We start from the raw sequence: 57,671 nt of genomic DNA, 5'->3' as shown, positions 1-57,671 counted from the left end.
TGTATTCCCCTTTTGTCGATTCGGCCAGGGCTACGTGTAGCGGTTCTCGCGGCGCATTTGTCCTTCCAACGCGGAAGACAAACTCGACAACGTCGAACCAAAGGTCAGATTGTCGGTGTCCTCTTTGGCGAGGCAAAGCTCGCGCGGCAGTTTGCTTCTGGTAATGCCATTGCCTTGGAGCGTACCAAATACTGGTGACAGCGTGTAGCGAAGTACTGTTTCTGCCCACCAAGCATTTCGAATATGGCCTTGTCGCATTTTGCCCAACATGGTCCAATTGCGATTTCATCTGACCAATTATCGCGCATGACCATCGAGGTTTACTGCGGCGACCCAGAGGCACCGTCCAACGCGGCCGAGCAGCGCGTACTTGCCAAGATTGTCGACATTCTGCAGCGGCGCGAAGAGTCTGCCATCGTGCTATTCAACGTCCGATGTGAGGAGCGCGAATGCGACATTCTGGTCAGCACGTTGGTTACGACACTCGTCATTGAAGTGAAACACTACCTGCAGCCCGTGGTAGGCGGCCTGTTTGACGCACACTGGACTGCCCGTCGCACCGGCGAGCGCCGGAAAAACCCTTGTCTTCAGGTACGTCATACGATGCATGCGCTGAAGGACACGCTGCGCCGCTATGCCGGTCAGGATCCCGGTTACCCACGTTGTGCGGTTCTATTCGACGGCGGCATTCCGCATGACTCGGAGGTGCCGCGCAGCACGGACCGTATCGCGATCATCGACGATAGCGGTCTCGAGGACCTGCTCGCTTGGCCGCTTATCGAGCGGGGTGACACCCGCCGATGGCCCCTCGCACTCTTACGGGCGTGGGCTGTCGAACGTGGCATGGTCCCGGTCGGCGAGTCGCTGTCTGGCTTGCCTGCCCCACGTGAGGCTCAACCGGTCGTGATCGACCTGATGCCCTCTATCCAACCGGCACCGCCCCAGTTGGTTGTTCAGCCGCGGCCGGAGCGCCAACCGCGGCGAGGAGTCAAGCTGACGGTTGCAGCCCTGCTTGCGATGATTGTTATCGGCCCGTGGTGCTGGTCACGCCTACATCCCGCCGCAACCACGCAGACCACGCAGCGCCCCAGTAAACGTGGAGTGCCACCGCAGCGCCATTATCGACATTCGGTCGCAGCAGTGAAAGCGCCCACCGCCCCGAGCCCCTCAGCGCCTCCGATTGCCCGGCCGGTTACCACAATCGAATCACCGCCCCCCAGTGTAGGGCCTCTGCCCCCATGCCCGACTGGCATTGACCGGCTTGGGTGCGTACCAGATAGCGCAACGCTACGGCAGCTCCGTGGTGGTTAAGGCGCGCCGAGATAGCCTGGTCCCACAGCGGGCGGGGCACATCCGCCGCCTCTACGGCGCCGACATCCGCTCCGGCCGACTACCCCGAGCTTCCAGGGGTTGAGAAAATCGCTGTCTCGCCCGTACGATGCAACGCGTTACAGTCGAATCAGCAGGTAGCCCATAACCATGGATGCAGCGGAGCTTCAACCCCGTGTCGCGCCGGACGGCCAAAGCATCACTTTCGTGCTGTCGAGCAGCGGTCGGAACATCGATTGCCGAGTGGCGCGCGAGGTGTTGGAGCAGCACTTCTGGGTGCAGCCCGACGCAACCGAGACGCGGATTCTACGAGCGTTTGCCGACGGGCGCGGACGCATTGTGGCCATGGCAGAGCGCAAGATGCTCTCGCACGGTGGTGAACGGGTTGTGCTGACGATGGATGACTTCAGCAACCGCCGATAATCGGGACGAAACTGGATTGCGTGGACCAGTACCTCCTCCATGGAGGAGGTACATAGCAGCCACGGGTGCGGCATTTCGGGCCGCCGTGCCCCGCCGCTTTTCGCTCCACCGCGAGGAGGCCACGATCGTGCATGTCACTTACCGTCGCGCGTGCCGCCATAACAGGCTGCGCCAGGGCTCAAGCCAAAGTGATGCCGGGTTGTGGAATTGTCCCGCGGCGGCGCATGGCCTACAACTGCTCGAGAAGCCGGCCGCGCATGGGCTGCATGGCCTCCAGATGTGGGTTGGCATATCCGCGGGGCGCCAACTCGGCCCAACGGCTCAACCGCAAACGAACATCTGCACCGTCATGCCCCGGGCCTGCAGCTATACGAGTAAAGTCCCCACTCATGCACGTATCTCATGCAATCCAAAGCAACTCGAGAAGCTCACGCTGGAACCGTCGACGCACTGGTTTCTTTCATGAACGACTGCCGGTTCTGCGCCTCAGGCTTGACGGCCGCGACCGTTTCGCTCGCACTTGAGTACGTCTACCAGCCTCACCCGCGCTTCTGGCGGGACTTCAACATGGCATTCCTCGTCCGGGCGCTCACGCTGTGCGTTCGCGATTGGCGCGCCGCCGTCAATAGCGCCGGTCATGCCTCAGGAGGCGCCACAAGGCTGCTCGCGGACGTCGAGGAATACGTGCGCGTCAACGCGTTCGACGAAGCAAATGCCGAATTGCTGAGGACGTTGCCGGTCCACATGCGACCGACCGACGGAGCCACCGCGTTCGAGTGGCTTTCCGCGCAACTGGCCAGGAATGGAATGATGGAGGAACTCAATTTCGCGCGGCGAGACGGCGATGTCTGCGGCGACGGCGCGCTCGATGCGCTGCATTGCATCGAGGAAGCGGCAGCCGGGCGACACATCGAGAGGACGGGGTCGCTCATCGCTCGAGTGTATCGCGACGCAGTGGTGAAGGAGCATGCGGTGTGAGCGTCGTCCGGCTCGTCAGTGGGACAGTTTGCTGGGCGCGAGAAAGCGATCGTCACGCCGATTGGATTGCGCGCCGCCTCTGACCTCGATTGGAATTGCGCCCACCGCTTCGCACATACCTGACATATCTGGACCAAACACACCCACCGATATGATTCAATTCACGGAAGAACAAATCGCTGCCAGAGAGCTCCGAAACACCGCATACCACGAAGCGGGCCACAAGATGCTTTACGAGCGCTTCGGCGGCGCTGGCGACGCAGTCATATGGAAAAACGAGAGTGGTAATCCTGAGGAACGCGCGTGGCTTGGCCAGTTCCGTCCCCGCACCTGCCCCGAGGAGATGCGCAGAACGGCGTTGAGCCATGGGTTTCCCGCTGCCGAGCTACCTGAGAATTGGATGGTGCTCGTCGGCATGGCAGGCCTGTTGGCCGAGGACATCCTGAGCGGCGAGACGGATGATACCGGCGCCATGGCGGATACCCTGTTTCTCAGAATTTCCAATGGAGAGGCATCGCCCTCCGACCTCGCGCACATGGGCGTCACGGATATCGAAAACTGCGAACTGAGCTATGAAGTGGTCGACGAAGCCGTGCGGATGCTGCGCGAGGGATGGCCGGTCGTGCAGAAAGAAGCCGAGTATTTGATACAGTCCGCCGTAAGCTGACCGGACGTGTGACGGAATGGTGGCGAGACATTAGCGGGCGGCCGTGGGTCTCCACTAATGCGAGCGTACCGGCACCGCCGACAGGTCGCCGGCGCAACAACGCACGCGCGAGCTTCACCGCATCGCGCCGGTCCGTCTTGACGCGATCGCCGGGCCTTTGAGGAATCAGTGCGGGCGCGCAGACCATGCATCCGAAGCCTCGTTCCACGAGCTGCCGGCCGGTCCATAGCGCTCGCGCCCGTTTGGCCAGCGCCGGATGCGCAGTAAATAATGCCTTGATGGGACGCCCCGAAGGGCGGTCCCCCCGGGTCATCGCGGGCTTGATGTGCCCCCATTCGCTTTTTACTATGCGGGAAACGCGCCCGGCACGTGCGCCCAATTAGATCCGAGGACCACAATGCAACCCAGGTCGGCTGCCCCCTACACTGTCGTCGTCATTGGCGTTGTGATCGCCTGCGCGCTGATGGGCCTGTGCGTACTGCAGTTGTTACAGAGCCGCGGTGATGCGCTCGAGCGCGCCCGCGAAACGTCCCGCAATCTTGGTCTGATTGCCGAGCGCGACATCGAGCGCAACTTCGAACTCTACGACCTGTCGCTGCAGGCGGTGATCCACGGCCTGCAGCGCACGGACGTGATGAATTCTTCCGCGAGTTTACGGCGCGCCGTGCTGTTCGACCACGCGATGACGGCCCAATTTCTTGGTTCAATGCTGGTGCTCGACGCGGGCGGCAACATCATCCTGGATTCCGCCAACGACGTGCCGCGCCAAGGCAATTTTTCGGATCGGAAGTACTTCACCGTCCATCGCGACAATCCAAACGTAGGGCTTTACGTCAGCGACCCTTTCGCGTCGCGGTTGCGTGGCGGATCGCTCAGCATGGTGCTGTCGCGGCGGGTCTCGAACCCCGACGGCTCGTTTGGCGGCATCGCACTCATTGCGATCAACCTCGAATATTTCCGCCAGCTGTTTGCCGGCCTGTCGCTCGGGCAGCACGGCTCGATGTCGCTGATCGGCAATGACGGCATCATGGTGATGCGCCACCCGTACGACGTGCACACCATTGGGCGCAACATCAGCAAAGCCGCGACCTTCCGGCGATTCCAGACCGCGCCGGAGGGTTCCTTTTCGGAGACGGCGTCGATCGACGGAGTGCGCCGTCTCTACTACTTCAAACATCTACCGAAGCTACCGCTCATCATCATGGTCGCGGAGGCGGAACAAGACATTTACGCCGGCTGGCGGCACCGCGCCGTGACGATTGGCGCGCTCGTGGCCACGTTCGGCGTCGCCTTTATCGCGGTCTCCGTTATGCTCAGCATGCAACTGCGACGTCGCATGCGCGCCGAGTCCGAGCTCGTGTTGCTGGCGCGCACGGACGGGCTCACCGGCCTGAACAATCGACGCAGCTTCGGGGAAGTGCTGGACCGCGAGTGGCGCCGAGCACGCCGAGCACATTCGGTTTTCTCGCTGCTGTTCGTCGACGTCGATCGCTTCAAGGCTTACAACGATACCTACGGGCATCAGGCCGGCGATGATGCGCTAGCGGCCGTCGCGCGCTGCATCGGAGGGAACATCCGCCGCCCGGCCGATACCGCGGCCCGCTACGGCGGAGAGGAATTCGTCGTATTGCTCCCGGATACGCCGCAAACCGGCGCCGCGCAGATCGCCGAGCGCATTCGTGCGGCCATCGATGAGCTGGCACTCGAGCATGTCGGCAGCGAATACGGACGCGTCACGGCCAGTATTGGCCTGGCGTGCTGGGCACCCGAACAGGATGGCGAGCCGAGTGAGGTAATCAAGGCAGCGGACGAGGCGTTGTACTACGCGAAGGCAACCGGCCGGAACAAGGTCGCCACCTTCGAGTCCGTCAATTGATTGGGATTGGCTGTTGCGCGGTCGCGGACCACCTAGAACGACCAAAAAAGTTGACCGGGTTGCCGTCGGCAGTTACGGCGAGCGGTAACTTCGCGTACAGCCAGACGAGATAGCGATAGGGCTCGATGCTGTCCGGTTTGCAGGTCTCGACGAGCGAATGAAAATTGGCGCTGGCCTGGGCACCGGCGACCGTGTCGGCGAACAGCTAGTCCCGACCGACGACGAACGGCCTGAATTGGATGACATATAGGCAGTGCGTTCACCATGACCATTGAAGAAGCAGCAAAGTATCTCTTCGTGAGCCGCGCTCATATCAACACGCTGCTCGCCCACGGGAAGCTGGCCGAGGTTTTGCCCAGAAACCCTTCTGGTCAGCTCGACATCGACGTAGCTTCCGTACAAGAGTACCGAGCGAGAAGAGACGCTGCGGCGCGGGCGTGGCTGGATTCACAGACCGAAGACGAAGACAACGACCCGCCAGGACTTTGAGAGCACTCCGGCACCACGCGTTCGACATCGACCACGCGATTTCCGCAGTTGCACCGCCGGGAGTCTGGTGCTCCGCGAAGAGCCAACTGGACGCCATGGCCTCAAGCTCATTGCGGTTCCTCATCAAATTTTTGGGTGCATAACCGAAATGGAACTCATCGACGTGCCCGAAGCTCGAGACCTGATTTAAAAGGGGCGTACCATCTGGCAGGTCCGCGCCGCTCATGGCCTACAGATATGCGGCGCGCAAGCTGCACCTGGGCTGCATGGCCTACAAATGTGGGCCGTCAAAACCGTGGCAGGCGCGTCAGGCGCACAATCGCGCCGTCTTTCGACGCTTGATCGCGGGCGTTTGACTACGTTTGTGGGCGGAAGCTCGCTGCATGCGGATACGCGTACGCCATCGCGGCCCGCAACTCAAGCGCGGCTGAATTTATGTCCGTCATGCCCTGGCTACGCAGCTATACGGGCCGCCGACTGCGTCTGATTGGGTACGAGGTCTACCGCTTCGGCGGGCACGAGTTTTTGGACGTCGACCTTGAACAGCGCAAGGTCGGCCCACAAGCTCAACAATGTGTCGCCGAGTTCTTCGACCGGCTGCTTGCCAGACATGGAGTGCGGTGATTCGCACACACTTGACCGGCAAGCGCGAAATGCGCTCTCCGGTCATCGCTCCGGAATTCTGAATGTGTGCTACGGCTTCTCTCGCCGTTTAACCCCAATCCTCCAACGTCAGCCATTCGACATCTTCACGCGGATATCTACGGCAATACCTCGGCGCCCCTTTACGCGCGCGCGGATCCGCCACGGCTGACAGCGCGTCTTGCAGCCACGCAAGATCATGAATCACGTAGAAATTGTTTGGTAACTGCTCGCCGAAAATATAGCAAAGCTCACGCTCCACGTGTCCGGCGGCTCACCAGGAGGTATCACTTTTCGCAACGATTTTTACTGCCTGCTCTCTAACTATGAGAGTTCACTTTCTCTGCCCCCACGAAGCACTCTGCGGATTCTCGAATACAGAAGGCATATTCCCGAAAGCAATCATCACGACAATACCAACCTGCGACGTGATACAAGCAAGGGTAACCTTGTCGATCCAGCCGGCTACGATACCCCGAAAACCGTGTGAAGTGCTTGGTAAAACATCGGATGAATCTGTGCTTTCGTATTAGGTTTGATCTGACTAGGAGACGGAGCATTCACATTGTCAGTCGACCAAATCGTGCCACTCCCTCCCTCGAAGCGTAATCCGACGAGACCGACGTCGAAATATGTCCTGAATACTGCGGCCATGACCGCATGCTTGCTGGCACTTGCAGAATTCATATACGTCACCGCTGCGTCACTTGCAGGATCGCCAGACTCCTGCATTCCCGCCAATGCCTCGATTACTCTATCGACCAGCGTTTTATCCAAGCTACCGATCTTGAACTCGATAGGAGTTTTCTCGACCAGCGGCAAACCTAATTCCAACGACGGAAATAAATTTTTCCATTCGTAGACCAGTGCTTTAAGGCGGCCGGCCGAATACTCCCGCTCCGCCTCGTAAATCGATTGAACGCGCACCTGACTAGCCTGCTCTGAGAGCCCCAAACACGCATTAACAAACAAGATCGCATCTCTTGGACGCATCGCCGTCCGTTGCATCAGGTAGTCCAAGAAAAATGTCCGCCCCACCCGCTCCGGGAAAAGTTCTTTCAACCCCACGGGACGCGCTGTATATTGTTGACGCACCATGGCAGAAACCCGTTGATCTAGGAGCTTTTGGATCTGCCCTCGATTCCAGCGTAAGCGGAGAATCAATGGCTCATATTTCTCCTCTTGGAATCCAGCATCGGCGGTCGCAGAAAAAACGCGCCGGAGAAGGTCATAACGTAGCGCGACAACAATCTTGACATTTCGCACTCTTTGAAAGCTCTTCACCGCCTCAATCAACGAGCGAATAAGCTTGAAGCGCAAGGTGTCGTCGACCCAATCTTCATCAAGCTTGTCTATCGTGACATAGTACGGCTTCTGTTCGTCTGTGAAGACATCATCGTCGAGAAAGCGAATCACATCAGCGAGTTCCTTAAGCTGAACGTCGTTGACGACCTTTTGCCCTCGATGAACGATTTCTTTCTTCTGCTCTTCCGTCAAGGAGCCTTTGGATCCGATTGTTGCCGATACTCCGCCACCTTTCCCACCCAGTTCAGCATTGAGCTCAGACGCTAGCTTGGTCGTAAGCTCTTTGACTCGATATTCAGTTTCAATCCAGAATTTGTCGCCCCAGTCCTTCAGATAGGTAAGCGCGCGCGCCTTCGTCTGATCCTTCTTGCGCAGCGAATCCATGATTGACATAAGCCAGTTGCTGGTCTTTTCTTCAGTGACGAGCGTGTATTTCCGCTTGATCAATTCGACAGCCAGCATGTGTTTCCACAGTAGCGAATAAAATGGATCGAGCCTAACACCCAAATCCTCGAAGAATCGAATTACATCATTGTTAGATATAAAATTCAATGACAGTTGATTTGGCTCGAGTTCAACAACATGCTCTTCGCAATGAGCCAGATAGCGCAGCAAGGCCGTCTTCCCGCTACCCGTACGCCCCACGATAATGCGCTTTGGCACTTTTACGTTTCTAATTTCATCGTAATCACCGACATCGACAAAACTTTGAAACAAAAATTCGTCGTCAAGTTCCGCGCCTGCTTCGCCGATGCGCGCATGACGTTTGAATCGAAATGGAATTCCGCTGTCGGTCATTGAGGCTCTCGCGAACGCACGTGCTATTTTTAAATGCAGTTGCCACTATATTACAAGAAAACTCGGACTGGACAATGAACGCCAACCAGCTGAGCTGCGGGACCAGTCCGGGCAGGACAAGCGTTTCAAATGTACAACCGCGACCCGATGGGTCGGAGGCGACCTCGTCCGGTTTCTTTCGAGTAGGCATGCTACGTCGAGGGTATGAGTTGCCTGCGGCACTCGGAAGATGCCGGTCGAACCGTCTATCGAATTGCTCGCTTACGATTTCACTACGGTGGCAAGGTTGCGACGAGCCATCTCGCATGCTCAATCAGCGCCGAGTAGGCTAGGAAGAATGTTTCGATGCGCCGCGTACTGGCCGGCCTAAGCGTGGCCATGACTCACCACTATCCGCGATGCGCTGGCCGATGAACTCGACCTCGTAATGGTCGATGAATTTCAAGATACGAGCCCGTTGCAACCGGCGCTGTTCGTCGAGTTGGCCGGGCTCGCGCGTCGCTCTGTCTGGGTCGGTGACCCGAAGCAAGCGATCTATGGATTTCGTGGCACCAATGCTTCGCTCATCGCTGGCGTGCTGTCCGCCATTGAAAGCTGGGGAGGGAAAATCGGGGAGTCGCTGACGATATCGCGTCGTTCGACGCCGGCGCTGGTGTCGCTGACAAATGCAGTGTTTGCGCCGGCGTTCTCCGAGGAATTGCCGCCTGAAGAAGTGAGTTGACCGCATCGCGTACGGATATTGCCGGGCAGCCACAAATCCTGTCGATCGACCGTAGTCGCATGGTAACTATAGCAGCGGATTTCCATTAATTATCCCGCCAGAGCGCACATTTTCTCTCCTGTCGCGATTCGGCAAGCACGCCGTCCCATCCGGCAATCTCCCAAATCTCTCTGACTACCAATGGAAATTGAGAAAGTGCTCATCAATGTCGAATCATGGCCCACGTCGCGACGTATACTGAGCTGAGAGCAACCCAGTGCTTCAGGGTTGCCGCGTGGCTGGTCGGGCAACCAACGGCAGCGGCCACGGGATACCCGGGACTGTGGGATAGTCTTGAGACCCCGGGCGAGGTGGCGAACTCAGCGCCTCGAGACGAACGGCTGACGAGTGACGCTGGCTCCGAGGTGCACCGCAACGATGCCCGTGAGTTGGGTCTGAAGGCCCCTATTAGGATGGGGCTGGGCTCAACTTCACCAAGGTGCATATCTCAAATCAAGGTATGGGTCCTTCAGAGAAGCTCTGAGACATAGGAAGGTGAGACAAACCGGATTGTCCAATTAAAAATCTTCGCAATATAGAGCTTACGTCAATGTGACGCGTTCGCGCATACGGGGTACAGATGCTCAATCAGAACGAATTCCTTTACTTTGCATACGGGTCGAACATGAGTGCTGAGCGCCTTGCCGCGCGAACCCCATCGGCACGGGTGGTTGCAACCGGGTTCTTGCCCGGCTATCGCCTCGTGTTCGACAAAATCAGCCGCAAGGACGGCTCCGGCAAATGCGACTGCGAAAAGACTGACGCGAGAGATGATCGTGTGCATGGGGTCCTCTACGCCATTGAGGTCACCGACCGCCACGCTCTTGACAAGGCGGAAGGTGCCGGCACTGGATATGACCCATGTGAAGTTGATGTTGAGACGGAGAACGGAGTACTCAAGGCAGTCACCTATATCGCCACCAACAAGCAACCAGGACTCCTCCCCTATCACTGGTACAAGCGCCACGTGCTGACCGGCGCACGACAGGCGCATCTCCCAGCGGAGTACATCGCTGGCCTCGAGCAAGTCGAATCTGTCGAAGATCCCGACTCAGCCCGGGCCGCGCGAGAAAGCCGTATCTACGGCACGCCGACCTCATAATCGCGATACGCTCCCTTACGATACGCACGGGAGCGACGCGCCTTCCCCCATCCAGGAGGACGCGGGAAGCATACCGAAAGGACTACTTAGGAACTCCACTCTTGGAATACCCCCCGCTGTGCAATGCCTTGCTGATCTCCGGCAAAACTTCCGGGTCGTCGATAGTGGCGGGTGTCTTGTATTCCTCACCATTAGCGATCTTCTGCATGGTGCCGCGCAGGATCTTTCCCGAGCGAGTCTTCGGAAGACGGTCAACCACCACGGCACGCTTGAAGTCGGCGACCGGGCCTATTTGCTCACGCACAAGTTGGACTACTTCCTTCACGATCTCTTCGTGGGGGCGCATGACGCCCACCTTGAGGCACAGGAAACCCAGTGGTACCTGGCCTTTCAGCCCGTCGGCCACTCCGATCACTGCGCATTCGGCGACGTCCTTGTGGTTGGCCAGCACTTCTTCCATGGCGCCAGTCGACAGGCGGTGGCCGGCGACGTTGATGATGTCGTCGGTTCGTGCCATGACGTGGACATAGCCGTCCTCATCGATGAAACCTGCGTCTCCCGTCTGGTAGTAGCCAGAGTAAGCGTGGAGATAGGATTTTTTGAAGCGCTCGTCCGCGTTCCACAGTGTAGGCAAGGCGCCTGGCGGCAACGGCAGCTTCACACACAAAGCGCCGATGTCGCCGCGCGGCACGTCATCCTGATTTCCATTCAGCACCCTCACATCCCAACCCGGCATCGCGCGCGCCGCGGAACCGTACTTAATCGGGAATAGGTGCACGCCCAGCGGATTTCCAGCAACCGCCCACCCGGTTTCGGTCTGCCACCAGTGGTCAATCACCGGCACCTTGAGGTTGTCCTCCGCCCAGCGCAAGGTGTCGGGATCAGAACGCTCACCCGCCAAGAACAAAGCGCGGAAATGTGACAGGTCGTGCTTCCCGAGATGCCTGGCGTCCGGATCCTCGCGCTTGATGGCGCGGAATGCGGTGGGAGCCGTGAAGAGTGTGGTGACTTTGTGCTGGGCGATCACACGCCAAAAGGTTCCGGCATCGGGCGTGCCCACCGGCTTTCCTTCAAAGACCACAGTGGTGCAACCGGCCAGCAAGGGCCCGTAAACAATGTAGGAATGCCCCACAACCCAACCCACATCCGACGCGGCCCAATAGACCTCGCCGGGTTGCACGTCGTAGAAGTACTCCATGGTCCAGCGCAAAGCCACCGCGTGGCCACCGTTGTCCCGCACCACGCCCTTGGGCTGCCCAGTGGTGCCGGACGTGTAGAGGATATAGAGCGGATCGGTCGCCCTCACAGGTACACAATCCGCCGGCAATGCTTGCGCCACCGCCGTGTTCCAGTCAATGTCGCGGCCGTCGACCATCGGCGCGATGGCCTGCGGACGCTGGAAAACAATGACGCCGTCCGGCTTGTGTTCAGCCTGGTCGATGGCGGCGTCAAGCATGGGCTTGTACTCCACGACCCGATTCGGCTCGATACCGCAGGACGCGGCGACGATTACCTTGGGTGTGGCGTCGTCGATGCGGGTCGCGAGTTCGTTCGGTGCAAAGCCGCCAAACACCACCGAATGGACGGCTCCCAGCCTGGCACAGGCCAGCATGGCGACCACCGACTGCGGGATCATGGGCATGTAGAGCAGTACCCGATCGCCCTTTTCCACACCCTGAGCCCTCAGCGCACCCGCAAAGTGCGCCACAAGATCTTGCAGTTCGGCGTAGGTGATAGTCTGTACAGTGTCAGTGACTGGGCTGTCATAGATGATTGCCGCCTGAGCACCACACCCATCCTCCACATGCCGATCCACCGCGTTGTAGCAGGTGTTGAGCTCTCCACCCACGAACCAACGGTAGAACGGCGCGTTGCTATCGTCTAGCACCTTGGTCCACGGCTTGTACCAGCTGATCCCCTGCGCCGCCTCATCCCAAAAGCCTTCGGGATCCGTCAGGGAACGGGTATGCATTTCGTCAAATATGTTAGGTTTTTGTGTAGCCATCGCACAAACTCACGAGTAGTGGGGGTGGCACTGCGGTGCAGTACCGCATCACGGTGGATACCGCTGATGGAATCGGGGATGTATTGGGTATTCAGCGGTTGCAGGCCGGCTTGCTGGCACCACCGCTAAAACTGGGCCGCTCGTGCATCAATGCACACCAGACTGGCAAGTATCGTGTTCTTATGGCTGGCGACGCGCCAACTGCGGGGCTGCGCATATCCTGTCCCATGCATGTCTCCTTGTTGTCGTTGGTCGCCTCAACTGACAACCCTACCAACTAGTTGGTTTATTCGAATGTAGGTGCGCCGAATTTCCTTGTCAAGTGGTAAAGGTTATCCATCATGCCAACGTGCGATGGTTCGCAGACTTGCGCGACGCATGTCCGGAAATTCGTTCGCAGCGCTCGAACACTCCAAGAGAAATTGATCTTGCGACCAGTCGGCACAAACTTTACACACCGGCATGAACACTCCCACTCGATGCATTCAATCCTTATCGTTAGCGCATTGGTAGCTGCATGCTTTGCCTATGCCCATCCAATACATTCAGGATCGAAGCAGTCCCAGTTCGCTTCCGATCGGCCCACGCAATCATGGTGTACTTTTTAAACTACTTCTGAGAACTTCCGATGGCCTAACTCCCCAATGACGTTTGAATGCTGTCGCAAAATGTCCGATGTTATTAAATCCGCAGGACAGTGCCACATCAGTAACAGTAGCGCCCCCCTTGATAAGACGGTTTTTTGCCTTCTCAAGTCGCACCTCCAGTATATACTGGTGAGGAGTTTTTCCTGTATGGCGTTTGATGAGTCGAAAAAATGCATACAAACTTCCCTCATACCCTGTCGCACGAGCCATATTTTCTATGGATAATGATTCTTGAAAATTATCGTGAATATAATCAATTACCAGACTTACTATGCGAGAATCTTCACTCACCCTTACAATAGGCCGCTGCGACGATTTTGCATCCAACCGATGCAGCAGCGCCAATACCATCGATTCAGAATACGAAAGACCACTTGGGGCTCCCAATTGGTTATCTTTGTAAATATCTCCGATAAGCACCTGAGAAATTTTGTCGTTCAAACCGAAAATCGGTTGATCGAACAGTCGAAGATCTGCACTGGCACATCCTCTCAACCAAGAAAAATCGACATACAAATTAATTGCTTCCGCGTCACCTTCCCACCTGGTTCTGCCTTCATAATCGAATGGCAAGCAGCAAACTGTTCCAGCGCCGATTCCCATTTCCGCCCAACGCCCGTTTTTCTCTCGATATTCGCAGCATCGCGCTGCCCGTCGGATATAAGAGATAATTACAGCAGGAGTAACAAACTCACTTTCATAGCTTGTCGCCACCATGTGGTTGACATGCAACCCGCGCCACGGTGATGGTTGCGCCAGTTGGACCCAACCCTCAGGAAGCGTCATTGGTACTTCCATGGGATACCTCTTCTCAAATATCAGCGAATCCGTTTCCGCAGGAGAGTATTTACAATATAATATCCCCTCCCCGCGCACTCCACCCAACTAATACACCGCCCATCAAGGAAATTTCAAACTTGTCTTACGATGCCACAACCGCCCGCTCAGCATAAGTGTCCGAAGATCGTCCATGCCATAACGTTGTCTCAGAATTTAAATACTACGCACGAGCTTAAATATTTGTATCACGCGAGATTCCAACGCACACTCCAATCGATTTTAATCGGAATCCCGCATGAAAACCCTCATCAGCGGAGAATATTGACATCAACCGCTTCTGCCATGTGTGCATATCCAACATCATTCGGGTGCAGAGTGCCATCGAACGTCCAAATAGCAAGTGCTTTCTGTGGATCCGTGGGGTCCTGCATCGTCTTATCGAAATCAATTACTCCATCGATTGTCTTGTTCGCCCTTATGAACGCATTCACATCTTGGCGAACTTGCTCACCGTTGTAAGGCACGCTGGACCCATATGGAATCTCGTTTGACTGCCCCGAAGTGTAATAGTACGTCCCTTTGAACGGCGTAATTGTACCGAGATACACCTTCAACCCTTTCGCCTTAGCTCGATCAACGGCCTCCTGAATAGCATCTATAATCTGTCCTGCAGTTACCAACTGACTCGAATCCTTAAATGCATTTGAATAGTAGTACCCAAGTCCAATGTCATTTACGCCCAGCGCCATGATGACATGAGTAACACCAGGCACGGACAATACGTCTCGATCAAGTCTGCACAGGCCGCACGGACCAAGCGCATTCTTTACCCATCGATTACCCCCGAGACCTGCATTAACGACAGAAACGTCAAAATCTGAGCTAGCAATCTTCGACAATTGATCAGGCCAAGAATTGTATGCATCGGCAGTGCTGCCACCACCTTCGGTAATCGAATCCCCGAACGCAACGACAACATTGAGCTTTTTCTCCCGACTCACAATTACCTGTGACATGTAATACAGCGACGTCAGCTTCGCTGAATTTGGGATCGTCGCCGATGATGTAAGATCACCAGATCCGAGATATGTCGTTGTTGTTGAGAACCTCCGACCAGTGCGAATAGTCGCACTTTTCATATACATGCTCACCGAGATGTCGGATAGACGTTCGGTCTGGTAGGGAATTTCGTCACTGTAGACGTCTGCACCCGCCGGAATAGTGACCGCGTCTCTACCCGAGAACGTCAGCGGTTTGTCCGTGGACGGATCAATATTTCCATTACCAAGATTTCGTGCGATGTGAACCCTGTCAAGGGTAAGCGGCTCAACCCCAAACTGATTCGAGAACTTGATCTTTATCGCCGTACCGCCGGTGGAGAGATGTGCAATCTGCCTTATCGTCTGATCTTTGAATTGCGGAAATGGCGGCGTTTGGCCGGCAAAACCTGTGGGCTCGAGAAAATCACTTTGTGGAGCTACGAACGCGGCAACTTCAAAGCTCGGCTGCGAAGCTGCACTCGATACATCGCCGTCACCGCCACAAGCCGTCAGGAACAGTGATAAGGCTAACGCAAGAATCGAACTAAACTTACACATGTGTGTCTCCTATATGTGGGTCGACACATTAAAGCCCGCACTGACATCAATTGATTCTCGAATTTCGAGCGACGTAAGTTTCGCGCAAGAAAAGCTGCAATCGAACAAAAGTTGCCGGGAAAACCCCGACTCGCGCCACGCCTTCGGCATTGGCGCAAGGTCTTGAGCGGGCGTTTTCCTATGGCTTTGATAGCCAAGCGGCGCCCGCTCGGAGCCTCCTCTAGCAAGCGCAGTAGTTCGCGATCCAAGCGCTGCTCGTGATGTCGACCGTAGGCTGATGAACAGTTAGGCAATTTCTACACACGATCGCAGACCGTAGGCACCTGCCCGACCATAGTGATCCTCGTGCTCATCGCACAGATCGCGATTCAACGTTCAAAAATAGGAACCATCGCGCTCGCTGTGGTTGCGATCGACAGGCTCTGAATTGAAAAACTGCAAATTAGAAAGTGATTCGATGCGAAAGAACATTGCTGCAACAATGCTCTTTCGCCACATTCTCTAATGATTTACTTGGTCTGCATGTAAATCGCCTGCGTCTCCATGTACTCGTAGAGACCGTGCTTCCCATCGGCACCGCCAATGCCGGATTTTCGCCGACCTGCGTGGAACCCCTGCATCGCTTCAAAATGCTCTCGATTGACGTAGGTCTCGCCAAATTTCAATTCTCGGCAAGCGTGCATGACCTCATTCAGATCATTGGCAAAGATCGACGACGTCAGTCCGTACTCCGAGTCGTTTGCATAGCGGACCGCCTCATCCAGCGAGTCAATTGACTGAATCGGCAGCACTGGGCCAAACGTCTCGGTACGCATGATGTCCATGTCGTGCGAGCAATCGGCCAATACGGTAGGCTCGTAATGGTGCCCCACAGATCGGTTGGCGACCTTTCCCCCGAGTACCACCTGAGCTCCCTGCTCACGGGCCCGCTCTACGGCGGCTGCAACTTTGGAGAGCTGCGCGGCGCTCACGAGTGGCCCCATGGTGACTGTTCGATCAGCCATGGGATCACCGAACGTCGTAGACTTCATCAACGCAACGACCTTTTCGGTGAACGCGGGAACAATAGACCGTTCGACGTAGACACGCTCCGCACAGTTACAAACTTGCCCAGAATTCAGAATCCGAGATTGATAAATTGCATTTGCTGCCAAATCCAGATCGGCACTCGCGAGAACAATGGCAGGAGCCTTTCCACCGAGCTCTAGATTGACACGAGTCAGATTCTCAGCCGCGGCGCGCATAATATGCACCCCAGTGCTTACGCTGCCAGTGAACGAGACGAGATTCACTCCTGGATGCCCTGTGAGCATTGCGCCGGCGTTACGGCCACCACCAACGAGATTGAAGACACCCGGGGGTAGGTCACATTCAGCAACCAGCTTCGCGAACTCGAATGCGTTCAGAGGCGTTTCCTCGCTCGGCTTGATAACAATCGTGTTGCCCGCCACAAGCGCAGGTGCCAGCTTCCGCGCGATCAGAAAGAATGGGAAATTCCACGGAAGGATGCCGGCGACTACGCCAATTGGCTTGCGCAACAGCAGGATCGTTTCGTTCGGGCGATCGCTCATGAGAACCTCGCCCTCGATGCGTCGAGCCCATTCAGCCATGTAATCAATGTAGTCGGCAGTGAAGTCCACCTCAACTTGGGCAAGGCTCAGCACTTTGCCCTGTTCCCGAGTGATCAACTCCGCCAGCCGCTCTCTGCTTTCTCTCACCTTGCTCGAAATGCGGCGAAGGTAGTTGGCTCGCTGGATGGCCGGAAGACGCTCCCAGCCAACTTGTGCGCGACGCGCCGCATCGACCGCCAAATCGATTTCGGTGCGGTCGGAATCCGGCACGTAGCCGAGCGTCTCATTGGTCGCAGGATTCAGCACTTCCACCTTGGAAGCTGGAGCTCGCGTGGAGAACACCCCATCAATGAAATTGCGATATTCCTTTGTCACCTCATGCTCCTTAGATATGTATTGAATTGCGCCCACCGGCATTCACTAGTCGCGAGGGTCATGCGCATCTCACGCTACGAATATTGGACCGCTGATAGATCTGCGCACCCCAAACCACTAGAACTCGGCGGCAGTTATCAGCGGGCCGGTGACCAGTTCCCGCAATTGCCATGCCATATACGGACCTGACGGTCACAGCCCGGTGTCGAGCGCTCATTCTCAATACCTACCCTTCTCTGGGAAGCATGGGCCAGTTCGAGGTGTATCCAAAAGTCCCAGCCAGCATGGGCCAACTGGGTCAATTTGACCCAGTGGCCATTTGTCAGCGAACCAACCCGATCTGCAAAAACGCTGTCGGGTGCCACTGATAGCGACTCGAACCTCCCATTACGTCGGCATTTTCCCTTAGTCATCGAATAGTGGCACGGAAGGTGCGGTTGCAGAAGCGCAAACCACCCACCCGCCCCACTTTCTCATAAGGAGCAGAAATGTCGCGCAACGGCTCGGAATGGACCCGGAGACCAGCACTCCCCGCCTCACAATTCGTCGACCCCAGGATCTACACGGACGAAGGCATCTTCAAGGAGGAACAACAAAAGATCTTCGACAAATGTTGGCTGATCGCTTGTCACGAAAGCGAGTTGCCGCGACCGCTCGACTACCGTATTTACGAGCATCCGGGTGGCCACAGCATGATCATCATCCGTGACGAGGAAAATAAGATTCGCGCCTTCAACAATATCTGCCCACATCGAGGAAATCTGTTACTTCATGACGCCTCTGGGTCTATTGCCGGACCGAGTGCGGCCGGTGGACCGAAGCGCATCACATGCATTTTTCACGCATGGGCATTCGACTCACGTGGAAATTGCGTAGATATTCCGCGAGAAAAGGATGGTTACCAGGATCGTGTCTCGAAGTGCGATTTTTCGCTTCGTGAATTTAGGTCTGAGGTTGCATACGGTGGATTCGTGTGGGTGACCGCCGACGATTCAGCGTCGACGCTCGAACACTATTTGAACGGAGCTCTCGATCCTCTGGAAGAAATGCTGTCGGAGCCGCTCGAGGTATTCCACTACCATCGAGCAGTCGTCGACAGCAACTACAAGCTGTGGCACGACACCAACTCGGAGCTTTATCACGACTACCTGCACTATCACAATCGAGTCACCGGCATGCTGCAACCCGGGTACTTCGATCGCCAGTTCGTCAGCTACGAAGGCGGTCATGCACAAGTCACAGACATGACCCTGAAGTACGACGCAATGAAGGGGCACGAGAAACAAACCCTCGGCTGGCCCGGCCTGGAGCCCAATCGGTGGGCGCTGGTTGATCTGTTCCCGGGAGCGACCTTCAATATTCGCGCCCCTGCATTTCGCATCGACACGGTGCTCCCTCTTGGGCCGGACAAGCTGTGTATCGAATACCGCGGCCTAGGCCTGAAGGCCGACACTCCGGAAGAACGCGCAATTCGCGTTCGCATGCACAACTCAATCTGGGGACCATTTGGACGAAATCTCCCGGAAGATCTCATGGGGGTGCATGGACAAGGTATGGCGTTGTCTGACCGGTCTGAAGCTCCCGTCATCCTGCACGCACGAGTGGAAAACAACAAGATCCATGACGAGGTTGGCATGCGTCACTTCTATGAAGAGTGGAGTCGGCGCATGGGGCGGAAATCGTCCGATCCTTTCGACGAAATGTGATGTGACACAGCATTCACATCCCATCCCCCTTTTCAAAGACAGGAATTGGACATGCAAACTGAAAGCACTATTCGTGCACTGGTCGCCAACACGTGTTTGGCACTCGATGCAGACGACTACACGAGATACCTGGAACTGTGTGATGACAGCTTTACGTATCGGATCACCACTTTTAGCCCTGAAATCCGCAAAGAGATGCTGTGGCTGGAGAAGGACAAACGTGGCTTGAAAGATCTCTTTGATCTGCTTCCGAAGCAGAACATGGACCGCACGCCCCTGACGCGTCACTTCTCGATCTTCACTATTGAGCATACCGCGCGCGAAGAAATTCTGAAGGTCATGTCGGCTCTGCAGGTATTCCGAACCGAACATCAAGGAGGGGCGACTACCCTCGTTGCCGTAGGCAAGTACATCGACGACGTTCGTCTCGACGAGCACGGACGAGCATTTCTGGTAGACCGCGAAGTACGACTGGACACCAGAATGCTCGGGAAAGGTTATCACGTTCCGTTCTGAGCCATCAGGATCATGAAGATCACATTCAACTCCGCAAACGGTCAGCATGAAGTCAATGCCGACGGGAACAATAGTCTCTTGGTGGCCGGACTCGCCGCGGGATACTCACTGCCATATGCGTGCGCAAGTGGAACTTGCGGTACCTGCCGAGCTAGGCTCGTGACGGGAACCGTCGAAGATTTGTGGCCGGCGGCTCCGGGAAAGAAATGTGGTGTCGGCAAGACCGACGAAATCCTCTTGTGCCAATGCAGGCCTCAAAGTGATTGCGCAATTGAGGTAAGGGAGTCGATACATCGGATACCTCCGAACACGTTCACCCCGTTTGAAGTCGAAGCAACGGTAGTGAAATGGCAACTTCTGACTCACGATGTTGCCTCTTGGGAAATCGAGTTGAATAAGCCGATGAACTATGAGGCTGGTCAATTCGTGCTCGTCGGAATACCAGGCATTCAGGGGTATAGAGCGTATTCAATCGTGAATTTTGAACGTGACTCGCGAAGACTCGAGCTTCTCATCAAGAGGAGATCTGGCGGCGAATTCTCAGACACACTCTTCACGTCGAGACCGATTGGCTATCCACTCCGCGTGATTGGTCCATTTGGTCGGGCAGTTTTCAAACCCGCTGAACGAAAGCATCTCCTTTGCATCGCCGGAGGTAGCGGAATTGCCGGAATGATGTCGATAATCTCCCACGCAGAGTCTCTCGATTATTTCTCAGACAGAACCGGCTCTATTTTCTTCGGCGTGCGATCCATGCGCGGCGCTTTCTTTCTGAATCGCCTTGCTGAGCTACGAAATTTGTCTTCAGGCTCACTCGAGGTCATTGTCTGCTTTTCCGATGAGGCAGTTCCGCCCGAGGCCGAAGACCAGTATCCGGAGCTTTCATTCGCTCATGGCTTCGTACACGAAATCGCGCTGACGCAAATGATGGGACGACTTTCTGACGTTCACGCTTTTCTGGCAGGGCCGCCTCCGTCCGTTGACGCGGCAATGAGAGGCCTAATAATCCAAGCCAAGCTCAGTCCGAAAAGTATTTCATACGACAAATTCAACTGATGCTTAGGAGGGACGCAAAGTGACTCGTCATTTTGTTTGCAATCGGCAAGACATCGCGGAAAATGGAATGAGTGCTTTCACCGTAGGAGAGGGAACGCGCGTTCTGTTGCTGCGAGTGGAAGATCATATTTACGCATGCGATAGTGTCTGTCCACACCAGGAAGTAGGCTTGGAAGAAGGTTTGTTTGACGGAGAAGTCCTGACCTGCCATCAGCACATGTGGCAATGGAAAATCGCGACAGGAGAACCGGTAGGGGCCGCAGAGTGTCCGCTCCGCGTCTACAGGGTCGACGTCGAAGGAGACGCCATCTACGTGGACCCTGTCGATGATTCGTAGCTACGGTCGCAACCCCTAGCTTGCACTGCCTCCGCCCCAAATAACTGCGACCGTTCACGGCGCACCATCAACTCATTCCCCACAAAGTCGGTCATGAGGAGACAAAAGATGGTCAGCAATTTTCAAAGCAGTGAGACTCAAGCGTCTCCTGCATTGGTTTCAACCGCTAGCATGGTCGGTACCATTATGGAATGGTACGACTTTTTCCTGTACGGCTTCACTGCAGCATTGGTCTTCGGTCACCTGTTTTTTCCAGCCTACTCCTCCATCGCCGGGACGCTCGCTTCATTCGCCACATTGGCGGTCGGGTTTGTCGCCCGGCCATTAGGCGGGGTTCTGTTCGGACATTTCGGCGATCGGATCGGACGGAAAACCATGCTCGTCACCACTCTAACGTTTATGGGTGGCTCGACATTCGCGATTGGGTTGCTCCCAACCTATGAAACGATCGGAATCTGGGCCCCAATTCTACTGACTAGCTGCCGCTTTCTACAAGGAATCGCACTTGGCGGTGAATGGGGTGGTGCCGTACTAATGGCGGTCGAATACGCTCCCGCTGACAGACGTGGATTCTTCGGCAGCATCGTCCAGATGGGCTCTACGATAGGACTCGCACTTTCAACGGCCGTACTATTCGGGGCGTCGTACTTTCTCTCCAAGTCGGCATTCATTAGCTGGGGTTGGCGAGTTCCCTTCCTGGTCAGCATTATCATGATGCTGTCAGGTCTGTATATTCGCCTCAAAGTAACCGAAACCCCTGCATTTCGTCGCGTGCAGGCTGCTGGGAAGATTGCGAAATTTCCAGTAGTTGAAGTTTTGCGAGACCACCCGAGTGTCGTTGTGTACACTGCGTTTATCTATCTAGGAGCGATTACCGTACCCTTCTATACGGTTTGGGTATTCCTCACATACTACTCTACATCCATCCTGAAGTTGGATAGATCGATGGTTCTGCTTGGGGTAGTACTGGTCAATGTACTTCTCACTTTCGGCATTATTGCAGCAGGTGCATTATCGGATCGAATCGGAAAGAAGCCTATTTTCCTCGTTGGATTCCTGTTCCTTGCTGCAGTGGCGTTCCCATTCTTCAGGATTGTGGATCAAGCAGAGATCAAATGGGTCTGGCTTGCGATGTTGGTAATGGGCGGCCCGCTGTGGGCAATGTGGGGCGCAATGCCGGCATACTTCACTGAACTCTTCCCGGAGCAACTCAGGTATACGGGTATCTCTCTGGGTAGCCAGGTTGCGACCATCATCGGTGGTCTCGTGCCCCTCTTCGCGACTGCGGTACTTCCCAAGTTCGGAACTTGGCCGATTTCTATGCTCGTCATTGTCTCCGAAGTGCTGGGACTTGCGGGGCTTGTGGCGTTGAGTCGCCGAAAGGCGAATCGCTCAAACGACCGAGCTGCGAATGCCAACGCAGTGTAGCACCTCTCTGATAGCAGCAAAGGCGGCTCACTCCCGCCTTTGCATTTAGCCGGCGCATTCATTGGCCATGACGACATCCGATCGAGCATCGGACGAGCGCGATTCCTGGGGATTACCTTGAATAGTGCTTCTTGTATCGGTTTCCTTTGCATCGTGGCGGTGGGCTGCTACTTACAGACGTTTACGGGATTTGCTCTGGGCATCTTCGTCCTCGGTGCTGTCGCGCTCCTTCAGATCGTGAAGCTCGAGACCACAGCCACCGCAATTAACATCATGACGTTGGTGAATACGGCGCTGACACTTCGCGGAAATCTCCATCATCTAAATTGGAAGCTCTTCGCTCGCACCCTTCTCGGTGTCGTTCCGGGGGTACCGGTCGGCGTCTGGCTACTTGATGCTCTCAGTACGCGCAACACACATCTGCTGCAGCTCGCCCTCGGTCTGGTCGTCCTGCTCGCTGGCGCCATGTTGTGGTTACGACCGAAGGTTCGTTCTATCCCGTCGGCACCAAGCAGCTTTGTTATCGCCGGTGGATTCGGTGGCATTCTTGGCGGTCTGTTCAGCGTTCCGGGCCCACCCATCATCTACCAATTCTATGTGCAGCCGTTAGCACTCGAACAAGTACGACTGACCTTGTTGGGAATTTTTGGCGCTGTTTCGATGATGCGATTCACCATTCTGCTGGCAGATGGGTCGGTCGATTCGAATGCCATCTGGTTGGGATTGCTATCGATACCGGTGGTGGTAGTCACAACGGCGCTGTTTCTTCGGTACCCACCAAAACTTTCGGAACTAACGGTGCGGCGCTGTGCATTTCTACTCCTCTCCACGATGGGCCTATGCATCTTCGCTATGGCATGGTCTTGATTGCCTATCGTTTCTGCGAGCTGCCGCTTGCTACTTGACCGTTCCGCGCGCGGCTGTCGCGCCACTATTCGCGGCTCTGCTTCGCCACTCAAAAAACTCTTCAGGAAATAAGAGCGCCATGCACGTGATTACGACTATCGAGGACCTGCGCAAGCTTGCCAAAAGGCGCGTACCTCGCATGTTTTATGACTACGCCGACTCAGGTTCGTGGACCGAAAGTACCTACCGTGCGAACGAGACGGATTTTGATCGCATTCTTTTCCGCCAGCGTGTGGCCGTGAACATCGACAACAGAAGCACGCGTACCACGATGCTCGGTCAGGAGGTGGCAATGCCCGTGGCGATCGCACCGACTGGTCTTACCGGCATGCAGCATGCTGATGGCGAGATCCTTGCCGCGCGCGCGGCAAAGAAATTTGGCATACCCTTCACGCTCTCCACTATGAGCATTTGCTCGATCGAGGACATTGCCGAAGGAACGAACCAGCACCCCTTTTGGTTCCAGCTGTACCTCATGCGCGATCGAGGTTTCGTCGAGGATCTAATCGAGCGCGCTAAGGCAGCAAATTGTTCTGCGCTTGTGCTCACACTTGACCTGCAGGTATTGGGGCAACGCCACAAGGACCTGAAGAACGGCTTGTCAGCGCCGCCAAAGCCTACGCTAGTCAACATGCTGAACCTGATGAGCAAGCCACACTGGTGCCTCGGCATGTTGGGCACCCGACGGCGCCAATTTGGCGATATCGTCGGCCACGTCAAGGGGGTACAGGACATGGGCTCGCTTTCGGAGTGGACAGCGAAGCAGTTCGACCCGCGCCTTTCCTGGGATGACGTGGAGTGGATCAGGAGCCGCTGGAACGGCAAGCTAATACTCAAGGGGATACAGGATGTCGAGGACGCGGAGTTCGCAGCTCAGTCAGGGGCGGATGCAGTCATTGTCTCCAACCACGGCGGCCGGCAACTCGATGGCGCGCCCTCCTCAATCTCCGCACTACCCTCCATCGTCGATGCCGTCGGCAGCCGGATCGAGGTGCATATGGATGGTGGAATCCGCAGTGGCCAGCACGTGCTCAAGGCCATTGCGCTTGGCGCGAAGGGCACCTACATCGGCCGCGCCATGCTCTACGGGCTGGGCGCAATGGGTCAGAAGGGCGTAGAGGTCGCGCTCTCTATCATTCAGCGTGAGTTGGACTTGTCCATGGCCTTCTGCGGCCGCAATACCATCCGCTCAGTGAACCGCGACATCCTCCTACCGCCGACCATCACTTAGGATGTGTTTTCCCGGCGGTGGAATGGACATGTATCGCGCCACCGTCGATCTCGGATCGTTTAGTATATCGACCGGTTTGCTCGCCAACTACTTGGGCGGCGTCCTTTTCAGTTTTCGGTACAGTGTCTTTCGGCTGATACCCAACGTCCGCGCAGCCTCCGACATATTGCCGCCAGCGGTATCTACTGCCCTTCGCATCGCCTCCAGCTCGATGTGCGCCAAGTCGCCGCAGCGTGCGGTCCCGATGGAAAAATCACTCGATTCTTCCGACTGCAGGAATTCGTCGGGTAGATGCTGCAGCTCTAGATGATTGCCGTTACCCAGAATTGCAAGCGCCGTACGCAGAACCATCTGCAGCTGTCTGATGTTACCTGGCCATGGATGCGTACGAAGCGCACTGCGAATGTTTGGAGCAACATCGATTCTTCGGCCGCCGCTCTCCGTCTCGATAACAAAGTCGATAAGTCGATCTATGTCCTTTCTTTCCCGAAGTGCGGGAAGGTGAATACGAAGACCATTTAACCGATAGTAGAGATCTTCCCGAAATCGGCCCGCAGCAATCTCCGCACGCATCGACCGATGCGTTGCACACACAATAGAGACATCCACGGGTGTGTTATGGGTACTGCCAAGTGGCGTCACCTGTCGCTCCTGAAGCACTCTGAGGAGTCTGGTTTGCAAAGAAATCGGCATATCCCCAATCTCGTCAAGAAATAAGGTCCCTCGATTTGCCTGCAAAATCTTTCCTGGATACCCCTTTTTCTTTGCCCCTGTAAACGCCCCCTCCTCATACCCAAACAATTCTGACTCGATTAACCCCTCCGGAATTGCAGCACAATTTACGGCGACAAAAGGTCCGCCGTTGCGCGGACCGGAATTGTGAAATGCTGCCGAAAATACTTCCTTGCCGACACCTGATTCCCCCTCAATAAGAAGCGGGATGTCCGAGCCAAGAATCATCGAGGCCTTAAGAATCGCACGCTGTATCTGAGGATCCCCAAGGTCAAGATCTTTAAGAAGAAAATGCTCACGTTTTGCGCGGGAAGATGACTGGCTGGACAATGGTTGAGTCGTCACTGCTCGCTGATGCGAAGAAGCAGAGTCACTGGCTGCGCCAATGCTGACCACTAGCGTCACTTCGCGGCCATCTCGGAGCAATGCCGTGAACTGGCAGTTTCCGCTAGCATGCACTTTTTCGACCAAGCTCTCCAGAGAGAAGTCGAAGGCAAACAACTCTGCGAATCGACTTGTGACCTCCTCCTGCGAATCGATGTGCAAGATTGAGCGCGCCGCGCTGTTCAATCCCAATAGTCTTCCATTATGTCCAAATACCACAATCCCTTGCTTGATAGTGCCGATGTGTTCCGCGATTGGATGAAAGCTAATGATGATCTCGTTAGCCATCTCGCGCGCTAGCATCCGATTTTCGATCAAGATGGCGACGGTTCGGATAAAAGCAAGCGTATGTAACTGTGTAGCCGTATTTGTGCTGTATGCAGCTATTGCGCCGACAATCCGCCCCCCAGAGTCGAAAACCGGAGCAGCCGAGCCACAAAGAGAGCGATACTGGATAAGATAATGTTCAGCCATGTCAATACTAATCGGCGCCCGGTTGGCCAGACACGTGCCGATTGCGTTAGTGCCAGCGACTCTTTCAGACCAGCACACGCCGGGAAGAAAAAATCGCCCCTGCTCCCCTAGCATGAACTCATCATCGCCTCTACTCGAGAGAATAGTTCCTGTGGCATCCGCCAGCAACACCACACTACAGGTGCCCGCCACTTGTTCGTATGAGTTCTCGACCGATGGCTCGCCATACTTCAGAAGTTTGCAATTGCGGTCTTTTGCCGCAAGTATGTCGTCGCGGGAAACAACCGGCGGGCGGATATATTGCGTCTCAATAAGTCCTGCTGCACCCGAACGCTGCCAAGACGCTCGCACTGTTTGCGCCGCTAACGCGCTACCTTTCGCGCGGTGGATCTCGAGGGGCACCATCGTCTCCGACTGTATTGGGGAGTACACATACGGCAAACCTTACCGCTGCCTAGTTTAATCTTAGAGCGGGTCTGCGGCATATCGGTGCGACTTCGTACAGCGTGGTGCGACCCTCTACGCCGCAATCACACACCGGGCGCAATCAAATGTGTCCTCGCCAACTCGTGTAGATTTTGCGGCGCAGCAAAATGTTGATGCAACGAACGCTCAGCTAGCAGCAAGTTGCGGGCGCGAACTCAATGCATGCAACGCGCGTTCAGGAGTCTACCCATAGAGAGAGTGTGGCCGGCGTAAAGAGAGCCGCGTCCGCGGTCGTAAGTGGCACAAAGATACTCAACTATGGCTCCGAATCGGGAGACATTCGGCGCAGATCCGTGATCTGTTCATACAAATTGAGAGTCAGCCATCATCCATCGATGCAGACGACGGCTGAACAACACGTCAATCTCCAGCCTGGATTTTTTTCACATCCGCAGCGGTCAACATTTTCCCGCCGATCGACCAGTCTCCAGATTTCACTTCTTCAAATATCACCCAAGTAACCTCCTCCATATTTTTTCCTTCGATTGATACCATTGCATCGTGGACTGCACGAATAGCCTTTTGCTTTTCTTCCGAGCTGAAAACACCTTCAATTCCCTTGATAGTAACCAACGGCATACAACCCTCCATTATTCGATACTGCGACAAGTTAACGATAGCTGCATTCGATAGAAACGCAGGAAAACGAACTTTCACTCCCAAGCCACACGACCTATAAATACCCCCTTCAAAAGATAGCCCCCTCTTAATACCATCCTCCACACATGCTCACTAACCATCCACTCTGTCCACTTGCGTACAAGCCGATATATCAAACTGACCTTTCTGATATGACGTCCTGCGTTTTGCAATGCGCCAACCAATGGCCAGCCCCATGGCCAGTACTGGGATCATTGAAAAAGTCATCGTTCCGTTAGGATAGTCGAAGGCCATCAAAACTACTACGCCACAAAGAAATGCCAACGTAAGCCACGACGTAAATGGCGCGCCAGGCATGCGAAACGAGACGCCCTGAAGCTCCCCGCGATTTACTGCACGTCGAAACAGAATCTGACAAGCAACGATGGATCCCCATGTCGTCACGATTCCGATTGCGGCAACATTGAGAACAATCTCAAATGCCTGCTGCGGGACGACATAATTCAACGGAACGCCGATTGCAATGAGCCCGATGGTTACCGCGATGCCTCCATAGGGCACTCCATTTGCATTCATCCTGGCGACGAATCGAGGCGCTGATCCCCCCATCGCGAGAGACCGCAGCACGCGTCCAGTGGAGTACAAACCAGCATTAAGGTTTGAAAACGCTGCAGTGAGCACCACAACGTTCATAACGTCACCGATGTATGGCACTCCAAGCTTGCCGAAAAACGTTACAAACGGACTCTCGTGCGCGCTATAGGCTGTCCAAGGCAAAAGCATGACCAGAAGCACCACAGATCCGACATAGAAGAGCGCGATTCGCCACATAACGCTATTAATCGCTTTCGGCAACACTTTGCGTGCATCTTCAGTTTCACCCGCTGCGACTCCAACGAGTTCAATGCTGGCGTAGGCAAAGACTACCCCCTGCACAATAAGAACTGCAGGCAGGACACCATGCGGAAAGATTCCGCCATTTTTCGCAATGAGCTGTAGCCCAGCCACATGCCCATCGACGGAATGACCGCTTGCGAGAAAGAATGTCCCGATAACCAGAAATAGTGTTATTGAACCAACCTTAACAACGGCGAACCAGAACTCCATTTCTCCAAAGAGCTTCACGCCGATCATGTTCGTGGCCGACACTAGAGTGAGTGCTCCCAAGGCAATCACCCACTGGGGTACGTCCGAAAAGATGGTCCAGTACTTCAGATAGATTGCGATAGCCGTGCTATCGGCGATGCCGGTGGCCGCCCATGCTAAGTAGTACATCCAGCCCGTGACAAATGAAGCTCGCTCTCCCATGAACTCACGGGTATAAGACGCGAAGCTCCCACATGTCGGTCTATGCATGACGAGCTCGCCAAGTGCTCGCATAATGAAGAACGCGAATACACCACAACCAAGATATGTGAGTGCCAACGCCGGTCCCGCACTCTGCAATCGCCCTCCGGCTCCAAGAAACAAGCCGGTTCCAATTGCGCCTCCCATTGCGATCATTCTCACGTGCCTAGGCTTTAACTTCTTTTCATAACCATTTTCGTGAGAATTGAGCCATTCCTCCTTGTTTACGGGGCTTCCATGCCTTGACACCCCTCTAACAGCTGTGCTTTCGTGAAAATTATCCACAAGATGTCTCCTTTATATTATATATGGACTACTAATTTCAACCTACCTGATAGATAGTCAATCAGACAACGCACTGGTAAGGCGTAACAAGGCTTCGTCTACAACACTTCTCGGGCACGCGAGATTGATGCGCATGAAACCCTCTCCTTCCACGCCAAATTTTGAGCCAGGATCAAGCCACAGCCGTGCTCGGCGCAGCAAGAGGTCATGAAGCTCAGCAGTGGCCATGCCAAGCCCCCGAAAATCAACCCATGCCAAATACAGCGCACCAGTCGGCGTTACAAGCAAGGGAAGGTTGAGTTCGTTGATGCGCTTCGCGAAATGCTCCTGGTTGCCTCGAACGTATTCGAGCATTGCATCCGCCCACGGTTCGCCGTGTCGATACGCCGCTTCGCAAGCAGCGGTGCCCATCGTATTGACGAGGAAAGAGCCATTCCTTTCACCCTGCGCACGATAGGTTTGGCGAAGCCGCTCGTTCGGGATGAAGATGTTGGCGCAGGAGAGTCCGGCGATATTGAAAGTCTTGCTCGGTGCCGTGCACACGATAGAGTTTTGAGCAACGGCGTCGTTCAGCGAGGCAAATGGAACATGCTTCTTTCCGTTGCCGAAGATCAGATCTTGATGTACCTCGTCGGATATCACCAGGATTCCGTGGCGCTCACAGATCGATGCCATCGTGAGCAGTTCGTCTCGTGTCCACACGTTGCCCGTTGGGTTGTGTGGATTACACAAAATGAACAGCTTGGTTCCGGGACGAATCGCGGCCTCAAATACCTCAGGGTCAAAGTGGTATCGGCCTCCCTTCAATACGAGTGGCGCTTGTGCCAAACGCCGCCCGTTGACGACTACGTCAGAATGGATATGAAAATACACGGGCGTCTGCACCAAGATGAAGTCACCAGGTCGCGAGAAAGCCTGGATCGCCATGTTGAGCGCGCTGATTACACCCGGAGACTGTGTGATCCACTCCGGCACGGCCCGCCATCCGAAACGCCGCAATTGCCAGTCCACTACTGCCTCACGATACGAATCTGGTGTTCCACCGTACCCGAACACGCCCAGTTCGAGCTCACGGCTAAGCGCGTCCAAAATCGGAGGGGCAACGCGGAAGTCCATATCCGCGACCCACATCGGCAGCGGATCCGCCGCGTATTGCTCTGGTGTAAGCCACTGCCGCGCCTGCGCCCACTTCATCGAGTTGGACCGACTGCGGTCGAGAATCTCGTCAAAATCGTACATTTCGTCTCTCTTCTCATTCAGAACCGCATCGGTCCTCAAGGGATTTAATGTCGATTACTCACCAAATTGGTCGAATGCTTCGAGCGCCCGGGTGGAGTATACGAAGGCAGCACCAGCGTTCAATGCAATCGCCGTGCCAAGCGCCGCGGCGACCTCGGCCTTGCTAGCCCCTGCTTTCTGTGCCGCCGCGGCGTGCGCAGAGATACAGCCATCACAGCGCGTAGTCACCGCTACAGCCAACGAAATCAGCTCTCGCGTTTTGGCATCCAATACATCCCCGTCGCCAGTCGCTTTCTCGAGCTTGTTGAATGCCTCGACCACTGGCGGGTTCGCTTTCGCGAAATTACCGACACCTTTGACGAGATTTCCGAGCGCGCTCTTCCAATCGTTCATCATTTGAAAAACTCCTTATAAAGTGACAACAGAACAACACAAAACATGTGGAACCATGCCAATCTTCGACCACATGGTTATAGAAAATTAACTCATCGCCACCATTAAATTCAACACCAAAACGAGTCGCCCGCCATTAAAATAATTATCCGTAATCAGATAAACTTAATAGGCGGAGCGACTCTTTAGATCAGTTTTGGAACTGAAATTCCGGATAATCTGTGTAACCTTTGGAGCCGATGACGCCATAGAATGTCGAGCGATCGCTCTCTGCGAGCGGCCAGTCGTTCTTCATTCTTTCAACGAGATCAGGGTTCGCGATGTACGAAGTCCCAAATGCAATGAGGTCGAGATCGCCCTTCTGGAGCTCCTTTTCGGCAAGCTCGCGATCGAAACCACCCGCAGCAATCAGGGTGCCCTTATAGACTTGTCGGAATCGCTCGCCAAATCCGGCAGGGACCTCAGCAGCAGTAATGGTCGGCTGATAGTTCAGATGCACATAAGCCAGTTCCCTATCGTCGAGAACTGCCGCGACGCTCATCCACGTTTCTTCCTCGCCCGCATACGGACGCAAGTCGTAGAGGCGCCCGAACGGCGATACTCGTACGCCGACTCGCGACCCACCGATTGCGTCAGCGATCGCATCGATGGTTTCCAGAAGGAAGCGCTGACGATTCGCGATAGAGCCACCGTACTCGTCCGTACGCGTGTTCAACTCGCTGCTGAGGAACTGATCGAACAGGAAGGCGTTCGCAGCCATGATTTCGATTCCGTCGAATCCAGCATCGATTGCTCGCAAAGCGGACTCAACGAAGTCCCTCGTGACACGTCGGACCTCCTCAGTACTGAGCGCCCTGGGTACGCTCGGCGCTACGGGCCCCGCCTTTCCGGGTTCCGACCATGCATAGACAGTCGTATTGGTCGCAGGTACTTCGCCTGAGGACACCGGCGCCGCGTTGCCGGGTTGAAGGGAGATATGCGACATTCTCCCAACGTGCCAAAGTTGCGCGAAAATCTTCCCTCCTTTCGCGTGCACGGCTTCCGTGACCTTCCGCCAAGCCATTGTTTGCTCGTCTGTGTAAAGGCCGGGGGTGTACAGATAACCGCGGCCCTCATCAGAGATCGGCAAGCCCTCGGTAACAATCAGGCCAGCAGACGCCCGTTGGGCATAGTACTGGGCGGTCAGTTCATTCGGAACATTATCAGGCGTCCGTGTGCGGGTCATCGGTGCCATGACAACTCGATTGGCCAATTCGATGCCGGACAGATCGTACTGGGAGAACAACTTGCTCATTTCATACCTCAAGCAGGGGAGCAGCAGCGCGAGCGCCGCCGCTTGGTTTCAATCTGATGGTGGTGGGAGGTGATCCTTAGTTTAGGATTCTTTAATTTCCAACTTCGATACCATGCGAATGGCCTTGGAGAAATTCGCCAGATTCACAGAGGTCTTGGTAACGACTTGGTGAAGCTCTTCAACCTTCTCACGCGGGGCATCGGTATCCAGTCGAACGACGTAGTTCACCTGGTCGTAGCCAGGATTGACGCTCTCATCCAGGCCGAGAACGCCGCGCAGATCAAGTTCCCCATCAGTCTCGATCTCGAGGCTATGAATGGTGATACCCATCGCCGCTGCATTGACGGCGTAGGCAACAGAAAGGCACGCATTGAGTGCGGCCATAAGAAGCTCTTGAGGGTTCGGTGCGGAATTTTGACCGAGAAACTCCGTAGGCTCATCTGCCGCGATTTCAAAGTGCCGCGGATACTCAACTCCAAGCAGCGAGTATCGGCTCACGGTTGCAACCGACCGGGTCTGATGCTCCCATTTCGTCTTGACGTTGAATCGGGCGCTGCGCTTGGAAGCATCTGTAGCATTTGCTACACCTTGCGCAAAATCCTGAAGGGCAGCTACATCAATACCGTTCAATTTGGTGCTCATTTGGATAATCCTCCTTACTAAATGCGCCATCGCGCACGGAATAGTTTCAGCAAGTTTGCAACTGGGTTCATCGCTACAGCTGGGTCCAGGTGTTGCTTGCAGTCTGACGCCACGGCGGGCTAAGTTGTGCACCCATTGATGCCACAACTCGCCGTGGCCACATCATCGGCTGGCTCCGCCACGTCAATCGCCGCTTCTATCAGAGCCTTTTCAAATACGGCGACTTCACGCGCCCCTGATAAATGAAACTTGTTGTTAAATACGAATAAAGGCACACCGTTCGCAATCCGATTCGCCATCAGTTCATCTTTAGCGATTTCTGACGCAATTTCGGAAAAGTCGAAATCAAACGAAGTCTCCGAAAGGCCTATCTCTCGTGTGAGGGAGGCAAGCACATTTCTGTCGAAAATATCGACTCCGTCGGTGGTAGCGGCCTGGTAGATGCGCTCAATGATTCGCAGTCGGTCTTCTGGTGCTCGAATACTCTTGACGAGCGCGTGGGCGTCGCTCGTATCGCCAAAACGCATGGTGTTGAAGTTGTACGTCAAGCCCTCCGCAGCCCCGTTCTCCGCGACTGCAACCATCATCTGCTCAGCTGCAGCCACGTTGCCGAATTTCCGGTGGAGCACCACCTTGAAATCCACGGGCGCAACGTCCTTTGCTAGGCGGTACGCCCTTGGGGTAACGATTACTTCAAGCTGTCCCGTCAACCCAAACACTGCTTTTTCGAATCGCCGCTTGGCGATCCAGCACCACGGACAGACGAAATCCGACCAAAGCTCTACGTTGACCTGCTTCATGACTCCATTCCTGCAAATGAAAAGTCCGTCCAAATGGTCGAACTGCCGCCTGACATCAAAAACAACCAATTAGTTGGTAGTTTTCCAGACCCAAAAATTGGAACCATGCCGGCGTCGACGATGGTCCCGAAAAATCAGCTGAAACTACGTTCGCCAATTGGCGTAGGTTGCTAGCTACGCCTCTTCAATAATCAGCCGAATGATGCTGCGGTCGAGAGTTTCGCCGTCTCGCATCGCCCAGCTAATGAAGCTGGCTCCCTCCAACAGACTCAGTAGCTGAAACGCCTTTTGCCTGGTTCCCGGGCCAGCTTGAATCTCTCCGGCCTTTACACCACCGTCAAGAACCTTGGTCAGCCAGGTCAACTGCATATCGAAAAACAGCTGCGTGAGCTTTTGCAATCCCGAAGGAAGTACGGTCATCTCGGCGGCCAGCGCCCCACAAAGGGGCAGTAGCCCGCCTTCGCTGCTAGCACGAAATACCGAAAAGAACGCCTCTAGGCGCCGCACTGCGTCAGCATGTTCGCGCTCAATACGCTCAAACTCACCACGTACTTTCGCGACATAAGCCTCGACAATAGCCACCCCCAAGTCTTCCTTCGTGGGGAAGTGGTGATGTATGCTGGCTTTTTTGATCCCGACCGTTTCGGCAAGATCTGCGTAGCTAAACGCAGCGTAGCCCTTGGTGCGCATCAGACCCTCCGCCGCACGCACCAATGCCTCCCGTGTTCCAACTGCCATACGTCCTCTTCTGTCTACGCTCGGCTAAAGTGACCATTCTAGCCGTTGTCGAGATTTACTTCCCCAGCTTACGACTCGCCATCACGCCACCGTCCACGTCCCAAACCGCGCCAGTCACCCACGAAGTCTTATCCGAGAGGAGAAAGACGATGGTTTCCGCGACATCACGCGGAGTCCCGTTACGACCAAGCGGATGGAAGCTATTGAAGTCGTTCAAAGCACCATCCAGCTGTTCCCCAGGAATGAATCGCTCGAAAATCCGGGTTTCCACGATGGCGGGGCTGACAGAATTGACGCGGATGCCGTGTTCCGCCAGTTCTGCTGCCGCATGGATTGTCAGCGCATCCAGTCCGATTTTTGCCATGGAATAAGCCGAAGCCGGAACAGTTTCAATGGCCTGCCTTGCTGCGACCGCCGTGACGTTGACAATAGATCCCGGTTTCTTCTGAGCGACCAACGACTGAGCGACCTGTTTGGTAATAAAAAATACGGCGCGATTCAAGCCAAGGAAGTTGTCGTAATCGTCTGGAGCGTGCTCAAGAAACGCTTTGGGGTAGTAGATCCCAGCGGAGTTCACCTGAAGATCGATGTCACCATGAACGCTCGCGAGTGTGGAGATAAGCGATTGCACGCTCTCAAAGTTTGACAAATCAGCCGTGAGGGCAAACGCCTTCTCGTCGCCAGCGATCGCGGCTAGTTGCCTGCGAGCAGTTTCCGCCTTTTCGGCTTTGCTACCAACGACGACGACAGCCCCACCCTGTTGTGCAACCATCTGAGCCGTCTCGAGTCCAATACCGCTCGTTCCGCCAACAACCAAGAGTTTCCGACCCTCAAATTGCTTTGCTTGTGCTTGCATGGTCCGCCTCATTTAAAAAGTGACACATCGAAACATACCAACTAGTTGGATGAAATCCTAGGCGCAACGAGACCTCCTGTCAAGCACGTTCGCCGCCCCTCCAAAAATGGGCAACATGGAATTCCCGGGAAGCGCGGCTCGGATCTTAAGAAAGCACTGGCCGCGCTTCATGCAGCCGACGTCCGCGCACATACTGCCTTGCCCGCCGCTTGGCGCCTCTGATGCGCCTACATGCACGGAAGATGCCTCGTCAATACGAATGACTCGCCTGAATCTTCGGAACCGGTCAGCCCGCGCCGGCGCACCCTATCAGGTGCGCCTTTATCTCCACGTGGCCGTCGTTCGCCCCAATCTTAAGTTAGTGGGCTTGGCGACAACTCGGCATAATCGAAGCCGCTCCGGTTAAGCGTTATTGAAGTTGTCGTGGTCGCCCGGGTGAGCAGCGATGTAGCCGCCCCGCTGGGCGCCTCCCTCGTGCGGGCCGACGAACTCGACGACAGAAGCGTACTGACAACCCAGCGTGACCGTTCGGAAGCTGCTCGACAGACCGACGGAGGCTTTACGGCCGGAGCAGGCGATCCAGCTTTTAACCATCACGAGCCGCCCTTAGTTCCTTCCAGTAACTGGCCGCATTCACTTCGTAGCTGGACACACGCAGCGAGGCAAAAAACGCGGGCTTCTTGTAGCCGAGCTGCCGATTATCGACCGCGGTTCGCATCTTGTCGGGATAAGTCTCGGAACTAGCCGAAGCATGTCCCCGAACGAACATCTCAACCACGCGCCGCCTTTATGTGCGTATTAGCGTGGCCAACCGAGGGCCTACTCCCCGCCTCAGATCAAACCGGCTATCATTTGCGCAACACAACCAGTGGAGGAAAACATGGCGACTTACAAAGAACTGAAAGCCCAAATGGACGCTTTGGCTGAGAAGACCGAATCCGCTCGCCTTGCGGAGTTCCAAGCCGTTGTCGACGACATCCGCGCCAAGGTCGCAGAGTACGGCATTACCGAGAAGGACATCTTCGGTGCTCGTCGCGGCCGAGCGGGAACAAAAAAGGCAGCGGCTCCGGTGGAGGCGAAGTATCGCGATCCGAAGACCGGCGCGACTTGGTCGGGCCGCGGTCGCGCGCCGGCGTGGATCAAGGACGCAAAGAATCGCAACCGATTCCTCGTTCAAAAGTGATCTCGCCGTCAACAAGCTGGGACACGAAGTGCTAATACCACGGGCGGCGTAAAGATTTATTACCAAGTGCCGTTATGTCCGTATGTCAGGTCACTGATATTTCCAAGGACATTACGAATGCAATTGAATAAAGTGGTGCTGGTCCCCGCGCTGATCGCTGTCGCGATCATGTCGGGATGTGGTGAGAAGCACGACAGTAACGAACCGAATTCGGCGGCAGAGTCGTCGGCTCAGCCAACGCCGAGCCAGGCAGCATCCGAGACGCTCTCGGCCAGCGGATCAGTCAGCCAGGCGCAGCAGACAAGCGTTCAACAATCTGCAGTACCTTCGGCACCGACACCGGACGCCGAAGGAGTAGTGCGCGCGCATTTCGACGAGTTGTTTGCTGTCGACGCCAATGGAAACCTCACCCCGAAGGTTCCGATTGACGTCAACGGCACTCAAATGACACCGGGAGTCACGTTTGGCGGTGGCGTTCAGTTTGGCGGCTTCGCCTTCAGTCAAGCAGTTGGTCATGATTTCGGTGTTCGCCGACTGCAGAACGGTTTCGTACAGATCGTGAAGTTGTATAACTAATCGCCAAGAGCTGGACTTCTGGACATCCAGAAAGTCCAGCATGTTTCCCACATCGACAAGCAACTCCGTTGCCCATTGTTGTCCGTGGCCGACCAGATTCGTCGAGGTAGTCGGGGCTGCAAGTCCACGTCTGCGGACCACATCGATACGCCGCGTCAGCAATGTTTGGGAATCCGTCTACCTCGTCTGCAGGCCCTGGAGTCCGCGACGATCAGTCACCTCATTGCGGCTTGCGCACTATCTATCGCACGTGGCAATTATCGCCAGTTCCAGCGAGTAGTTGCGAGGTGACGTCGGAGTACGACTTCACGTTGTTCAGCGCGCACCACCGCTTCCACACATACTCCGCATCGAGCGACCAGCCATCCTGGCCGACCAGTTGATAAACCCGACCCGATAGCGTTTGACCCCGCAAGGTGCCGCGGTCGAAAACAGTAATCGCGGAACTGACGCGGCCCGTGAAACCGAGCGCATCGGCACCGACGAAATGTCGGGTCCCCGCGTCTATCTCGAGGATGCGCCAACTCGATAGCGTGACGTCAGGCGCTTCGTCCGAGGGCGGCAGTCTCCAGATTGGCATGACAGTCTCCCGTGCTCGTTGAGCTTTCGGCGTACAAAAGTACAATTGAGCAATCCGTGAGCCGAAGAGTCCGGCGCCGCACCGGCCTCTTCACCGGTCGGGCTTCGGGCGCATCGCCGGCATTTCCCAGCACGTCGGATACATGGCGCACGTCAGCTCGATGTCTGCCAACGACGGATAGTGGCGTAGCAGGTTTTCGGCGGCCAAGACTACGTCTCGTGGTACGGCGTTGACTGATGGCTTCGATAGCGCCATCAGAAACGCGCGAGTCCTAAGCACCGCGGCCGTACGCTCGCTCGGCGTCGTCATTGCTCTGCCCCCCCTAGGCGACTCCGCTCAATCGCCGGACTCGATTGACCCGCAATCCAAAACCGTTACCAATATACGGTTTCATTCTAGCCACTGACCCGTGATTGGCAAGGCGACTTCGGCGGGAGACCACTACGCCGATGTAGGGGGGACACCCTGCATCGCAGCCGAAACGAGGGCGCGAGAATCAACATACGCGTCCATGCTTTGGCTTCTGAGCACGGCCATACACTGAAGAAAGAACGTCAGCGAGAAGTCTCCGGCCGACAGATGCGAGATCATCGTCTTCACCGTGGTGCTCACCCCTACAACTGCAAGGCGGTGCAGCAATTCGTTTGGCGTGACCCACGGTTGCTTAGCCAACTCTGCCGCTAGAACGGCCTGCGCACGGGCCTCCCAGGTACCTTGCGATGCTAGCGCCTCAGCCCATAAGGTTGGAGGATGTGCCCCTGTTGCATGAATGATCTGAAGGAGCAAAGTGAACTTGACGGAGCCACGCGCGACACGCGCGATTAGCGGGCGCTCGTCTTCGTGGACGTCGATCGCAGCCAGCGCTTCGATTAGTTCTCCGTAGCTGCAATCCTCTCGAGCTAGCGCGACCCGGATTACACGGGAAGCCAAACCAGCCCAGGACATATCCGTCTCGCCGCTCACGGAACTCTTGATATTTGAAGGTTTCCGACTAAATTGAACTGTGACGAAAGCCTCACTTTCGATCACTTCGCGGAACGCGGGAAGGACAACCCATCTCCGCAGCGGCGTACTGCTCTGTCACCGCGACGTCCCCACAAAAATCAGAATACTACAAGGCCAGCCGCACAACTTCAGGTGGCAGCCGCAACAAAGCACAGCATCGCCACAGAAACGCGGTATACGCCGCCGATTAAGCACCAACAGGCCGACAAGCGAACAGATGCTTGACGGCCGCAGCAATGACATGGCAGTATCGGATCCCCCCGCGCAAATTGGGGTCTGGTAGACAATATTCTATTTTAAGTTATACGTACCCGTCAACTGGCGGGATGCGGCTTGCTCCGCCCCATCAATCGAGAGAGAACACTAGCCTTACGATTACCTGAGCGAATTCACAGAAAAAACGCCCAAGGACGGCAATCCTTGGGCGCTTATTCGGTGCGCCCCCGTAGAGGCCCACCTGTGCTACCTACACGCGCGCAGGATGCCATAGACCGGGAGGCGCTGTCAAGACACGTCTGTACGAAAACGATTTATGGCAAGAAATCCCGAACCGTCCTGTTATCTCTGCCTTTTCGCGCAGCAGCTAACGCACGATTTACGTAGGCCTCCTTTTGCGCGCGCAGACGTAGGCGCCCCCCTGCCAGCGACCTCACCGCGAGCGCGTGCCGCTATATCCGGCACACGCTTGAGCGGGGTTGCGATCGCTGCCCTCCGTCGGCTCCATGCAAACCGACTCGCTCTTCCCGCGTGCCCGCGTGGCATCTCAGAATGCCCGGCCGCTCGTTCACAAGCGCGTCGTGCTCGAGGAGACGAAAAATGAATCACAACCTCACAACGCGCGCCTCCGAACCGGTGCTTCGTGAGGATGCACTGCCGGACGACGAGAATCCGCTTCTTGCAAACCTGCCTCCGGTCCCTTCCATACAAGAAGCGTTGCATATGGTCGCCGAGAACTACCTCGAGCACGATGTGACCGGGCTTTCTGACGCGGAGATTGTGATCCGACAATCGAAGCATGCGATCGTGCCTAACTCGCAGTTTGCGCGCGTGCTCGTCCATGTGATTGCACAAGCTCGCGATTCTTATCGCGACAGGGACCTCCGCAAATTCGACTACCGGCGCCATGTCCTTACCACGAACAATTTTCTCCATCATCGGCCGAGCGCACGGGCACATTACAAAATCATTCCGAGCTGCGCCGGCATCGCGCCTCGCGCCAAAGCCCGGGGGATGGTAGTCGCCGTGCCTGCATATATGGGGCGGACTGTACTTTGCGAAGCAATCCAATCGTTCCTCCAGCGCGAACTGGTTTCTGCTCGTGTAACCGTGGGCGAGGGGCTAGCCGAATATCCGCAGCTCCGAGTGTTACGTGTGCCTTGGCCCATCAAAGGCGATCCAGGCGGACTGATTACGAATTTCATAAGTGCAATCGACTCGGCTCTGAACACAGACTATTTGAATTCGACACGATTCCCTTGGTTTCGGGAACGCGATGGCATTCCGGCCATCTGCTCGCTGGGCACTGCCGTTCACCTGGGTTTGCTGATCGTAGACCGCATAAACGTCGAGAATGTGACGTCTTCGGCCGCTGACCATACTTGGAATGTGATCGCGCAGTTTACGCGGACGACGGGCATACCCGTCATATGCCTCCCCACGCCGGGAGCGGCGGCGCTGTCGCTTGCAAGACTATCCGGATCATTGAGCGACCTGACCTCAGCCGGTGTCCTCGAGATTTCGCCACCGCTGAATGCTCGAAATTCACATTGGATTGCAATATGCGAAACTCAGTTCGCTGCGACCATGGGCGTTGCCGGCATAGGAGAGATGCCCGCATGGTTACCCGAGGACGCCTACGCGTTGACACAAGGCTATCCAGGCCTTCTGGCCAAGGTACTAACCGGCATCGCTCAACATCTTCTCATCATGAAAGTCACGAGCTTCGACAGAAAGCTCTTCGACAAATATGGTAAGTCGTCTCTCGTAATGGATCAGCCTCACATTGACGCAATCCGTAGTATCCGCGAGCGGCCGAGCAAGTTCCGGCCGTCCAGTCTCATGCGCCATGGCGACTGGTTGTCGTTCGAAGAACTTTTTTCAACTCATCTCATGCCGGAGCCGTTGTGACGAGGAGGCCATCATGTTTCGAACTCTTTACGCAGCCATGCCATACGAGACTCCGTTTAGTCTGATGACAGCGCTCGCTAGTACCACAAGAGATTTGAAAGTCCGTACTGTCGACCGCCAACTTGTTCGTGACGGCCCGAAGCTACTTCAAACGTGCCCGTGCCGCCTTTCTCGATTCTGTGCACTCACCGACTCTTTCTATGGGGGACCTCGACAAGTGCTGACGGAGCGAACGCTCTATCCGCTCTATCTTGGGTGCATGTCGGCCGCTATGGCCAGCCGGATGGAAGCTCAGGTTTGCGACGGGGTCAAGAGCCGCGCGTGTGGTCCAACGCTGCCGGTTCACCTGCATTCGACTAACCGCTATGGAGTCGAATGTCCGGATTGCAGCGAATATACAGAGTCCTCCGTCGGCAGGCGCTGCTCGCTTTCGTTTCAATGCATTCCCCTACAAACTCGCTGCCCGATACACGGCTGTCGCTATAAATTGGCAGACGCATGCAGTTGGTACGAATTCAACATGTTTGCGCCTCCGGATACGTGCCGGCTAAGAAACAGCGTTCGCTTGAGTGAAATGATGCTTACGTTCCTGTCCTCTACCTCGAGCCAATGCCAACTCGCCACGACGATATCAATGCTCCGCGAACGCGGGTACATGTCCGAAAATAATAGAGTGAAGAGATCGGCTTTAGCACGTGACTTCGCGGCCGTCTTTTCGTCGGGCTTCGAGGATATTCGACTGAACATGTGGTTCAGTTCGAACTGCATGATCACACACGTACTCAAATGCGTCACCCACTCCGAACTGTGCGCACATCCGATCGAGATTGCGCTCTTACGGCTCGCACTGTCCGAAATTGAGTATGCGCTACCACGACGCGCAAAAGGTCACCGCTCCCGTTTAGTCCGGCGTCAACTATCTCATTGATTTAGCTTTAGCGCACCATGTGCGCCCGCCACATTTTTATACCCCTCGTCACATTATTTGCGACTAGCCGTAATATTACCTCTCGACTTATGAAAGCCCCTATCCTCTTGAAGCATGGACTATTATCCATATCCTCGATTTGCAGAGGCGAGGTATTTACAGCCTACCTACTAAAACATCCTCACCATCCAATTCTGTCAAAACGATCACAAATTTATAAAAAATGCGACTCAGCGTGGCTGCTACCCGCCGGGATCAGAAATTATGTCGATTATTTGTCCGCCTATGTTGGCTCCCTTGATAATGTGCTCGACAACAATACCCTGGCACTTGGATTTTCTCGCTTCCTATCACGCGAGGATGGCCAAACAGTCCGTCGCTACCACACTGGCGAAATAGAGTCGAGAATTTCATCGATTGTCGGTTTAACCAAATGCGGTCGCACCGGTCGCAATTGGAGCCCCGGGATCTGCCTTGAATGTCTAAACGAAGACATCTGCGCCACCGGCGAGGTTTTCTGGCGACGAGATTTCTTGCTAAATAACGTTCGGTGGTGTGCCCGTCACCAGACGCCCATTCATAATTTTTGTGATTCCTGCCTCTATATCACACAGCGAAAGCTATTTTATGCGCCGGCCGACAGGTGCGTGTGCGGGCATCCTTTGAATACTCGCACACGAGTCAGCAATTTCGAAGAACTAGAACTCGAACTGTCACGAGGATGGACGAAAATGCTCGACCCGACATTTGCTCCGCATCTTCGCGGACCGGAAATAGCCGCTTTAACTCGCGATACAGCCACAGAGTTGGGTTTTGCCAAGAATTGCCGTGTCAAATGGAAACACTTCAGGACGTTTCTCGGACAACCAAAGCTCAAAGCATTCGGAGAAAGTATTAGCTTTAAAAGCTACGCCGAATATAACTGGAAGGCAATTAGCGGCGAAAGATCTATCCGCGATCCATTTCATGCACTATTTTTACTCATAGCGATGCTCGGAAGCTGGGACGCCGTCGAAGACGCAATTAAGTCCCGACCTCAACATCCGCACGCCTTACCCGAGTCACAACCGAGAGCACATTCGACTATTTTGAGAAAAACGGATCCTTCGACACAGGAAAGAACCAAAGCACTGTCAATTGCCCTCCTACCAGAAACAAGCCGACTTTACAGCCGATTACGCGACGAAAATCCAGAACTTAACCACTCGTCTATCAAGCGACTCCTCCCAACCTTACATGCTAGGGCGATCAATCGCGACGCACTTCGGGCCCATGGAGTCGCTATTAAGCCAACCATTTGGGAAAAGGAAGACACAGCGGCAAAGGATGCCGAAGCGGCTGCATATATTGAACGACGGTGGCACGAATTGACTACGGCAGGAACTACGAGGCGATTGACAAAACATCTTCTACTCTGGGGTAGCCCTTTCGGACAAATCTTGCAGCGTCCAGCAACGCTGACGCGCCTTCCTCTCATGAGCGCTGCCCTCAGGAAGTACACCGAGACATCTGCGATGCGTTATCGACGGTTATTGCGTATGGAGATACTTTCCGGAAACTTCCCTCGAGTTGCTCCGAAGGACGTCGATTCAATCGATGGGTTGAGCGATAAAAAAATCGAGTCCATTATGCGCCGCCACCAATATCTGAAGACGAAAAAGAAATGAATATTCTCACTTTACCCGCGCCATTTGTGACGCCACGGCATATCGTCCTCCCGCATCGCGACCCGTTCGGTGTGCCGCATGGCAGGCACTACGCTCCTCTGCGCGAAGCCGCCGACATTAGTCTCGCCACGCGAGCATCCTTCGGCAGCATCAAGGTCCGCCGTGCGCATGAAGCGTTGTCGCTCAACGAACTGCGTGCCATGTTGGCCTTCAACTTTAACCCATACGTGGTCGACATCCGAGACCAATATCCCGTCTACGATCAGGAGGATTACAACCGCGCCAAACGAAATGGCATGCGGATGCCAATTAATAGTGTTATGACCTACGACATTGTTTTGACAATTGTGCTTCCTCCAGATTACCGGCTGCATTACCACGGCATATCCATTAAGGACGCTAACGACGACCTAACACAAGCGGACTGGAATCGTCAGAAGCGAGAGCACGACATATTCCGCGTACGTGGTTGGACGTGGGAACTGTTACGAGGTGATCAGTTCACAAAGCGTGCATACGGCAACCATTCACTCATGAAGGCCTGGATCGCAAACGTCGATGTATGGAATCACTATGAGGAAGCAGCGATGCTTGCGACTCGGCTCAAAACGCGATCCCAACGCGGAACCCTCGATGACATATTGAACCGGCACGCCAGACACATGGGAATCAGCTGCAATCACGCATTCGAACTATTTTCAGCGGCAGTCTCCTTCGGGTTTATTTACATCGACCATAGCGCAGAACTTCGCGTAGATAAGCCGCTACACCTTGAAAGGTTTGCGTCATGAGTAACCCTTCTGCCCCGAAAGATATCGGGCCGATCATCGGAGACGACTCGCTGATCGCGCGTTTGCGCGAGTTGCACGACTTAGAATGGCCTGCGGGCCTGCGTCGCTTCACTCCATTCAAATTGGCCGGCAATGACGAAGGAACAGCCTATCGTGCGGTTGCGTGGGATGGGTCCTCTCGCGTTCTCTATGTTCAAGTCATAGCGATTGGCAAACCTCCCCCCGCTTGCGGGTTGCCGCGTCCCATCGCCTTTGAGACAAATGACGATATGAAGGCATGGTGCTCCCGAGTCATCCCAATATACGATCGTCTCCGCCCATCGTATATGGACGCGCCGTGGAACGAGGTACGGAGTAGCGCGTTTAACGGGTTCGCGAGGCGCATGATGCTGATCAACGCCCTAGTCATGGTCGACACGACCGGCAGGGGCCTAGAATCGGACTACGTCGTGAACGACTACGTGTTCTTCGACTCGCAGTTCCGTAATGAGCGCATCCGGCAAATCAAGGAAGCAGTCGGCGGTGGCCCGGGATTTAGGGCAGCCACCGACAAATTGTTGACAAAATTCATCTGGTATGGCGGCGACCAACGCGCGATGCTGGCTCGAACGGCGGATTGTGGTGGTCCGGACAAGCCACGACTGAAGCCCGCTATCAAGCCTGGACCACTATCGACCAGGGAACAATTGGCCAAAGCACGTGCGATTTCACGAGGCAAACCCTTCGTCAGGAAAGCCAAGCGGACCGATCAAGAACGGAAGTCCAAGATGGTTGAAGCGGTAACCATTGACTGGGCTGGCAAGCAACGTGGTTTAGCATCCGCGCACCGTCGAATGATCAAGCGGCATTTCCTAGAGTGTCGAGCCGATGATAGACCAAGTTACGGCACGCTCTATTACCATCTCGACAAATGGATCGCGCCGGAGAATGATTCGGTTGCCGACCGCTATGGTCCAAGAGCAACGGAACAATACATCGCCCCACGACCAGGTACCTCGAGCGAAATGACACAAGGCGCCATCGAGATATTGGACGCCGACGGCATGGTTCCCAAGATACCGATCGGCGGAGTGGTCGGTGGCAAACTTGAGCCGATGGAGATCTGCGTCATCCTATCCGTATCTCGCCTCTCAGGTGGCGTATGGGGTTACGAAATCTTGCTGTCGCGAGAGCGCGCTGCTGGTTACCGTCAATGCCTCGTCTGGTCACTGCTCTCGATGGCAGACCGCGCAGAGGCACTCGGCTTGGAACCATTACCCGGACTTTTGCACGGCAACTTTGATGGTTTATTTGTTGATAATGGTCCCGGCAAAGGCAAGCAAGTGCGTATACCCGTAACCGAGTCACTTGATGTCAGCATGTTCAATCCTGGACCCGGCAAACCAGAATACCGAGGTGTCGGTGAGCGCTTGAACGAAATAATCATCGAGCAACTTGCTGACGAAACCGATCAAGGCTACACCCGAAGAAACAGCGTTTTGGAACGTGTCAAACGTCGTGAGCGATCCCGTCAATCCCCCATGCCGTTAGATGATTTCGAGAGAGCTCTGCTAAAAGCCATCGACACCATCAACCTCACGGCTGATCGGTCTCATCTGCGCACGAAAGAGATGGCGCAACTAGGTGTCGGCATAACTCCAGTTGAGCTCCACGAGTATTATCAAGAGCTTCGTCGTGGTCAGGCTGCTCGAGTGTGGAGCCCCGAAGAGGTATTCGATGCCTTCCTTCCATGGCATGAAGCGACCTGCGTGCGAGGCCGCGTTCGATACAAGAACGCACGCTATAGCTCTCCCGAGCTAGTGGAAATTGCGACTGCTCACGCCAGGCATCCGATAAAAAGGCGTCTGACGGTCGAAATCAAGCGCACCGTCCAGATCTCTCGAACACTCCTTTGTAGGGGTCCGGACAAAAGGGTCTTTGAAATCGAGATGATTGACGAGGATAAGCGACGTTTCGGCGAAGGAAGTTGGATACAGCTTGAGGCTGCTACTCGCGATGAAAATATTCTCAGAAATGACCTTCAAATGGCACGGGCGAAGCATTCCGGCCGGCTGAAAACCACGCAACAGGAACGAATCGACGCAATCGAGCGCGGTCGCGGCAACAGTTACGCAGGCGCTGTAGGTGCAAGCAAGGCGCAAGCGAGGAAAGGTGGCGCGGCAACTCGTGCGCACGCACTGGACGAAGTACAGCGGATGGCATACAAAGTGTCACCGACCACTTCGATAACGACGTCGCCGTCACACCTCGAGCGGTTTACCGCCGATGAAAGCGACGACGATCCATTAGCTGCTGCCGCTCGGCAAATAGAGGAAGCTTACCTCGGCACTAAGTAAACGCCGGGCCCGTTGCCGTGGCGGCGGGGCTCATGCTTGGAATTCCAACGAAGGAAACATATTGATGCACGCCTCCGTTGGACGTACTTGCGTGGTCCGTATCCACATCTAATAAAAAGTTCGGTTTGACTTCATCGCTCGCTCTGCCCCGGGATATCAGGGCGCGACCGTGTGCGCTCATTGATTGGTGAAACCATTGCTGCATGAGCGTCTCAAGCCCGTATCCAGATCAAATTGAAAAAGCGTATCCGCATCTAATCGAAGATGACACGGACGCCCGTCGCTCGACGCGATCGGCTCACAGCCGGTTGATTTTTGAGACGAACGGTCTATTATTCGCGCATGGACGTTCGAACTGATCCGCCTCGCCGTCGCGGCAGGCCACCCAAGCAGCACGAAGACCTCGTCGCGACGCGTGACATGCTGTTGCGCACCGGGCTGGAGGTGCTCACCGAGAAGGGCTTTTCCGCCACCGGGCTCGACGAGATCCTCGGGCGCGCCGGTGTGCCGAAGGGCTCGTTCTATCACTACTTCGACAGCAAGGAAGCCTTCGGCCTCGAGCTGATCGACCGCTACGCCGAGTTCTTCGCGCGCAAGCTGGACCGCCATTTCAGCCAAACGGAACGCTCGCCGCTGGCGCGCGTGCGCGCGTTCGTCGACGATGCGCGCGACGGCATGGCCCGCTACGCATACAGCCGCGGCTGCCTGATCGGCAACCTCGGACAGGAAATGGGCGCGCTGCCCGAGAGTTTCCGCGCGCGTCTGCGCGCGACGTTCGAAGACTGGCAGCGCCGGCTGGCCAAGTGCCTGGTCGCTGCGCAGCAGGCCGGCGAGTTGGCGGTCTCGGCCGATCCTGCCGAACTGGCCGCGTTCTTCTGGATCGGCTGGGAAGGCGCCGTGTTGCGCGCGAAGCTCGAACGCAGCGACGCGCCGCTCGTGCTGTTCGCGCAGTTTTTCTTCAATGGATTGCCTCGCCGCTGAGTTTTTTTACCATTAACTAGACGATCGGTCTAGAAAGGAGGACGGATGTTCCAGGGCATCGTGATCGACAAGAACGAAACCGGCCAGCACGCGCGGCTGCAAACACTGGACGACGCGCAGCTGCCTGCGGGCAACGTGACGATCCGGGTGGGCTATTCGACGCTGAACTACAAGGACGGGCTCGCGATCACCGGCAAGAGCCCGGTGGTTCGCAAGTTCCCGATGGTGCCGGGCATCGATCTGGTCGGCGAAGTCGAGGACAGCACGCATCCGGATTACCGCACCGGCGACCGGGTCGTGCTCAACGGCTGGGGCGTCGGCGAAACGCACTGGGGCGGCCTGGCCCAGAAGGCGCGCGTCGACGGCGACTGGCTGGTGCCACTACCGTCCGCGTTTTCCCCGCAACAGGCGATGGCCATCGGCACGGCCGGCTACACCGCGATGCTGTGCGTGATGGCGCTGGAACGGCATGGCGTGCGCCCCGATGACGGTGAGATCGTCGTGACCGGCGCGGCGGGCGGCGTCGGCAGCGTCGCCACCGCCCTCCTCGCGCAGCTCGGGTATCGCGTCGTCGCCGTGACCGGCCGCCCGGCCGATGCCGACTACCTGCGGCAGCTCGGCGCGGCGGACATCCTCGACCGGTCGCAATTCAGCGCGCCCGGCAAACCGCTGGGCAAGGAACGATGGGCCGGCGCGGCCGACGTCGCGGGCAGCCACGTGCTCGCCAACGTGTGCGCGACGACGCGCTATCGCGGCGTCGTGACGGCCTGCGGGCTGGCCGCGGGCATGGATTTCCCCGCCACCGTCGCACCGTTCATCCTGCGCGGCGTGACGCTCGTCGGCATCGACAGCGTGATGTGCCCGCGCGCCGAGCGTCTGGAGGCATGGCGTCGGCTCGCGTCCGATCTCGATGTGGAGAAACTGGGTACCATCAGCCATCAGGTCGGCCTCGCGAGCGTCATCCCGCTTGCCGAGGAACTGATCGGCGGCAAGGTGCGCGGCCGCATCGTCGTGGACGTCAACGCGTGACGCCCGCAACGGCAACGCATCGATTCGATTCAGGCCGGTGGCTCGTGCATCGAGACCGCTCGCGCCACGTCATTCAGGAGACCCCATGACCGCTGCAGACAACGCTCCCATCAGCCGCTTCCCGGTGCCGGCGCTTGAAGACCTGCCCGACGACATCCGCGCACGCATCGCGGCCGTCCAGGAAAAGTCGGGCTTCATCCCGAACGTGTTCCTCACGCTCGCGTATCGCCCGGACGAGTTTCGCGCGTTCATGGCGTACCACGACGCGCTGATGGACAAGCCGGGCAACCTCAGCAAGGCCGAACGGGAAATGATCGTCGTGGCCACCAGCAGCGTGAACCAGTGTCAGTACTGCGTCATCGCGCACGGCGCGATCCTGCGCATTCGCGCGAAGCATCCGCTGATCGCCGACCAGGTCGCGACCAACTACCGCAAGGCCGACATCACCGCCCGGCAGAAAGCGATGCTGGACTTCGCGATGAAGGTTTCGCAGACCGCGCACCAGGTGGGCGAAGCGGACTTCGACACGCTGAAGTCGCATGGCTTCACCGAAGACGACGTCTGGGACATCGCGGCGATCTCGGCGTTCTTCGGGATGTCGAATCGCCTCGCGAACGTGACGAACATGCGACCCAACGCGGAGTTCTACGCACTGGGCCGCTGAGCGCACCGGCAACGGCGATCGTTACGGAAGACCTGGCGCGCATGCGCCCGGTCTTCTGCGGGTCGCCGCGCACACCGGCGGCGGCAACCGGCGCGGCGCGGCGCTCACACGCGCGCACAACGCCGCAGTTCCCGCGCTTACCCGATCTCCTGCTGCGCCTTCAGCCCGTCGGGCAGCTTCGCGTCCGGGAACATCGTGGACAGCGTCGTATCGCGCCACCGCGCCGCCTCCTCCGCGCGCTCCGTTTCCGCCTGCTGGCACACGAACAGCGCATCGCCGCCAAGCAGCAAGCGCATCGGCACGTCGTCGCGACGCGACAACTCGACGATCAGCGCCGCGATCCGCACCGGATCGCCGACCTCGTGGCCGCCGTATGCGCCGAGCAATTCGAGCATCGCCCCGACCGACGGCTGATAGTCGGGCAGCAGGCCATCGACCGCGCGCCTCGCCTCCGCGGCCCATTCGGTCCGCATGCCGCCCGGCTCGAGCGTGCAGACGCGCACGCCGAACGGCGCGACTTCCTTCGACAGCACGTCGCTGAAACCGCCGACCGCCCACTTCGCGGCCTGATACGCGGACAGGCCGGCCATCGACGTGCGCCCGCCGACCGACGACACCTGGAAGATGTGGCCCGCGCGCTGCGCGCGCATCGTCGGCAGCACCGCGCGCGTCAGGTTGACCACGCCGAACAGGTTCGTTTCGATCTGGTCGCGGAAATCGTCGGCGCCCATCTGCTCGAACGGCGCCGTATGACCGTAGCCCGCGTTGTTCACCAGCACGTCGATCCGGCCGAACGCGTCGCGGGCAGCCGCCACCGCATGCGCGGCCGCCGCTGCGTCGGTCACGTCGAGCTCCATCGGCAGCAAGCGGTCGCCGTACCGTTCTTCCAGATCCGCGAGCCGCGCGGGATCGCGCGCCCCGGCCACCAGACGATCGCCCGCCGCCAGCACCGCTTCCGCGATCGAACGCCCCAGGCCGCGTGCGGCCCCCGTTACCAACCAGACTTTCGACATTTTCCACTCCTCGACCAAATTGAAACCACAAAAATGAATGATTACTCACTCATTAATATGGGCGATGCAGCGATCGTTTTCACCGTGCGTCGCCCTGCCTGAAACCGCCTTCCATCCGTGCGGCAACGCCCGAACCTGATGCGCCGCCGATCCCCCGTGTTCAGCTTTCCGTTACGCCGACCGCCCGCTCACACCGCGTGCAACACGGCCCACAGCGCGCGAAACCCGGCATCCCGGTACCCATCGGCCAGCGCCGGCTCGCGCGTGATCGACTCCATCGCCGTTTCCGCGATCGACGTGAACAGCGCGGCGCAGAACGCATGTGCGTCGTCGTCCTTCAACCCGTCCGACGCGCTGACTTGTGCGCGCAGCAACGCGCTGATCGCGCCGAAGCCTTCGGCGCCGGCCTCGCGATGCGTGTCGTCGATGCGGCCGCTCACCCGGAGCTGCTGCAATGCGTGCCGCCCCTCCGGATGCGCGACGCCCCACGACACATAGCCGTTCCACGCATGCCGCATCGCCTGTTCGGCCGGCGCGTGCTCCGGAAACCCGGTCATCATCGCCTCGCGCATGTCGGCCTTCAGGCTCAGGTACAGCGCGTTCAGCAACGCATCCTTGGTCTCGAAATAGGTGAACACCGTGCCTTCCGCGACGCCGGCGAGCCGCGCGATGCGCGCGGTGGTCGCGCTCGCGCCGTCCTCCGCGAGCGCGCGGGCGGCCGCGGCGAGGATGGCGTCGTGCTTGTCGGGACTGCGCGGTCGGGCCACGTTCGATTCCTTTAATGAGTGAGCGCTCAATCATAATCAAGCCAACCGATGCATTGCAAGCCCTGTTACATACGGACGAACCCATCCACAATCGATCAAAAGCGTGCACTATTAGCGTTTTCACGTACTGACGCGCCAACGCACCGGCCGTCCGGCGCTTCGACGTTCGTTCCACGCTCACACCGCATCAGACCGCGAACCACTCATGACGAATAAGCCCAACCAGACCGAAGCCGACCAGCCCGTCGACATGATCATCTTCGGCGGCGGCGGCGACCTGGCCGCCCGCAAGCTGTTGCCCGCGCTGTACATGGCGCACCTGCACTGCAACCTGCCGCCGGAGACACGCATCATCGCGGTCGGCCGCCGCGACTGGGGCATCGACGGCTATCGCAAGTTCATGGACGAGCAATCGCGCCCGTTCATCGACGACAAGGCCTTCGACGCCGACGCGTGGAGCCGTTTCCTCGACCTGTTCAAGTACGTGCTGATCGACGTCAGCGCGCCGGAAGATTACGCGCGGCTCGCCGAAGCGTCGCGCGGCGATGCGATTCGCGTGTTCTACCTGTCGACGTCGCCGGAGCTGTTCACGACGATCTGCAACAACCTGTCGGCCGCGCACCTGGTCGACGCGCGCTCACGCGTCGTCCTCGAAAAGCCGCTGGGCCACGATCTCGCGTCGGCGAAGGCGATCAACGATGCGGTCGGCAAGCATTTCGAGGAATCGCAGATCTACCGGATCGACCATTACCTCGGCAAGGAAACCGTGCAGAACCTGATGGTGCTGCGCTTCGGCAACCCGATCTTCGGGCCGCTGTGGCAGGCACCGAGCATCCGCAGCGTGCAGATCACGGTGGCGGAGACGGTCGGCGTCGGCAGCCGCGCGGGCTTCTACGACCATACCGGCGCGCTGCGCGACATGGTGCAGAACCACCTGCTGCAATTGCTGTGCATCGTCGCGATGGAGCCGCCGGTGTCGCTCGACCCGGACGCGGTGCGCGACGAAAAGCTGAAGGTGTTGCGTTCGCTGCGGCCGATGGCGCTGTCGGACGTCGCGCGCGACACGGTGCGCGGCCAGTACACGGCCGGCGCGGTCGATGGCCAGCCGGTCAAGGGCTATCTCGACGAGGAGAACGTGCCGGCGGACAGCCACGCGGAAACCTTCGTCGCGCTGCGCGCGCACATCAACAACTGGCGCTGGGCGAACGTGCCGTTCTTCCTGCGCACCGGCAAGCGGCTGCAGCGCCGCCAGTCGGAAATCGTGATCGAGTTCGCGGACATGCCGTTCTCGATCATCCCGAGCGGCCCGCGTCACTACAGCAACCGCCTCGTGATCCAGCTCCAGCCGGAAGAATCGATCCAGCTGCAGATGCTCGCGAAGGAACCGGGCAGCGGGATGAAGATGGTGCCCGTGAGCCTGAACCTCGACCTGCAGCAGGCGATTCCGGAACGGCGCGCGGAAGCGTACGAGCGGCTGCTGATCGACGTGATCCGCGGGCGCCTCACGCACTTCATGCGCCGCGACGAACTCGAAGCCGCATGGTCGTGGGTCGAGCCGATCCTCGACGGCTGGCAGCAGCTCGGCGATCGTCCGCGCCTGTACACGGCCGGCACGTTCGGGCCGGCGGCCTCGTCGGCGCTGCTGGCGCGCGACAACATGTCGTGGTCTGAAGAAGCTTAAGAAGCGCAGCACACGACGGCATGCCGGCGGCGCGAGCGCCGTTGGCATGCCGGGTCAAATCAGGGCGCCCGCCGCATACCGCCCGCCTCTCGGCCGTTACCTTCGGCCAGAGGAAATCCCCCTGAGCCGTCCCGCGCCGGAACGGCACCCGGCCTCCATGCTGCAGCGGCCCCGGCTATACCGGCCCCATCCACGCCGCCTTGCGCCGCGTCTGCGCATCGCTGCCGCTGCCACCGCCCAGCACCTCGATCATGTAGTCGACGAACGACGCGATCCGCGACGAAATCGCGGTGTTCCGGTAATACACCGCGTTGATCGGCTGCTCGACGTCGAGCGTCTGCCGCGCGAGCACCTGCACGAGCCGCCCGGCCTCGCGATCGTGCGCGGTCATGAAATCCGACAGGCACACGACGCCCGCGCCCTCCAGCGCGAGCTGCCGCAGCGTCTCGCCGCTCGACGACCAGATGCCGGGCTCGATGCGGTTCGGCTCGCCGTCCGCGCCGAGGATCGGCCACACGTTCAGCGATTCCGGCTGCGTGAAGCCGAGCAGCGTGTGCTTGTCGAGATCCTCGACCTTGCGCGGCTGGCCGTGCGCTTCGATGTATGAGGGGCTCGCGAGGATGCGCAGCCGGCTGTTGCCGATCCGCCGGCTATGAAGGGTCGAATCCTTGAGCCGGCCGATCCGGATCGCGACGTCGGTGCGCCGCTCGAGCAGGTCGATGATCCCCTCGTTGCTGTTCAACTCCAGGTCGACCTTCGGAAAGCGTTCGCGGTAGCCGCGCACGAGCGGCACGATCACGTGCAGCATGAACGGCGTCGCGGCGTCGACACGCAGCCGCCCGGACGGCATCTCGCGCCGCGCGAGCATCTGCTCCTCGGCGTTCTCGACCGATTCGATGATCGCGCGCGCATTCTGCAGGAACGCGCGCCCCTCTTCGGTCAGTTCGAGCCGGCGCGTGGTCCGGCGCAGCAGCGTGGTCTTCAGCTTCTCCTCGAGCCGCGCGAGCGTGCGGCTCGTGGCCGACACCGTGAGGTCGAGCTGCTGCGCGGCGGCGGTGATCGAACCGGTGTCGACCACGGCCGCGAAGGCCTGGAGTTCGTCGAGCGTGATTTTCATTGTTGATCTGAAATCAAAACAATTTGGTTTATAGACCAGTTTTTCCGCAAAAGTAAAGGCGGCACACTGCGATCCATCCTTACTGGAACCAGGATCCCATCATGCCACTCGCCCTGCTTGCGCTGACCATCAGCGCCTTTGCCATCGGCACCACCGAGTTCGTGATCGTCGGGCTGATCCCGACGATCGGCGCCGATCTCGGCGTCAGCCTGCCATCGGCCGGCCTGCTCGTCAGCCTCTACGCGCTGAGCGTCGCCATCGGCGCGCCGCTCCTCACCGCGCTCACCGGCCGCGTGCCGCGCAAGACGCTGCTCGCCGCGCTGATGGCGCTGTTCACGGTCGGCAACCTCGTGGCCTGGCAGGCGCCGAGCTACGACTCGCTGATCGTTGCGCGCGTGCTCACCGGCCTTGCGCACGGCGTGTTCTTCTCGGTCGGCTCGATCATCGCGACCACGCTCGTGCCGAAGGACAAGGCCGCCAGCGCGATCGCGACGATGTTCAGCGGGATGACCGTCGCATTCGTCGCCGGCATTCCGCTCGGCACCTTCATCGGCCAGCACTTCGGCTGGCGCGCGACGTTCCTGATCGTCGCGCTGTTCGGCCTCATCGCGTTCCTCGGCGCAGTGGCCTTCGTGCCGCGCGGGCTGCCGCAGACGCCGCCGGCGCCGCTCGCCCGTCAGTTCCGCGTGCTCGCCCAGCCGCGCCTGCTGCTCGTCTATGCGATGACGGCGGTCGGCTACGGCGGCTCGCTGATCGCGTTCACCTACATGGCACCGCTGCTCGAACAGATCGCCGGCTTCACGCCGTCGCAGGTCAGCCTCGTGCTCGTCGGCTACGGCGTGTCGGTCGCGTTCGGCAACGTGTGGGGCGGCAAACTCGCCGACAGTGTCGGCCCGGTCAAGGCGCTCAAGCGGATCTTCCTGCTGCTCGCGATCGTGCTGCTCGCGCTGACCTTCACGGTGCACGTCAAGTGGCTCGCGGTGCTGACGATGCTCGCCTGGGGCGCGGTCGCCTTCGGCAACGTGCCGGGCCTGCAGGTGTACGTCGTCAAGCAGGCGCGCCACTTCGCGCCGGACGCCACCGACGTCGCATCGGGCTTCAACATCGCCGCCTTCAACCTCGGCGTCGCCGGCGGCTCGTCGCTCGGCGGCCTGATCGTCGCCAACGTCGGTCTCGGCCATACGCCGTGGATCGCCGCCGCCGTCACGCTCGGCGCCTTCGCGCTGACCGCGCTGAGCGGCCGTCTCGACCGCGGCCAGGGCTTGCCCGAACGTACGGCCGAACCCGTCGAACTCGCACATTGAACGTCACTTACTTTTGCAGGAGCAAAACAGCATGAACGCATCGACCCAACGTCCGCCGTTTGCCGGCAAGACTTTCGAAGTCCGTTACGACGGCCTCACCGCCCTCAACGCGTATGACGAGGACGGCCTCCACATGCGCTACGAGATCACCGAAGGCGCGTACGCCGGCGCGAAGGGCGAAGTCGCCTACACGTGGCAGCACGTCGCCGGCGAGACCTACGCGATCTCGTGGCAGGAAGCCGACCGCGCGACGGTCGTCCACCTCGACGACTTCGCCGCCGGCACGTCGCGCTCGTTCTTCACCGCGTCGTCGCTCGATTTCTACCGGCTCGAAGGCAGCCTGCGCGCGGTCTGAACGGAGGCGCCCGATCATGTCCACTTCACTCGACAAGCTCGCCGACGGCAGCTTCAGCGTCGGCATCGAACTGCCGCTCGACAACGATTGGTCGCCGGCCGGCGACGCGAAGCGCCAGCATGACGGGCGCCGCCCCGGCGTGCCCGACCTTGAAAACCACTCGGCGCTCGCGCAACTGGCCGACACGCTCGGCTTCCGCGCGCTCTGGGTGCGCGACGTGCCGGTGTACGACCCGTCGTTCGGCGACGCCGCGCAGGTGTTCGAGACGTTCTCGTATCTCGGCTACCTCGCCGGCATCACACGCGACATCCTGCTCGGCACGGCGGCCGTCGTGCTGCCGCTGCGCGAACCGCTGCTGACGCTGAAATCGGCCGCGACGATCCAGGAACTGAGCCGGGGACGCCTGCTGCTCGGCGTCGCGAGCGGCGACCGGCCGGTCGAATATCCGCTGTTCGGCCGCGACTTCGCGTCGCGCGGCGCGAACTTCCGCGACCAGATCGCGCTGCTGCGCGACGGTGCGCACGGGCACCTGCCGCCCGGCCTCGAGGTCCTGCCGGCCGCGTGCTCGCCGGTGCCGCTGCTGGTCGCGGGTCTCGCGCAGCAGACGCCGGCGTGGATCGGCGAACACATGGACGGCTGCCTCGCGTATCCGGGTACGCCGGCCGACCACACCCAGCGCGTCGCGAACTGGCGCACGGTGGCCGGCAACAAGCCGTACGTGAGCTTCATCCACCTCGACCTCGCGGAAGATCCGCACGAACCGCTGCAGCGGCACCGCTTCGGCGCGCGCGCCGGACGCATCGCGCTGGCGGAAGAGCTCGCGGCGATGCGCGACGCGGGCGTGCAGCACATCGGCCTGCATTTTCGCCGCAACCGGCGTCCGCTCGACGAGACGATGTCCGAGATCGCAGCGGACGTGCTGCCGCTGTTCCATGTGAACGCGCAAGCCCGCGTCGCATAGGGCCGGCGATCGCCGGAAACGGGCTAATCACCGACCTATATTTGATTTTAAATCAAATATTTTTGACCTCTGAAGGCGTTTATCTCATCAGTCTCAAGCGCCAGAATGACTCCCATACCGCAACCGTTCCCCCCCTCCCAGGAGCACATGATGAGCAACATTCCCGCATTCGGCCTCGGTACTTTCCGCCTGCAAGGCCAGGTTGTCATCGACTCGGTCCGTAACGGCCTCGAAGTCGGCTACCGCGCGATCGACACCGCACAGATCTACGGCAACGAAGCCGAAGTCGGCGAAGCGATCACCGCCTCGGGCGTGCGCCGCGAAGACCTGTTCCTCACGACCAAGATCTGGGTCGACAACTACGCACCGGAAAAGCTGGTCGCCAGCCTCGAAGAAAGCCTGCGCAAGCTGCGCACCGACTACGTCGACCTGACGCTGATCCACTGGCCGGCCCCGGGCAACGGCGTGTCGATCCAGGCATTCATGACCGCGCTCGCTGAAGCAAAGGCGAAGGGCCTCACGCGCCAGATCGGCATCTCGAACTTCAACATCGAACTGACGAAGGAAGCGATCGCGGCCGTCGGCAAGGATGCGATCGCGACGAACCAGATCGAACTGAGCCCGTACCTGCAGAACCGCAAGCTGGTCGAGTTCCTGAACGCCGAAGGCATTCACGTCACGTCGTACATGACGCTCGCGTACGGCAAGGTGCTCGGCGACCCGGTGATCGGCGCGATCGCGCAACGTCACAACGCGACGCCGGCGCAAGTCGCGCTCGCCTGGGCACTGCAGCTCGGCTACTCGGTGATTCCGTCGTCGACCAAGCGCGAGAACCTCGCGAGCAACCTGCTCGCGCAGACGCTGCGCCTGACCGACGAAGACATGGCGCAGATCGCCGCGCTCGAGCGCAACGGCCGCGAAGTCGACCCGGCCGGCCTCGCGCCGAAGTGGGACTAAGCGCACCGCCCCCTCAATCGACCCGTCCGCGGCCAGCCGGCCGCGGCACCGACAGGACACCATCATGACCCAGGACCCGCTTTTCCAACCGCTGCAATTCGGCGCGCTGACGCTGCCGAACCGCATCGTGATGCCGCCGATGACGCGTTCGCGCGCCAGCCAGCCCGGCGACGAAGCCAACGAACTGATGGCCGCGTATTACGCGCAGCGCGCGAGTGCGGGCCTGATCGTCAGCGAAGGCACCTATATCGCGCCGCTCGGCAAGGGCTACGCATGGACGCCCGGCATCCATACGCCGTCGCAGGTCGCCGGCTGGCGCAAGGTGACGGACGCCGTCCACGCCGCGCACGGCCGCATCTTCGCGCAGCTCTGGCACGTCGGCCGCCTGAGCCACACGAGCCTGCTCGGCGGCCAGCAACCCGTGTCGTCGTCGCCGATCCAGGCGAAGGGCGTGAACGTGTTCGTCGCCGGTGAAGACGGCAGCACGCCGGGCTTCGTGCAGGCTTCCGAGCCGCGCGCACTGACCATCGACGAGATCCGCGAGATCGTCGAGCAATACCGCGCCGCCGCCCGCAACGCGATCGAGGCCGGCTTCGACGGCGTCGAACTGCATGGCGCGAACGGCTATCTCGTGAACCAGTTCATCGACTCGAACGCGAACACGCGCACCGACGCGTACGGCGGCTCGCTGGAAAACCGGCTGCGCTTCCTGCGCGAAGTCGCGCAGGCGCTGATCGAAGGCACCGGCGACGCGTCGCGCGTCGGCATCCGCCTCGCGCCGCTGACCACGCTGAACGGCTGCGTCGACGACGATCCGGAAACGACCTATCTCGCCGCCGCGAAGCTGCTCGGCG

53 protein-coding genes and 3 pseudogenes (1 of these 56 cut by a window edge) are annotated in these 57,671 nt (G+C 57.7%); 31 read left to right on the top strand and 25 right to left on the bottom strand.

All coding sequences use genetic code 11. The annotated features are described in order from the left end of the window. Positions 1–30: 30 nt before the first annotated feature. Positions 31–270, bottom strand: a complete 240-nt coding sequence (locus GEM_RS32055; RefSeq protein WP_187293263.1) for a hypothetical protein — start codon at positions 268–270, stop codon at positions 31–33. A gap of 36 nt (positions 271–306) precedes the next feature. On the opposite strand from GEM_RS32055, the gene GEM_RS30805 reads away from it, so the two are divergent. The 4 genes from GEM_RS30805 (at position 307) to GEM_RS28750 (ending at position 3,397) form a co-directional block, all read left to right on the top strand. Continuing rightward, positions 307–1,311 carry a nuclease-related domain-containing protein gene (locus tag GEM_RS30805; RefSeq protein ID WP_014900963.1) on the top strand — a complete coding sequence of 335 codons (1,005 nt, stop codon included), beginning with the start codon at positions 307–309 and terminating at the stop codon, positions 1,309–1,311. A gap of 168 nt (positions 1,312–1,479) precedes the next feature. Further along, a complete protein-coding gene (locus GEM_RS28760; RefSeq protein WP_014900962.1) occupies positions 1,480–1,752 on the top strand; it encodes a DUF1488 family protein in 273 nt (90 codons plus the stop codon). A gap of 402 nt (positions 1,753–2,154) precedes the next feature. Continuing rightward, on the top strand, positions 2,155–2,730 hold the full coding sequence (locus GEM_RS28755; protein ID WP_041490880.1) for a hypothetical protein: 576 nt from the start codon (positions 2,155–2,157) through the stop codon (positions 2,728–2,730). A gap of 151 nt (positions 2,731–2,881) precedes the next feature. After that, on the top strand, positions 2,882–3,397 hold the full coding sequence (locus GEM_RS28750; protein WP_014900959.1) for a hypothetical protein: 516 nt from the start codon (positions 2,882–2,884) through the stop codon (positions 3,395–3,397). Positions 3,398–3,494: 97 nt separating this feature from the next. Here the strand turns inward: GEM_RS28750 and GEM_RS32570 are convergent. Next, positions 3,495–3,614 (bottom strand): annotated as a pseudogene (locus GEM_RS32570) (IS110 family transposase); the annotation flags it as partial. Positions 3,615–3,794: 180 nt separating this feature from the next. On the opposite strand from GEM_RS32570, the gene GEM_RS28745 reads away from it, so the two are divergent. Continuing rightward, complete coding sequence (locus GEM_RS28745) at positions 3,795–5,273, top strand: sensor domain-containing diguanylate cyclase (RefSeq protein WP_014900958.1); 1,479 nt, start codon at positions 3,795–3,797, stop codon at positions 5,271–5,273. On the opposite strand, the pseudogene GEM_RS32415 reads toward GEM_RS28745, so the two are convergent. After that, positions 5,266–5,505 (bottom strand): annotated as a pseudogene (locus GEM_RS32415) (IS66 family transposase); the annotation flags it as partial. The gene GEM_RS28745 and the pseudogene GEM_RS32415 overlap by 8 nt on opposite strands. A 32-nt stretch (positions 5,506–5,537) precedes the next feature. On the opposite strand from GEM_RS32415, the gene GEM_RS28740 reads away from it, so the two are divergent. Together GEM_RS28740 and GEM_RS31685 are read left to right on the top strand one after the other, a co-directional pair. Continuing rightward, on the top strand, positions 5,538–5,762 hold the full coding sequence (locus tag GEM_RS28740; protein WP_041490879.1) for a helix-turn-helix domain-containing protein: 225 nt from the start codon (positions 5,538–5,540) through the stop codon (positions 5,760–5,762). 435 nt (positions 5,763–6,197) lie between these two features. Further along, entirely contained in the window at positions 6,198–6,386 is a 189-nt protein-coding gene (locus GEM_RS31685; protein WP_148283913.1) for a hypothetical protein, read from the top strand. Positions 6,387–6,869: 483 nt separating this feature from the next. Here GEM_RS31685 and GEM_RS28735 read toward each other — a convergent pair whose 3' ends face one another. Further along, complete coding sequence (locus tag GEM_RS28735) at positions 6,870–8,507, bottom strand: P-loop ATPase, Sll1717 family (RefSeq protein ID WP_014900956.1); 1,638 nt, start codon at positions 8,505–8,507, stop codon at positions 6,870–6,872. A 391-nt stretch (positions 8,508–8,898) separates the two neighbouring features. Between GEM_RS28735 and GEM_RS28730 the strand changes: the two genes are divergently transcribed. Further along, the gene (locus GEM_RS28730) at positions 8,899–9,228 is read left to right on the top strand and encodes a UvrD-helicase domain-containing protein (protein ID WP_272148459.1); all 330 of its coding nucleotides are present in this window, start codon (positions 8,899–8,901) and stop codon (positions 9,226–9,228) included. Positions 9,229–9,847: 619 nt separating this feature from the next. Next, positions 9,848–10,369, top strand: coding sequence for a gamma-glutamylcyclotransferase family protein (locus tag GEM_RS28725; protein ID WP_014900954.1), 522 nt, complete (start codon positions 9,848–9,850; stop codon positions 10,367–10,369). Positions 10,370–10,451: 82 nt separating this feature from the next. Here the strand turns inward: GEM_RS28725 and GEM_RS28720 are convergent, their stop codons facing one another. The 4 genes from GEM_RS28720 to aldA all read right to left on the bottom strand — a co-directional run bounded on the left by GEM_RS28720 (position 10,452) and on the right by aldA (position 17,345). Beyond that, complete coding sequence (locus GEM_RS28720) at positions 10,452–12,374, bottom strand: propionyl-CoA synthetase (RefSeq protein WP_014900953.1); 1,923 nt, start codon at positions 12,372–12,374, stop codon at positions 10,452–10,454. Between the two features lie 590 nt (positions 12,375–12,964). Next, positions 12,965–13,819: a helix-turn-helix domain-containing protein gene (locus GEM_RS30800; protein WP_014900952.1), complete on the bottom strand. Its 855-nt coding sequence runs from the start codon at positions 13,817–13,819 to the stop codon at positions 12,965–12,967. 290 nt (positions 13,820–14,109) lie between these two features. After that, entirely contained in the window at positions 14,110–15,399 is a 1,290-nt protein-coding gene (locus tag GEM_RS30795) for a GDSL-type esterase/lipase family protein (protein WP_014900951.1), read from the bottom strand. Between the two features lie 509 nt (positions 15,400–15,908). Next, positions 15,909–17,345 (bottom strand): aldehyde dehydrogenase, encoded by a 1,437-nt coding sequence (aldA, locus tag GEM_RS28715; protein WP_014900950.1) that lies wholly within the window; start codon positions 17,343–17,345, stop codon positions 15,909–15,911. A gap of 488 nt (positions 17,346–17,833) precedes the next feature. Here aldA and GEM_RS28710 point away from each other — a divergent pair, with 488 nt between their 5' ends. The 7 genes from GEM_RS28710 (at position 17,834) to GEM_RS28685 (ending at position 24,525) form a co-directional block, all read left to right on the top strand. Further along, positions 17,834–19,051: an aromatic ring-hydroxylating oxygenase subunit alpha gene (locus GEM_RS28710; protein ID WP_014900949.1), complete on the top strand. Its 1,218-nt coding sequence runs from the start codon at positions 17,834–17,836 to the stop codon at positions 19,049–19,051. Between the two features lie 51 nt (positions 19,052–19,102). Next, positions 19,103–19,567: an aromatic-ring-hydroxylating dioxygenase subunit beta gene (locus GEM_RS28705; protein ID WP_014900948.1), complete on the top strand. Its 465-nt coding sequence runs from the start codon at positions 19,103–19,105 to the stop codon at positions 19,565–19,567. A 12-nt stretch (positions 19,568–19,579) separates the two neighbouring features. Then, a complete protein-coding gene (locus GEM_RS30790) occupies positions 19,580–20,623 on the top strand; it encodes an FAD-binding oxidoreductase (RefSeq protein WP_014900947.1) in 1,044 nt (347 codons plus the stop codon). A gap of 19 nt (positions 20,624–20,642) precedes the next feature. Continuing rightward, positions 20,643–20,960 carry a Rieske (2Fe-2S) protein gene (locus GEM_RS32565; protein WP_420358932.1) on the top strand — a complete coding sequence of 106 codons (318 nt, stop codon included), beginning with the start codon at positions 20,643–20,645 and terminating at the stop codon, positions 20,958–20,960. A gap of 108 nt (positions 20,961–21,068) precedes the next feature. Then, the gene (locus tag GEM_RS28695; protein ID WP_014900945.1) at positions 21,069–22,388 is read left to right on the top strand and encodes an MFS transporter; all 1,320 of its coding nucleotides are present in this window, start codon (positions 21,069–21,071) and stop codon (positions 22,386–22,388) included. Positions 22,389–22,505: 117 nt separating this feature from the next. After that, on the top strand, positions 22,506–23,255 hold the full coding sequence (locus GEM_RS28690) for a TSUP family transporter (RefSeq protein WP_041490878.1): 750 nt from the start codon (positions 22,506–22,508) through the stop codon (positions 23,253–23,255). Between the two features lie 118 nt (positions 23,256–23,373). After that, entirely contained in the window at positions 23,374–24,525 is a 1,152-nt protein-coding gene (locus GEM_RS28685; RefSeq protein ID WP_014900944.1) for an alpha-hydroxy acid oxidase, read from the top strand. An 87-nt stretch (positions 24,526–24,612) separates the two neighbouring features. Here the strand turns inward: GEM_RS28685 and GEM_RS30780 are convergent, their stop codons facing one another. From GEM_RS30780 to GEM_RS30770, 11 genes and pseudogenes are all read right to left on the bottom strand, one after another. Then, on the bottom strand, positions 24,613–26,517 hold the full coding sequence (locus GEM_RS30780; RefSeq protein WP_014900943.1) for a sigma-54-dependent Fis family transcriptional regulator: 1,905 nt from the start codon (positions 26,515–26,517) through the stop codon (positions 24,613–24,615). A 444-nt stretch (positions 26,518–26,961) separates the two neighbouring features. Beyond that, positions 26,962–27,180, bottom strand: a complete 219-nt coding sequence (locus GEM_RS30775; RefSeq protein ID WP_014900942.1) for a tautomerase family protein — start codon at positions 27,178–27,180, stop codon at positions 26,962–26,964. Positions 27,181–27,333: 153 nt separating this feature from the next. After that, a complete protein-coding gene (locus tag GEM_RS28675; protein WP_051138026.1) occupies positions 27,334–28,797 on the bottom strand; it encodes an amino acid permease in 1,464 nt (487 codons plus the stop codon). A gap of 93 nt (positions 28,798–28,890) precedes the next feature. Further along, a complete protein-coding gene (locus GEM_RS28670) occupies positions 28,891–30,072 on the bottom strand; it encodes a MalY/PatB family protein (protein WP_014900940.1) in 1,182 nt (393 codons plus the stop codon). A 54-nt stretch (positions 30,073–30,126) separates the two neighbouring features. Then, the gene (locus GEM_RS28665) at positions 30,127–30,468 is read right to left on the bottom strand and encodes a carboxymuconolactone decarboxylase family protein (RefSeq protein WP_014900939.1); all 342 of its coding nucleotides are present in this window, start codon (positions 30,466–30,468) and stop codon (positions 30,127–30,129) included. A gap of 187 nt (positions 30,469–30,655) precedes the next feature. Then, positions 30,656–31,759, bottom strand: a complete 1,104-nt coding sequence (locus tag GEM_RS28660; protein ID WP_014900938.1) for an alkene reductase — start codon at positions 31,757–31,759, stop codon at positions 30,656–30,658. Between the two features lie 81 nt (positions 31,760–31,840). After that, positions 31,841–32,401 (bottom strand): OsmC family protein, encoded by a 561-nt coding sequence (locus GEM_RS28655; RefSeq protein WP_014900937.1) that lies wholly within the window; start codon positions 32,399–32,401, stop codon positions 31,841–31,843. A 119-nt stretch (positions 32,402–32,520) separates the two neighbouring features. Beyond that, positions 32,521–33,201, bottom strand: coding sequence for a DsbA family oxidoreductase (locus tag GEM_RS28650; RefSeq protein ID WP_014900936.1), 681 nt, complete (start codon positions 33,199–33,201; stop codon positions 32,521–32,523). Positions 33,202–33,375: 174 nt separating this feature from the next. Beyond that, positions 33,376–33,939: a TetR/AcrR family transcriptional regulator gene (locus tag GEM_RS28645; protein WP_041490876.1), complete on the bottom strand. Its 564-nt coding sequence runs from the start codon at positions 33,937–33,939 to the stop codon at positions 33,376–33,378. A 55-nt stretch (positions 33,940–33,994) separates the two neighbouring features. Further along, positions 33,995–34,795, bottom strand: a complete 801-nt coding sequence (locus GEM_RS28640) for an SDR family NAD(P)-dependent oxidoreductase (protein ID WP_014900934.1) — start codon at positions 34,793–34,795, stop codon at positions 33,995–33,997. A gap of 405 nt (positions 34,796–35,200) precedes the next feature. Continuing rightward, a pseudogene (locus GEM_RS30770) lies at positions 35,201–35,362 on the bottom strand (porin); the annotation flags it as partial. Between the two features lie 313 nt (positions 35,363–35,675). On the opposite strand from GEM_RS30770, the gene GEM_RS28635 reads away from it, so the two are divergent. Both GEM_RS28635 and GEM_RS30765 read left to right on the top strand, forming a co-directional pair. Beyond that, positions 35,676–35,978, top strand: a complete 303-nt coding sequence (locus GEM_RS28635) for an H-NS histone family protein (RefSeq protein WP_014900932.1) — start codon at positions 35,676–35,678, stop codon at positions 35,976–35,978. Between the two features lie 117 nt (positions 35,979–36,095). Further along, entirely contained in the window at positions 36,096–36,554 is a 459-nt protein-coding gene (locus tag GEM_RS30765; RefSeq protein ID WP_014900931.1) for a hypothetical protein, read from the top strand. A gap of 241 nt (positions 36,555–36,795) precedes the next feature. On the opposite strand, the gene GEM_RS28625 is transcribed toward GEM_RS30765, so the two are convergent. The 3 genes from GEM_RS28625 to GEM_RS32555 form a co-directional block, all read right to left on the bottom strand. After that, positions 36,796–37,134 carry a hypothetical protein gene (locus GEM_RS28625; RefSeq protein ID WP_014900930.1) on the bottom strand — a complete coding sequence of 113 codons (339 nt, stop codon included), beginning with the start codon at positions 37,132–37,134 and terminating at the stop codon, positions 36,796–36,798. A gap of 90 nt (positions 37,135–37,224) precedes the next feature. After that, positions 37,225–37,443, bottom strand: a complete 219-nt coding sequence (locus GEM_RS32560; RefSeq protein ID WP_014900929.1) for a BPSL0761 family protein — start codon at positions 37,441–37,443, stop codon at positions 37,225–37,227. Positions 37,444–37,575: 132 nt separating this feature from the next. Beyond that, positions 37,576–38,079: a DUF6471 domain-containing protein gene (locus GEM_RS32555; RefSeq protein ID WP_041490874.1), complete on the bottom strand. Its 504-nt coding sequence runs from the start codon at positions 38,077–38,079 to the stop codon at positions 37,576–37,578. 876 nt (positions 38,080–38,955) lie between these two features. Between GEM_RS32555 and GEM_RS32410 the strand changes: the two genes are divergently transcribed. The 7 genes from GEM_RS32410 (at position 38,956) to GEM_RS28590 (ending at position 48,662) form a co-directional block, all read left to right on the top strand. Then, positions 38,956–40,266 (top strand): hypothetical protein, encoded by a 1,311-nt coding sequence (locus tag GEM_RS32410; RefSeq protein ID WP_014900928.1) that lies wholly within the window; start codon positions 38,956–38,958, stop codon positions 40,264–40,266. A gap of 1,659 nt (positions 40,267–41,925) precedes the next feature. After that, the gene (locus GEM_RS31680; RefSeq protein ID WP_148283911.1) at positions 41,926–42,861 is read left to right on the top strand and encodes a hypothetical protein; all 936 of its coding nucleotides are present in this window, start codon (positions 41,926–41,928) and stop codon (positions 42,859–42,861) included. Beyond that, entirely contained in the window at positions 42,858–43,652 is a 795-nt protein-coding gene (locus GEM_RS31675) for a TnsA endonuclease N-terminal domain-containing protein (protein WP_014900925.1), read from the top strand. The genes GEM_RS31680 and GEM_RS31675 overlap by 4 nt, the downstream gene beginning before the upstream one ends. A 383-nt stretch (positions 43,653–44,035) precedes the next feature. Then, entirely contained in the window at positions 44,036–45,988 is a 1,953-nt protein-coding gene (locus GEM_RS30760) for a hypothetical protein (RefSeq protein WP_272148421.1), read from the top strand. 342 nt (positions 45,989–46,330) lie between these two features. Further along, positions 46,331–46,969: a TetR/AcrR family transcriptional regulator gene (locus tag GEM_RS28600; RefSeq protein WP_041490871.1), complete on the top strand. Its 639-nt coding sequence runs from the start codon at positions 46,331–46,333 to the stop codon at positions 46,967–46,969. Between the two features lie 45 nt (positions 46,970–47,014). Continuing rightward, a complete protein-coding gene (locus tag GEM_RS28595) occupies positions 47,015–47,998 on the top strand; it encodes an MDR family oxidoreductase (RefSeq protein ID WP_014900922.1) in 984 nt (327 codons plus the stop codon). An 85-nt stretch (positions 47,999–48,083) separates the two neighbouring features. Next, positions 48,084–48,662, top strand: a complete 579-nt coding sequence (locus GEM_RS28590; protein ID WP_014900921.1) for a peroxidase-related enzyme — start codon at positions 48,084–48,086, stop codon at positions 48,660–48,662. Positions 48,663–48,799: 137 nt separating this feature from the next. Here the strand turns inward: GEM_RS28590 and GEM_RS28585 are convergent, their stop codons facing one another. Further along, a complete protein-coding gene (locus tag GEM_RS28585) occupies positions 48,800–49,675 on the bottom strand; it encodes an SDR family NAD(P)-dependent oxidoreductase (RefSeq protein WP_014900920.1) in 876 nt (291 codons plus the stop codon). A gap of 188 nt (positions 49,676–49,863) precedes the next feature. Next, entirely contained in the window at positions 49,864–50,442 is a 579-nt protein-coding gene (locus tag GEM_RS28580; protein ID WP_014900919.1) for a TetR/AcrR family transcriptional regulator, read from the bottom strand. A 205-nt stretch (positions 50,443–50,647) separates the two neighbouring features. Here GEM_RS28580 and zwf point away from each other — a divergent pair, with 205 nt between their 5' ends. Next, positions 50,648–52,123, top strand: coding sequence for a glucose-6-phosphate dehydrogenase (gene zwf, locus GEM_RS28575; RefSeq protein WP_014900918.1), 1,476 nt, complete (start codon positions 50,648–50,650; stop codon positions 52,121–52,123). Between the two features lie 175 nt (positions 52,124–52,298). Here the strand turns inward: zwf and GEM_RS28570 are convergent, their stop codons facing one another. Next, positions 52,299–53,240: a LysR family transcriptional regulator gene (locus GEM_RS28570; RefSeq protein ID WP_014900917.1), complete on the bottom strand. Its 942-nt coding sequence runs from the start codon at positions 53,238–53,240 to the stop codon at positions 52,299–52,301. A 101-nt stretch (positions 53,241–53,341) separates the two neighbouring features. Here GEM_RS28570 and GEM_RS28565 point away from each other — a divergent pair, with 101 nt between their 5' ends. The 5 genes from GEM_RS28565 to GEM_RS28545 form a co-directional block, all read left to right on the top strand. Further along, entirely contained in the window at positions 53,342–54,544 is a 1,203-nt protein-coding gene (locus tag GEM_RS28565; RefSeq protein ID WP_014900916.1) for an MFS transporter, read from the top strand. A 31-nt stretch (positions 54,545–54,575) separates the two neighbouring features. After that, positions 54,576–54,899 (top strand): MoaF-related domain-containing protein, encoded by a 324-nt coding sequence (locus GEM_RS28560; RefSeq protein WP_014900915.1) that lies wholly within the window; start codon positions 54,576–54,578, stop codon positions 54,897–54,899. Between the two features lie 16 nt (positions 54,900–54,915). After that, positions 54,916–55,860 carry an LLM class oxidoreductase gene (locus GEM_RS28555; protein WP_014900914.1) on the top strand — a complete coding sequence of 315 codons (945 nt, stop codon included), beginning with the start codon at positions 54,916–54,918 and terminating at the stop codon, positions 55,858–55,860. 150 nt (positions 55,861–56,010) lie between these two features. Further along, the gene (dkgB, locus tag GEM_RS28550) at positions 56,011–56,817 is read left to right on the top strand and encodes a 2,5-didehydrogluconate reductase DkgB (protein WP_014900913.1); all 807 of its coding nucleotides are present in this window, start codon (positions 56,011–56,013) and stop codon (positions 56,815–56,817) included. A gap of 64 nt (positions 56,818–56,881) precedes the next feature. Beyond that, positions 56,882–57,671 carry the 5' portion of an alkene reductase gene (locus GEM_RS28545; RefSeq protein ID WP_014900912.1) on the top strand. Its footprint extends 326 nt past the window's final position, so only the first 790 of its 1,116 coding nucleotides appear in the window; its start codon is at positions 56,882–56,884; the stop codon falls past the right edge of the window.

This window comes from Burkholderia cepacia GG4, from assembly GCF_000292915.1.
GTDB classification, from domain to species: domain Bacteria; phylum Pseudomonadota; class Gammaproteobacteria; order Burkholderiales; family Burkholderiaceae; genus Burkholderia; species Burkholderia cepacia_D.
The sequence above is the reverse complement of the archived record's forward strand: the minus strand, read 5'-3'. Positions and strand labels throughout refer to the sequence as shown.

What these genes read in the sequence shown, in the direction of transcription:
- GEM_RS32055 (WP_187293263.1), bottom strand. Translation starts at nt 270, where the DNA reads ATGTTGGGCAAAATGCGACAAGGCCATATTCGAAATGCTTGGTGGGCA.
- GEM_RS30805 (WP_014900963.1), top strand. Translation starts at nt 307, where the DNA reads ATGACCATCGAGGTTTACTGCGGCGACCCAGAGGCACCGTCCAACGCG.
- GEM_RS28760 (WP_014900962.1), top strand. Translation starts at nt 1,480, where the DNA reads ATGGATGCAGCGGAGCTTCAACCCCGTGTCGCGCCGGACGGCCAAAGC.
- GEM_RS28755 (WP_041490880.1), top strand. Translation starts at nt 2,155, where the DNA reads ATGCAATCCAAAGCAACTCGAGAAGCTCACGCTGGAACCGTCGACGCA.
- GEM_RS28750 (WP_014900959.1), top strand. Translation starts at nt 2,882, where the DNA reads ATGATTCAATTCACGGAAGAACAAATCGCTGCCAGAGAGCTCCGAAAC.
- GEM_RS28745 (WP_014900958.1), top strand. Translation starts at nt 3,795, where the DNA reads ATGCAACCCAGGTCGGCTGCCCCCTACACTGTCGTCGTCATTGGCGTT.
- GEM_RS28740 (WP_041490879.1), top strand. Translation starts at nt 5,538, where the DNA reads ATGACCATTGAAGAAGCAGCAAAGTATCTCTTCGTGAGCCGCGCTCAT.
- GEM_RS31685 (WP_148283913.1), top strand. Translation starts at nt 6,198, where the DNA reads ATGTCCGTCATGCCCTGGCTACGCAGCTATACGGGCCGCCGACTGCGT.
- GEM_RS28735 (WP_014900956.1), bottom strand. Translation starts at nt 8,507, where the DNA reads ATGACCGACAGCGGAATTCCATTTCGATTCAAACGTCATGCGCGCATC.
- GEM_RS28725 (WP_014900954.1), top strand. Translation starts at nt 9,848, where the DNA reads ATGCTCAATCAGAACGAATTCCTTTACTTTGCATACGGGTCGAACATG.
- GEM_RS28720 (WP_014900953.1), bottom strand. Translation starts at nt 12,374, where the DNA reads ATGGCTACACAAAAACCTAACATATTTGACGAAATGCATACCCGTTCC.
- GEM_RS30800 (WP_014900952.1), bottom strand. Translation starts at nt 13,819, where the DNA reads ATGGAAGTACCAATGACGCTTCCTGAGGGTTGGGTCCAACTGGCGCAA.
- GEM_RS30795 (WP_014900951.1), bottom strand. Translation starts at nt 15,399, where the DNA reads ATGTGTAAGTTTAGTTCGATTCTTGCGTTAGCCTTATCACTGTTCCTG.
- GEM_RS28710 (WP_014900949.1), top strand. Translation starts at nt 17,834, where the DNA reads ATGTCGCGCAACGGCTCGGAATGGACCCGGAGACCAGCACTCCCCGCC.
- GEM_RS28705 (WP_014900948.1), top strand. Translation starts at nt 19,103, where the DNA reads ATGCAAACTGAAAGCACTATTCGTGCACTGGTCGCCAACACGTGTTTG.
- GEM_RS30790 (WP_014900947.1), top strand. Translation starts at nt 19,580, where the DNA reads ATGAAGATCACATTCAACTCCGCAAACGGTCAGCATGAAGTCAATGCC.
- GEM_RS28695 (WP_014900945.1), top strand. Translation starts at nt 21,069, where the DNA reads ATGGTCAGCAATTTTCAAAGCAGTGAGACTCAAGCGTCTCCTGCATTG.
- GEM_RS28685 (WP_014900944.1), top strand. Translation starts at nt 23,374, where the DNA reads ATGCACGTGATTACGACTATCGAGGACCTGCGCAAGCTTGCCAAAAGG.
- GEM_RS30775 (WP_014900942.1), bottom strand. Translation starts at nt 27,180, where the DNA reads ATGCCGTTGGTTACTATCAAGGGAATTGAAGGTGTTTTCAGCTCGGAA.
- GEM_RS28670 (WP_014900940.1), bottom strand. Translation starts at nt 30,072, where the DNA reads ATGTACGATTTTGACGAGATTCTCGACCGCAGTCGGTCCAACTCGATG.
- GEM_RS28665 (WP_014900939.1), bottom strand. Translation starts at nt 30,468, where the DNA reads ATGATGAACGATTGGAAGAGCGCGCTCGGAAATCTCGTCAAAGGTGTC.
- GEM_RS28660 (WP_014900938.1), bottom strand. Translation starts at nt 31,759, where the DNA reads ATGAGCAAGTTGTTCTCCCAGTACGATCTGTCCGGCATCGAATTGGCC.
- GEM_RS28655 (WP_014900937.1), bottom strand. Translation starts at nt 32,401, where the DNA reads ATGAGCACCAAATTGAACGGTATTGATGTAGCTGCCCTTCAGGATTTT.
- GEM_RS28650 (WP_014900936.1), bottom strand. Translation starts at nt 33,201, where the DNA reads ATGAAGCAGGTCAACGTAGAGCTTTGGTCGGATTTCGTCTGTCCGTGG.
- GEM_RS28645 (WP_041490876.1), bottom strand. Translation starts at nt 33,939, where the DNA reads ATGGCAGTTGGAACACGGGAGGCATTGGTGCGTGCGGCGGAGGGTCTG.
- GEM_RS28640 (WP_014900934.1), bottom strand. Translation starts at nt 34,795, where the DNA reads ATGCAAGCACAAGCAAAGCAATTTGAGGGTCGGAAACTCTTGGTTGTT.
- GEM_RS28635 (WP_014900932.1), top strand. Translation starts at nt 35,676, where the DNA reads ATGGCGACTTACAAAGAACTGAAAGCCCAAATGGACGCTTTGGCTGAG.
- GEM_RS30765 (WP_014900931.1), top strand. Translation starts at nt 36,096, where the DNA reads ATGCAATTGAATAAAGTGGTGCTGGTCCCCGCGCTGATCGCTGTCGCG.
- GEM_RS28625 (WP_014900930.1), bottom strand. Translation starts at nt 37,134, where the DNA reads ATGCCAATCTGGAGACTGCCGCCCTCGGACGAAGCGCCTGACGTCACG.
- GEM_RS32560 (WP_014900929.1), bottom strand. Translation starts at nt 37,443, where the DNA reads ATGACGACGCCGAGCGAGCGTACGGCCGCGGTGCTTAGGACTCGCGCG.
- GEM_RS32555 (WP_041490874.1), bottom strand. Translation starts at nt 38,079, where the DNA reads ATGTCCTGGGCTGGTTTGGCTTCCCGTGTAATCCGGGTCGCGCTAGCT.
- GEM_RS32410 (WP_014900928.1), top strand. Translation starts at nt 38,956, where the DNA reads ATGAATCACAACCTCACAACGCGCGCCTCCGAACCGGTGCTTCGTGAG.
- GEM_RS31680 (WP_148283911.1), top strand. Translation starts at nt 41,926, where the DNA reads ATGCTCGACCCGACATTTGCTCCGCATCTTCGCGGACCGGAAATAGCC.
- GEM_RS31675 (WP_014900925.1), top strand. Translation starts at nt 42,858, where the DNA reads ATGAATATTCTCACTTTACCCGCGCCATTTGTGACGCCACGGCATATC.
- GEM_RS30760 (WP_272148421.1), top strand. Translation starts at nt 44,036, where the DNA reads ATGATGCTGATCAACGCCCTAGTCATGGTCGACACGACCGGCAGGGGC.
- GEM_RS28600 (WP_041490871.1), top strand. Translation starts at nt 46,331, where the DNA reads ATGGACGTTCGAACTGATCCGCCTCGCCGTCGCGGCAGGCCACCCAAG.
- GEM_RS28595 (WP_014900922.1), top strand. Translation starts at nt 47,015, where the DNA reads ATGTTCCAGGGCATCGTGATCGACAAGAACGAAACCGGCCAGCACGCG.
- GEM_RS28590 (WP_014900921.1), top strand. Translation starts at nt 48,084, where the DNA reads ATGACCGCTGCAGACAACGCTCCCATCAGCCGCTTCCCGGTGCCGGCG.
- GEM_RS28585 (WP_014900920.1), bottom strand. Translation starts at nt 49,675, where the DNA reads ATGTCGAAAGTCTGGTTGGTAACGGGGGCCGCACGCGGCCTGGGGCGT.
- zwf (WP_014900918.1), top strand. Translation starts at nt 50,648, where the DNA reads ATGACGAATAAGCCCAACCAGACCGAAGCCGACCAGCCCGTCGACATG.
- GEM_RS28570 (WP_014900917.1), bottom strand. Translation starts at nt 53,240, where the DNA reads ATGAAAATCACGCTCGACGAACTCCAGGCCTTCGCGGCCGTGGTCGAC.
- GEM_RS28565 (WP_014900916.1), top strand. Translation starts at nt 53,342, where the DNA reads ATGCCACTCGCCCTGCTTGCGCTGACCATCAGCGCCTTTGCCATCGGC.
- GEM_RS28560 (WP_014900915.1), top strand. Translation starts at nt 54,576, where the DNA reads ATGAACGCATCGACCCAACGTCCGCCGTTTGCCGGCAAGACTTTCGAA.
- GEM_RS28555 (WP_014900914.1), top strand. Translation starts at nt 54,916, where the DNA reads ATGTCCACTTCACTCGACAAGCTCGCCGACGGCAGCTTCAGCGTCGGC.
- dkgB (WP_014900913.1), top strand. Translation starts at nt 56,011, where the DNA reads ATGAGCAACATTCCCGCATTCGGCCTCGGTACTTTCCGCCTGCAAGGC.